The sequence below is a fragment of the Bacillus sp. V3B genome, assembly GCF_024494465.1.
Taxonomy (GTDB): domain Bacteria; phylum Bacillota; class Bacilli; order Bacillales; family Cytobacillaceae; genus Bacillus_BD.
Genome location: NZ_JAETXM010000006.1, coordinates 1 through 57,671 on the forward strand (window position 1 = coordinate 1; position 57,671 = coordinate 57,671).

General features: G+C 37.0%; 50 protein-coding genes (1 of these 50 running past the window's edge). 36 read left to right on the forward strand and 14 right to left on the reverse strand.

Annotated elements, in window-relative coordinates; translation table 11 throughout:
* Positions 1-330 precede the first annotated feature (330 nt).
* Positions 331-564: an excisionase family DNA-binding protein gene (locus tag JMM81_RS09435; protein WP_256241323.1), complete on the forward strand. Its 234-nt coding sequence runs from the start codon at positions 331-333 to the stop codon at positions 562-564.
* Between the two features lie 143 nt (positions 565-707).
* On the opposite strand, the gene JMM81_RS09440 is transcribed toward JMM81_RS09435, so the two are convergent.
* Positions 708-1,211 carry a hypothetical protein gene (locus JMM81_RS09440; RefSeq protein ID WP_256241324.1) on the reverse strand — a complete coding sequence of 168 codons (504 nt, stop codon included), beginning with the start codon at positions 1,209-1,211 and terminating at the stop codon, positions 708-710.
* A 298-nt stretch (positions 1,212-1,509) separates the two neighbouring features.
* Entirely contained in the window at positions 1,510-3,174 is a 1,665-nt protein-coding gene (locus tag JMM81_RS09445; protein WP_256241325.1) for a glutamine--tRNA ligase/YqeY domain fusion protein, read from the reverse strand.
* Between the two features lie 516 nt (positions 3,175-3,690).
* Here JMM81_RS09445 and JMM81_RS09450 point away from each other — a divergent pair.
* The 4 genes from JMM81_RS09450 to JMM81_RS09465 all read left to right on the forward strand — a co-directional run bounded on the left by JMM81_RS09450 (position 3,691) and on the right by JMM81_RS09465 (position 9,970).
* Positions 3,691-6,411 (forward strand): dynamin family protein, encoded by a 2,721-nt coding sequence (locus JMM81_RS09450; protein ID WP_256241326.1) that lies wholly within the window; start codon positions 3,691-3,693, stop codon positions 6,409-6,411.
* Between the two features lie 192 nt (positions 6,412-6,603).
* The gene (dat, locus tag JMM81_RS09455) at positions 6,604-7,440 is read left to right on the forward strand and encodes a D-amino-acid transaminase (protein WP_256241327.1); all 837 of its coding nucleotides are present in this window, start codon (positions 6,604-6,606) and stop codon (positions 7,438-7,440) included.
* Between the two features lie 11 nt (positions 7,441-7,451).
* On the forward strand, positions 7,452-8,396 hold the full coding sequence (locus tag JMM81_RS09460) for a dipeptidase (RefSeq protein WP_256241328.1): 945 nt from the start codon (positions 7,452-7,454) through the stop codon (positions 8,394-8,396).
* Between the two features lie 212 nt (positions 8,397-8,608).
* Positions 8,609-9,970, forward strand: coding sequence for an aspartate kinase (locus JMM81_RS09465; RefSeq protein WP_256241329.1), 1,362 nt, complete (start codon positions 8,609-8,611; stop codon positions 9,968-9,970).
* Between the two features lie 148 nt (positions 9,971-10,118).
* Here the strand turns inward: JMM81_RS09465 and JMM81_RS09470 are convergent, their stop codons facing one another.
* Positions 10,119-11,342, reverse strand: a complete 1,224-nt coding sequence (locus tag JMM81_RS09470; protein ID WP_256241330.1) for an MFS transporter — start codon at positions 11,340-11,342, stop codon at positions 10,119-10,121.
* 387 nt (positions 11,343-11,729) lie between these two features.
* Between JMM81_RS09470 and JMM81_RS09475 the strand changes: the two genes are divergently transcribed.
* The 7 genes from JMM81_RS09475 (at position 11,730) to JMM81_RS09505 (ending at position 20,743) form a co-directional block, all read left to right on the forward strand.
* Positions 11,730-13,472: an ABC transporter ATP-binding protein gene (locus JMM81_RS09475; protein ID WP_256241331.1), complete on the forward strand. Its 1,743-nt coding sequence runs from the start codon at positions 11,730-11,732 to the stop codon at positions 13,470-13,472.
* Positions 13,453-15,279: an ABC transporter ATP-binding protein gene (locus JMM81_RS09480; protein ID WP_256241332.1), complete on the forward strand. Its 1,827-nt coding sequence runs from the start codon at positions 13,453-13,455 to the stop codon at positions 15,277-15,279. Before JMM81_RS09475 ends, JMM81_RS09480 begins: the two co-directional genes overlap by 20 nt.
* A gap of 445 nt (positions 15,280-15,724) precedes the next feature.
* A complete protein-coding gene (locus tag JMM81_RS09485; RefSeq protein ID WP_256241455.1) occupies positions 15,725-17,089 on the forward strand; it encodes an alanine/glycine:cation symporter family protein in 1,365 nt (454 codons plus the stop codon).
* A 286-nt stretch (positions 17,090-17,375) separates the two neighbouring features.
* Positions 17,376-18,311 (forward strand): class II fructose-bisphosphatase, encoded by a 936-nt coding sequence (gene glpX / locus JMM81_RS09490; protein WP_256241456.1) that lies wholly within the window; start codon positions 17,376-17,378, stop codon positions 18,309-18,311.
* Positions 18,312-18,878: 567 nt separating this feature from the next.
* Positions 18,879-19,148, forward strand: a complete 270-nt coding sequence (locus tag JMM81_RS09495; protein WP_256241333.1) for a phosphocarrier protein HPr — start codon at positions 18,879-18,881, stop codon at positions 19,146-19,148.
* Positions 19,149-19,370: 222 nt separating this feature from the next.
* Positions 19,371-20,531 (forward strand): DEAD/DEAH box helicase, encoded by a 1,161-nt coding sequence (locus JMM81_RS09500; RefSeq protein WP_256241334.1) that lies wholly within the window; start codon positions 19,371-19,373, stop codon positions 20,529-20,531.
* Positions 20,532-20,608: 77 nt separating this feature from the next.
* Positions 20,609-20,743, forward strand: coding sequence for a hypothetical protein (locus tag JMM81_RS09505; protein ID WP_256241335.1), 135 nt, complete (start codon positions 20,609-20,611; stop codon positions 20,741-20,743).
* Positions 20,744-20,930: 187 nt separating this feature from the next.
* Here the strand turns inward: JMM81_RS09505 and JMM81_RS09510 are convergent, their stop codons facing one another.
* On the reverse strand, positions 20,931-22,457 hold the full coding sequence (locus JMM81_RS09510) for an FAD-dependent oxidoreductase (protein WP_256241336.1): 1,527 nt from the start codon (positions 22,455-22,457) through the stop codon (positions 20,931-20,933).
* A gap of 202 nt (positions 22,458-22,659) precedes the next feature.
* Here JMM81_RS09510 and JMM81_RS09515 point away from each other — a divergent pair, with 202 nt between their 5' ends.
* Together JMM81_RS09515 and JMM81_RS09520 are read left to right on the forward strand one after the other, a co-directional pair.
* Positions 22,660-22,974, forward strand: a complete 315-nt coding sequence (locus JMM81_RS09515; protein WP_256241337.1) for a Ger(x)C family spore germination C-terminal domain-containing protein — start codon at positions 22,660-22,662, stop codon at positions 22,972-22,974.
* Between the two features lie 266 nt (positions 22,975-23,240).
* Positions 23,241-24,371 (forward strand): trans-sulfuration enzyme family protein, encoded by a 1,131-nt coding sequence (locus JMM81_RS09520; RefSeq protein ID WP_256241338.1) that lies wholly within the window; start codon positions 23,241-23,243, stop codon positions 24,369-24,371.
* A 241-nt stretch (positions 24,372-24,612) separates the two neighbouring features.
* On the opposite strand, the gene JMM81_RS09525 is transcribed toward JMM81_RS09520, so the two are convergent.
* Positions 24,613-25,929: a glycosyltransferase family 2 protein gene (locus tag JMM81_RS09525; protein WP_256241339.1), complete on the reverse strand. Its 1,317-nt coding sequence runs from the start codon at positions 25,927-25,929 to the stop codon at positions 24,613-24,615.
* 291 nt (positions 25,930-26,220) lie between these two features.
* Between JMM81_RS09525 and JMM81_RS09530 the strand changes: the two genes are divergently transcribed.
* The 10 genes from JMM81_RS09530 (at position 26,221) to JMM81_RS09575 (ending at position 35,094) form a co-directional block, all read left to right on the forward strand.
* Positions 26,221-26,568 carry a lmo0954 family membrane protein gene (locus JMM81_RS09530; RefSeq protein ID WP_256241340.1) on the forward strand — a complete coding sequence of 116 codons (348 nt, stop codon included), beginning with the start codon at positions 26,221-26,223 and terminating at the stop codon, positions 26,566-26,568.
* 184 nt (positions 26,569-26,752) lie between these two features.
* Entirely contained in the window at positions 26,753-27,415 is a 663-nt protein-coding gene (locus tag JMM81_RS09535) for a PspA/IM30 family protein (protein WP_256241341.1), read from the forward strand.
* 106 nt (positions 27,416-27,521) lie between these two features.
* Positions 27,522-28,259: a cell wall-active antibiotics response protein LiaF gene (gene liaF, locus JMM81_RS09540; protein ID WP_256241342.1), complete on the forward strand. Its 738-nt coding sequence runs from the start codon at positions 27,522-27,524 to the stop codon at positions 28,257-28,259.
* Positions 28,256-29,299 carry a sensor histidine kinase gene (locus tag JMM81_RS09545; RefSeq protein WP_256241343.1) on the forward strand — a complete coding sequence of 348 codons (1,044 nt, stop codon included), beginning with the start codon at positions 28,256-28,258 and terminating at the stop codon, positions 29,297-29,299. Before liaF ends, JMM81_RS09545 begins: the two co-directional genes overlap by 4 nt.
* A complete protein-coding gene (locus tag JMM81_RS09550) occupies positions 29,292-29,924 on the forward strand; it encodes a response regulator transcription factor (RefSeq protein ID WP_256241344.1) in 633 nt (210 codons plus the stop codon). Before JMM81_RS09545 ends, JMM81_RS09550 begins: the two co-directional genes overlap by 8 nt.
* Positions 29,925-30,041: 117 nt before the next feature.
* A complete protein-coding gene (cobA, locus tag JMM81_RS09555) occupies positions 30,042-31,496 on the forward strand; it encodes a uroporphyrinogen-III C-methyltransferase (protein ID WP_256241345.1) in 1,455 nt (484 codons plus the stop codon).
* A 13-nt stretch (positions 31,497-31,509) separates the two neighbouring features.
* The gene (locus tag JMM81_RS09560; protein ID WP_256241457.1) at positions 31,510-32,139 is read left to right on the forward strand and encodes an NAD(P)-binding protein; all 630 of its coding nucleotides are present in this window, start codon (positions 31,510-31,512) and stop codon (positions 32,137-32,139) included.
* 224 nt (positions 32,140-32,363) lie between these two features.
* Positions 32,364-33,695, forward strand: coding sequence for an oligosaccharide flippase family protein (locus tag JMM81_RS09565; RefSeq protein ID WP_256241346.1), 1,332 nt, complete (start codon positions 32,364-32,366; stop codon positions 33,693-33,695).
* Between the two features lie 207 nt (positions 33,696-33,902).
* Positions 33,903-34,451: an RNA polymerase sigma factor gene (locus JMM81_RS09570; RefSeq protein ID WP_256241347.1), complete on the forward strand. Its 549-nt coding sequence runs from the start codon at positions 33,903-33,905 to the stop codon at positions 34,449-34,451.
* A gap of 130 nt (positions 34,452-34,581) precedes the next feature.
* Positions 34,582-35,094 (forward strand): acyl-CoA thioesterase, encoded by a 513-nt coding sequence (locus JMM81_RS09575; protein ID WP_256241348.1) that lies wholly within the window; start codon positions 34,582-34,584, stop codon positions 35,092-35,094.
* A gap of 201 nt (positions 35,095-35,295) precedes the next feature.
* Here JMM81_RS09575 and JMM81_RS09580 read toward each other — a convergent pair whose 3' ends face one another.
* The 4 genes from JMM81_RS09580 to JMM81_RS09595 form a co-directional block, all read right to left on the reverse strand.
* Complete coding sequence (locus tag JMM81_RS09580; RefSeq protein ID WP_256241349.1) at positions 35,296-35,568, reverse strand: acylphosphatase; 273 nt, start codon at positions 35,566-35,568, stop codon at positions 35,296-35,298.
* Between the two features lie 126 nt (positions 35,569-35,694).
* On the reverse strand, positions 35,695-36,927 hold the full coding sequence (locus tag JMM81_RS09585; RefSeq protein ID WP_256241350.1) for an aminopeptidase: 1,233 nt from the start codon (positions 36,925-36,927) through the stop codon (positions 35,695-35,697).
* 519 nt (positions 36,928-37,446) lie between these two features.
* Positions 37,447-39,540, reverse strand: coding sequence for a DNA topoisomerase III (locus tag JMM81_RS09590; protein WP_256241351.1), 2,094 nt, complete (start codon positions 39,538-39,540; stop codon positions 37,447-37,449).
* A 97-nt stretch (positions 39,541-39,637) separates the two neighbouring features.
* The gene (locus JMM81_RS09595; RefSeq protein WP_256241352.1) at positions 39,638-39,796 is read right to left on the reverse strand and encodes a hypothetical protein; all 159 of its coding nucleotides are present in this window, start codon (positions 39,794-39,796) and stop codon (positions 39,638-39,640) included.
* 623 nt (positions 39,797-40,419) lie between these two features.
* Between JMM81_RS09595 and motA the strand changes: the two genes are divergently transcribed.
* Together motA and motB are read left to right on the forward strand one after the other, a co-directional pair.
* Positions 40,420-41,220, forward strand: a complete 801-nt coding sequence (gene motA, locus JMM81_RS09600; RefSeq protein WP_256241353.1) for a flagellar motor stator protein MotA — start codon at positions 40,420-40,422, stop codon at positions 41,218-41,220.
* Positions 41,207-42,004: a flagellar motor protein MotB gene (gene motB / locus JMM81_RS09605; protein ID WP_256241354.1), complete on the forward strand. Its 798-nt coding sequence runs from the start codon at positions 41,207-41,209 to the stop codon at positions 42,002-42,004. Before motA ends, motB begins: the two co-directional genes overlap by 14 nt.
* A gap of 182 nt (positions 42,005-42,186) precedes the next feature.
* On the opposite strand, the gene JMM81_RS09610 is transcribed toward motB, so the two are convergent.
* Complete coding sequence (locus JMM81_RS09610) at positions 42,187-42,528, reverse strand: helix-turn-helix domain-containing protein (protein ID WP_256241355.1); 342 nt, start codon at positions 42,526-42,528, stop codon at positions 42,187-42,189.
* A gap of 830 nt (positions 42,529-43,358) precedes the next feature.
* Between JMM81_RS09610 and JMM81_RS09615 the strand changes: the two genes are divergently transcribed.
* Positions 43,359-43,505 (forward strand): anti-repressor SinI family protein, encoded by a 147-nt coding sequence (locus tag JMM81_RS09615; RefSeq protein ID WP_256241356.1) that lies wholly within the window; start codon positions 43,359-43,361, stop codon positions 43,503-43,505.
* A 210-nt stretch (positions 43,506-43,715) separates the two neighbouring features.
* Here JMM81_RS09615 and JMM81_RS09620 read toward each other — a convergent pair whose 3' ends face one another.
* The gene (locus JMM81_RS09620) at positions 43,716-44,048 is read right to left on the reverse strand and encodes a helix-turn-helix domain-containing protein (protein WP_256241357.1); all 333 of its coding nucleotides are present in this window, start codon (positions 44,046-44,048) and stop codon (positions 43,716-43,718) included.
* A gap of 318 nt (positions 44,049-44,366) precedes the next feature.
* On the opposite strand from JMM81_RS09620, the gene map reads away from it, so the two are divergent.
* Positions 44,367-45,122 (forward strand): type I methionyl aminopeptidase, encoded by a 756-nt coding sequence (map, locus tag JMM81_RS09625; protein WP_256241358.1) that lies wholly within the window; start codon positions 44,367-44,369, stop codon positions 45,120-45,122.
* Positions 45,123-45,271: 149 nt separating this feature from the next.
* Here map and JMM81_RS09630 read toward each other — a convergent pair whose 3' ends face one another.
* Positions 45,272-45,499 carry a DUF1128 domain-containing protein gene (locus JMM81_RS09630; RefSeq protein WP_256241359.1) on the reverse strand — a complete coding sequence of 76 codons (228 nt, stop codon included), beginning with the start codon at positions 45,497-45,499 and terminating at the stop codon, positions 45,272-45,274.
* Between the two features lie 476 nt (positions 45,500-45,975).
* On the opposite strand from JMM81_RS09630, the gene JMM81_RS09635 reads away from it, so the two are divergent.
* Both JMM81_RS09635 and JMM81_RS09640 read left to right on the forward strand, forming a co-directional pair.
* Complete coding sequence (locus tag JMM81_RS09635; protein WP_256241360.1) at positions 45,976-46,350, forward strand: YtxH domain-containing protein; 375 nt, start codon at positions 45,976-45,978, stop codon at positions 46,348-46,350.
* A 110-nt stretch (positions 46,351-46,460) separates the two neighbouring features.
* Complete coding sequence (locus tag JMM81_RS09640) at positions 46,461-47,267, forward strand: YihY/virulence factor BrkB family protein (protein WP_256241361.1); 807 nt, start codon at positions 46,461-46,463, stop codon at positions 47,265-47,267.
* Between the two features lie 400 nt (positions 47,268-47,667).
* On the opposite strand, the gene JMM81_RS09645 is transcribed toward JMM81_RS09640, so the two are convergent.
* On the reverse strand, positions 47,668-49,590 hold the full coding sequence (locus JMM81_RS09645; protein WP_256241362.1) for a heavy metal translocating P-type ATPase: 1,923 nt from the start codon (positions 49,588-49,590) through the stop codon (positions 47,668-47,670).
* Between the two features lie 377 nt (positions 49,591-49,967).
* Here JMM81_RS09645 and JMM81_RS09650 point away from each other — a divergent pair, with 377 nt between their 5' ends.
* Positions 49,968-50,798, forward strand: coding sequence for a YfkD famly protein (locus JMM81_RS09650; RefSeq protein ID WP_256241363.1), 831 nt, complete (start codon positions 49,968-49,970; stop codon positions 50,796-50,798).
* A gap of 213 nt (positions 50,799-51,011) precedes the next feature.
* Here the strand turns inward: JMM81_RS09650 and yfkAB are convergent, their stop codons facing one another.
* Positions 51,012-52,127 (reverse strand): radical SAM/CxCxxxxC motif protein YfkAB, encoded by a 1,116-nt coding sequence (yfkAB, locus tag JMM81_RS09655; RefSeq protein WP_256241364.1) that lies wholly within the window; start codon positions 52,125-52,127, stop codon positions 51,012-51,014.
* 171 nt (positions 52,128-52,298) lie between these two features.
* Between yfkAB and JMM81_RS09660 the strand changes: the two genes are divergently transcribed.
* The 5 genes from JMM81_RS09660 to rlmD all read left to right on the forward strand — a co-directional run.
* Positions 52,299-52,484, forward strand: coding sequence for an SE1561 family protein (locus tag JMM81_RS09660; protein ID WP_256241365.1), 186 nt, complete (start codon positions 52,299-52,301; stop codon positions 52,482-52,484).
* 226 nt (positions 52,485-52,710) lie between these two features.
* Positions 52,711-54,261, forward strand: coding sequence for a fumarate hydratase (locus tag JMM81_RS09665; protein ID WP_256241366.1), 1,551 nt, complete (start codon positions 52,711-52,713; stop codon positions 54,259-54,261).
* Positions 54,262-54,419: 158 nt separating this feature from the next.
* Complete coding sequence (gene pdaA, locus JMM81_RS09670; RefSeq protein WP_256241367.1) at positions 54,420-55,232, forward strand: delta-lactam-biosynthetic de-N-acetylase; 813 nt, start codon at positions 54,420-54,422, stop codon at positions 55,230-55,232.
* A gap of 396 nt (positions 55,233-55,628) precedes the next feature.
* A complete protein-coding gene (locus JMM81_RS09675; RefSeq protein WP_256241368.1) occupies positions 55,629-56,519 on the forward strand; it encodes a DNA-3-methyladenine glycosylase family protein in 891 nt (296 codons plus the stop codon).
* Positions 56,497-57,671: the 5' portion of a 23S rRNA (uracil(1939)-C(5))-methyltransferase RlmD gene (rlmD, locus tag JMM81_RS09680; RefSeq protein WP_256241369.1), read on the forward strand. It continues 205 nt past the right edge of the window; 1,175 of the gene's 1,380 nt are visible here — the first part of the coding sequence; it begins with the start codon at positions 56,497-56,499; its stop codon lies beyond the right edge, outside the window. The genes JMM81_RS09675 and rlmD overlap by 23 nt, the downstream gene beginning before the upstream one ends.

Genomic DNA, 57,671 nt, shown 5'->3' on the forward strand with positions numbered 1-57,671 from the left:
GAGAATGTGGGGAGAAATCATTCATCATACAACACCAGAGGGAATTCTTCTTCGAAATACGATTATGAAAAATCGTACAGATAAAGACTTTCAATTCGTTGATCGTTTCCATGGTTACAATAAAGTGGCTATCAAATCTTAGATTTATCCGATCTTAGTGGGAGGCAAACCTCCACTGATGGACTTCTTCTTTATAATTTGATTATTCTCTACTGCAAGTACTATATATCGATAATTGTAAGGGAAAAGAGAAAAGAAGAAATAAAGTAACTCTTACTAAAATAAGCTATAATAAGCTCTATAAAGATGGTGGTAGGAGTGATGAAATAAGTGTATTTAACAGTAGAGGAAACGGCTGATTATTTATCGGTATCTGTACCATATGTGGAGAATTTAATTTCACAAGGGAAAATAAGAGTTTTGCATGATGATGAGGGTGTAGCATTGATCTACAAGGAACAATTTAAGACACATTTTGAACAGCTTGAGAAATATAAACTGTTAGTGGAAGAATTGGAGAATGAGCCGATCCCTGAAGATAAAGATATAAAGGATGAGGATTAGAAAGTAGGAAAGAAATAAAGGGGCCGACGCTTAGTAAAGTGTCGGTCCTTTTTCATGCTTTTTTCACAAATGGATATTATCAATCATCATTATAAATATAGTCCATATAGTTAAAGCTTTGCTATCAAACTATTGAAGTTTCTTTATAAAGTAAAGTCATCCACTGGTTCAGTTAATCTTACATCGTGTTCTTCAGCAAGTTGTTCTATATTGTCATTAAAATCACGCATTAACGTACGCGCCTCATTCAACATGGCATTCGCTTCTTCAATTTTTCCTGGATCCAACTCGTCTAAGGCTGTAACGACTGTAACAAAGGCATTATATTGAAGGTTCACACCATCGATATAACCTTCATGAATTTCCCTTAGCTCTTCTGTTTCAACTTTTATATCCTCTAATTTATCGGCAAATTCTTGATAGGCGGGGATCACTTGGAAGGTTAGTGTCTCGTAGAGTTCTTGATCAGATGTATAATTTGGTCCAGTTACACTTTCATAAGCGGTAAGTGCTTCATTTTCTAAATGAGAAATATCTGCAAGTTCTTCATTTAAATAAACGAGAAGATCGTCTTGAACGGGATCGCTAAAACAACCAGAAAGAATGAATGTGAGAAGTAATACAGGAACCAAAAAAAAATTTTTCAAAAGTTCCACCTCCATGCTCTTAATATATGAAGAGTGGAAGTCCAATAATACCAAGGGGGATAGGTGTCGCAGGTTTATCAACAAGGCGCTGTTAAACAATAATGTTAATGCTCAAGAAGCCTTTAGTGTACGCGAGCATTAAGTTATTCATGGAATAGAACGCATGCCTGCATACAGCAAAGGCAATTTGGCAGGCAATAATCATTCACACAGCCATCAGCAAAAAAGGGCTGTCCCAGCAAAAATGTCAGACATCTGATGGGACAGTCCCCTAATAATGTTTTTGATGCAGTCTTCTTTATAGTTTAAACGAACTTTTTAACGATACAATGATATTAAAGACAGGCTTTTCAGGTGTGGTATGCTTTGAATCCACATTAAAATAGCCGTGACGGAAAAATTGGAATTTTTCTTGTGGTTTCACATCTTTCATATTGGGTTCGATGAAACCTTGAACACTTTGTAAAGAGTTTTCATTGACATGATCAAGAAAAGTAGTTTCTTCTCCAGATTCCTCTGCCACTTCCAATTCCTTATCTAAAATGAGCGGTTCGTACAAACGGAATTCAGCTGGAATCGCTTGGGTAGCTTCCACCCAATGAAGCGTGCCCTTTACTTTTCGGCCAGTAAATCCGCTCCCACTCTTTGTTTCCGGATCATACGTACAATGCAATTCAACTACATTTCCATCATTATCTTTTATCACTTCTTCACATTTAATGAAGTAAGCATGTTTCAAACGAACTTCATTTCCTGGGAAGAGACGGAAATATTTTTTCGGTGGATTTTCCATGAAATCCTCTTGTTCAATATAGATTTCACGAGAAAAAGGAATTTGCCTCATACCCATTTCTGGATTTTCTGGATTCACTTCAGCATCAAGCATTTCAACTTGACCTTCAGGATAGTTTATAATCACAACTTTTAAAGGACGCAGGATTCCCATTGTACGCGGTGCTTTTAATTTCAAGTCTTCTCGTACAAAGTGTTCGAGCATTGCTGAATCAACCGTACCAAAACTTTTAGAAACACCTGTTTCTTTAACAAATTCACGAATTGCTTCAGGTGTGTAACCTCTTCTTCGTAAACCAGATATGGTTGGCATACGCGGATCATTCCAGCCATCGACAAATCCTTCGTCTACAAGTTGTTTTAGCTTCCGTTTACTCATGACTGTATTCGTAATATTTAAGCGTCCAAATTCATATTGATGAGGGATATTCTCCATTTCACATTCTGCTACAACCCAGTCGTAGAGAGGACGATGATCCTCAAATTCGGTTGTACAAATGGAATGGGTAACACCTTCAATCGCATCCTCCAGCGGATGGGCAAAGTCATACATAGGATAGATGCACCATTTGTCACCAGTATTATGGTGGGATGCATGGGATACACGGTAAAGGATCGGGTCACGCAAGTTTAAATTTGGTGAAGACATATCAATTTTTGCTCTAAGTACTTTACTACCATTTTCGAATTCACCATTCTTCATCCGTTCAAATAGATCAAGATTCTCTTCAATCGACCGTTCACGATAGGGGCTTTTTTTCCCAGGCTCTGTTAACGTCCCGCGGTATTCACGTATTTGCTCGGCTGTTAAGTCATCGACATAGGCTTTTTCTTTCTTGATTAACAGAATAGCGCGTTGATACATTTCTTCAAAATAGTCAGAAGCATAGTATAAGTTGTCCCAATCAAAACCAAGCCATTTCACATCTTCTTTAATGGAATCGACATATTCCTGATCCTCTTTTGATGGATTTGTATCATCAAAGCGTAAATTCGTTGTGCCATTAAAATCATCTGCTAGTCCGAAGTTAATCACAATTGATTTAGCGTGTCCGATATGAAGATATCCATTGGGCTCAGGAGGAAAACGAGTAATGATTTTATCGTGTTTCCCTGTTTCTATATCTTCCTTTATTATACTCTTAATAAAATTTGACGAGTTATTTTCCAACCTGTATCAGCCTTTCTTTTAACTAAGGTTATATTTAATCCTCATTATAGCAAATAAGAAAGCTTCACTTAAACGAATTTGCGATATTTTCTTATTATATCCATCTTTTTTCGAGAACAATCTTAAAAAGGTTAGACTGCTATCTTGAATAAAGGTGATTAATTGCTTAGAGGACTGCCTTTTAAACCTAGGGTGTGTTAATGATAAATGGTCTTTGGTGTATGAGACTATGTGTTTAATTCAGTATGAGTCACTTCATGGACACGTACAACAAAGTCCATTAGACCATCAACAACAAACACTATGGTTTAACACAGACTCAACCTTAAATAGTCATTTTGTAGGAGGTAGAGTCATTATAAACTTCTTTTAGTTAAAATGTTATAAAAATTTAAGCTAAATGACATTATTTGCACGATGATATTTGATAGTATAATAGGATAGGATGAAACTGAGATAGAAGACGTGCTGTTTACTATAAGTGAAGTGGTGAATTTTACTTCGGGGGCGAAAAAGATGACGATAGAAAAACAATTAATAGAAAAAATGTATTATGAAACATTTTTAAATAATGATCCGGAGAAGGAGCCGATACAAGTACTTGGTGAAGCTTATATGGAGGAGCAAAAAAAAGGTATTCCTGATTTATCCTCTATCCGGTTTGCCCAAGGAGAACTGTATTTTCAGTACAAAGATTATGAAGCTGCTATTTTTAAATGGGAAAACATCGAAAATGAATGGGGACCCTGGGCAAAAAAGAATATGGCAGATGCATATTTTGAACTTAGATTGCTACCCACTGCGGAGGATATTTATAAAAGCATTACGACAGATGATCTAACTTTGCATATAGAAGTTTCACTACAATTATTTTCACTATATATAGAGCGAGGCAAGTTGGAGCTAGCAACCCAAGTGATTAAAGAAACAATTTCACTCAACCCTGATTATCCAAATGTAACGAGATTAGCACAGTCCTTTTTTGAAAAGCATCAAGATTGGTCAAATGCGATTGAGCTTGCGTTGAATGAAGCAATGAGACTGGAATCTACTCAGTGGTACGATGTATTGATCGGGTATGTAGAAGAAGGACGAACAAGAACAAAGGAACCGGTTTATTTTGAGAACGTATTGTCCGTGTTAACGAATATCGATGCTGATCGTTTTGAAAGGTTTGTAGCTTCATTATGGAACAGTTATAAGGATCGAGAAACCCATATTTCATGGATGGTAATGATCGATCGAGTTATGACTAAACTAGACAGGGATAGAGTCCACTCTTGGAGTGAACTTTCTCGTTTATACGAAGAATCATACTTGAAATTAATAAATGGTACCCATTTGATCGAAGAAATTGGAGCAATGATTCCAAGTTTATTAACAAATTGGATGAAAATATGTGATTCAAATTACGCACTAGCGGCTGCAACAGCTGTCATCTCATGGAGTGAAATGTTTCCTAGAACACTTGAATCTTCAACTGTCTATGAGGCGGAGAATTTATTGTTGGAAGTAGAACAACACTCAAGCGGCTTTGAAGAAGCTATTAGATTAGCAGATGAAATTTTAAATTGGGCGGGTAAGCAAGATTTACAAGTAGCAAAAACGATTACATGGATCCTAGATACATTAAAAGACAAAGAGTCTTATAGGCTGTTAATTGTTGGAACGAACGAAAGTGGTAAATCAGCTGTAATCAATTCAGTTGTGGGCAGGCATGTACTTCCTGAAGACAATTCAGCTCTCGTCATGGTCGATTATCATGATCAATCGGAAATTTACGAAATAGCTGAGACAGAAATTCAGCCTGCTGATCGAATTGAAGAAGAATCGTCATTCCGTTACCAACGCTCGTTTCATGCGAAGTTGGACAGTACTTTTTTACAAGAGAATCAAATCTCTTTTATTGATACACCTAGTTTAAACGATAGTGACGAACTTTTTTCCTGTTTACATGCTGCAGATGGAATATTGTTTGTGTTAAATGCGAACACACCATTTACGGAAAAAGAACAGCAAGTACTCCTGCAAATAAAAGAGAAAATACCGAATGTAACGATTCATTTTCTCTTGAATAAAATGGATGGGGTGTACGATGAAAAGGTTAATAATATTAATGAGATAGGGGCAACGATTAAATCATTTGTTCAAGAAGCAGAAGTGTTTGCTTTCTCTTCACATTATGATAGCCATAGTCAGTTAAGCGACCTACGGCAGTTTTTATCGACTCATTATACGAAAGCGGATATTGTAGTAGGAAGAACGACAAACTTGCTTTATTTTATTAGAAGAATGATCACGTATTTATTAAGTAAAAGGGTTGAAAAAGAAAATATGCTTGTGGATTCCATTAAATGGAATGAAGAGATGGTTTCCAAGTTGAGCGGGGCTATCCATCAAATGGGTGATTTAGAGGCAGAAAAAGTACGGATGATGGCCAAATCTTATCATAGCATTAGAGACAAAATGAAACAGGAATTGATGGAAAAGATTCCAAAACTATTACGAGAATGCTCTGAGTATATTAAAGAAAATAGTGATTTTCGTAACCTGCACATTGCTTTAAATGATGAGATGAATAAAAAATTGGAGATCTACTTAGAGGAACAAGCTATGCCTGAGTATTTTCGTTCTATTCAGCAATGGATTGCTGATTGTGCAGATGAATTTAATGAAGTGCAAATATCTCTTGATGAGATGTGTGAGGGCTTTAATGCTTTGTATGATAAAGATAAGTTAAAGCTTAAATGTGACTTTAAAGTGCTTGAGGATTGGCGTCGTGATGCAGATCGTATGACAAGTGGCATCTACTGGGAAAAGATGAATATTTTATTACGCTTTACACCTTCTCAATTTTTATTAAAAAGTGCAGGGAAATTACTTGGTGGTCTCTCTCAGAATAAAACCATGCTGTACAACAAATATAAACAATACGTGGAAACAGAAGATTACCAGGAAGTTGCGCAACTCATTGCTTCACGATTTCTACAGCAATTCGAGCTGTTTGAAAAATCAATTGAGCGTGATATCACGATCTTCTTTAGAAACCCACTTGCGGTTTTGAATCAAACAGTCGAAGAGTCTCGTTTGGAAATTGCAAAGAATAAGGAAGCACTAGATAACATAAGACAAAATCCTGAATGGTATCAAGATCCACTTACTTTCTTTGAACTAAAACTTCGTCAAAATGAGTGGTTGAATCAAAAAGAAAGTCCTGGTATAAAAACCGGTGTCTGACACCAGAAATGGACACTCTTACGGTTAATGTATCTTGAAAGAAAACATCGAACTTTAAGTTGATATAGCAAAAAGGATCTCAAGTTGAGGTTCTTTTTGTTCTGTGAATAAAAAGAAAGTCAATATTTCTCCATATTTTATCGGGTTATTCATTTATACTGAATATAGATAGTAAGTTAGGGGGAATGAATCATGAGCATTGGGTATATAAATGGGAAATATATTCCATTGGATGAACTAGCTATTCCTATTGATGAAAGAGGTCACCAATTTGGAGACGGCATTTATGAAGTTATTCGTGTGTATAATAGAAAAGCATTTATGTTGGATGAACACCTTGAAAGGTTAATCACTAGTGCAAAAGCCATCAAACTTCCGATTGAGCGAGACGCTAGTGACTTTCGACTATTAATCAATGAAGCCGTTGAAAAATCAGGTCTTTCAGAATGCACTATCTATTTACAAATCACTCGAGGTTTTGCCCCAAGAAAACACCTTTTTCCAGGTGTACCCATTTCTATTTCAATGACGGTAAAACCAGCGTCCCTTTTACAACAATCATTAAGGGAAAATGGAGTTTCTGCTATTGTTCATGAGGATGAACGTTGGGCTAATTGTTATATCAAGTCACTTAATTTACTTCCTAATGTTTTAGCCAGGCAAACAGCGTATGAGAAAGGCTGTTATGAAGCAATTCTAGTCCGAGATGGAATGGTGACAGAAGGAACAAGCTCAAATATTTTTATGGTTAAAAAAGGAAAGGTATATACGACTCCTTTATCTAAAAGGATTCTAGCGGGTATTACTCGATTAGCTGTTAGGCAAATATGTGAAGAAATAAACATCGAGTTTGTTGAACAGTCTTTTACAGTAGAAGAACTTTTCCAAGCAGATGAAGTGTTCCTAACAAGTACTACTTCTGAAGTGCTGCCCATTGTTGAAGTGGATGGACAGATGGTAAGGGCAGGAAAACCAGGTGAGGTAACAAGTGAGCTTTATCAAAAACTACAGCAAATGATTGTACGATGAAAGGAGCCTTTATGAATATAATTGATCTTCATTGTGATGCCTTGTTAAAGCTTTGGGAAGGAAAAGGTAATTTATCATTTGAGAATTCAGCAGAGTTAAATACAAACAAAGAAAGGCTTAAAAAAGGGAAAGTAAAAGTACAATGCTTTGCGATCTTCCTTGAACCAGACATCGCAAGTGATCAAAAATTTCAGGTGGCACTCCAACAAGTTGACTATTTTTATCGCGAAGTACTAGGGAAAAATCCAGAAATGAAACAAATAAGAAATTGGTCTGACTTTGATTGTTTAAAGGATAATGAAATTGGAGCTATGCTGACCCTTGAAGGGGTCGAGGCGATCGGAAATGATATCACGAAGCTGAACATTCTTTACCAGCTGGGGGTACGCTCGATTGGCTTGACGTGGAATCCGGCTAATCTTGCTGCTGATGGAGCGAGCGAGCCACGTGGTGGAGGGTTAACCTTATTTGGAAAAGAGATTGTTGGCTGGAATAATGATCATCATGTATTAACAGATGTTTCCCATTTATGTGAGAGGTCTTTCTGGGATGTAATGGAATTAGCGCATTATCCTATTGCTAGTCATTCTAATGCGCGAAAGCTTTGTAACCATCCTAGAAACTTAACAGATGAACAAGCTAGAATGATGTTTAAAAGGGGTGGGATGATTCATGTCGTCTATTACCCTGATTTTATTAAAGAAGGTGGATCCCTTACAACGATTGATGACCTTATCGCCCATATCGACCATTTTTGCTCTTTAGGGGGTAAAAAACAAATTGGATTGGGTTCGGATTTTGATGGGATATCCCATTTTGTACAGGATTTAGAGGATGCTTCGAAAAGCCAACATTTAATCGAAAAGTTATTACATTACTTTAAAGAAGAAGATGTTAGGGGCTTTGCCTACCAGAATTTTCTTGACCATCGACCTAAAGATTTGGGGATGATATAAGAAAAATGCTGTGGAGATGTGATATTTCCAACTCCTTTACGAAACTAGGTATTTTCAATTTGGCTTTTATTCTTCTACGGGGACGTTGCTTATGTCCTTTTTAGAAATACAATTGTCCATGTATAAAAGAAAAAACTGTTGCAATTTTTTTAAAAAGATAGGATAATAAGAAAATAAATTAGACAGAAAATTAACATGTAGGGGATGACGAAATGAAAGTTGTAAAGTTTGGCGGAAGCTCGTTAGCATCAGGAACACAGGTAGAAAAAGTATTTAATATCGTTTTGTCTGATCCTAAACGCAAAATTGTCGTGGTTTCAGCACCGGGAAAACGGTACAGTGATGATATTAAAGTAACGGACCTATTAATCTCTTTAGGAGAAAAATGTTTGGCCGGTACAAACGTGGATGAAGAATTAAATGCTATTCTAAAAAGATATTCTTTAATTGCAGATGAATTAAGTCTACCTGCAACGATTATAGATGTGATTAAGCAAAGTTTAGTATCTATTATGAATCAAGATAAAAAAAATCCGGAACTATTTATAGAAGCGATGAAAGCAAGTGGAGAAGATAATAATGCAAAGTTAGTCGCAGCTTACTTTAGGTCCCGTGATGTTGAAGCACATTATGTGAACCCAAAAGATGCAGGACTTTTTGTAACAAATGAACCGGGGAATGCACAAGTTCTTCCTGAATCCTATGATAACTTGTATCGTTTACGTGAACGGACGGGTATCTTAATTATTCCTGGCTTTTTTGGCTATAGCACAGAGGGCGATGTATTAACCTTCTCACGCAGTGGTTCAGATATCACGGGTTCTATTTTGGCCAATGGTGTGAAAGCTGAACTGTATGAAAACTTTACAGATGTAGATGCTGTTTACACGGTTAATCCATCCATTGTTGAGCAGCCGAAGGAAATTGGTGAGTTAACTTATCGTGAAATGCGAGAACTTTCGTATGCGGGCTTTTCAGTATTCCATGATGAGGCTCTAATTCCGGCTTTTCGTGCAGGTATCCCTGTTCAGGTGAAGAATACCAATAACCCATCTGCACCTGGGACAAGAATTGTGAGTAAGCGCGAGAAAGCAAATGGACCAGTCGTTGGAATTGCAAGTGATGATGGCTTTTGTAGTATCTATATTGGAAAGTATTTAATGAATAGAGAAGTGGGCTTTGGACGTAAGTTGCTGCAAATTCTTGAGGATTTCCATTTAAGTTATGAGCATGTTCCTTCTGGAATTGATGATATCACGGTTATTCTACATGAGGATCAAATGGATGAAGAGACTGAAAAACAAGTACTTGATCGAATTAAAGTTGAGCTTGATGCAGATGAAGTGAAAATTGAGCATCATCTTGCTTTAATTATGATCGTTGGTGAAGGAATGCGCCATAATGTAGGAACAACGGCTAAAGCAGCGAAGGCTCTTGCACATGCGAGTATCAATATTGATATGATTAATCAAGGATCTTCAGAAGTAAGTATGATGTTCGGTGTTAAGGCGCATGATGAAAAAAGAGCGGTTCAAGCACTCTATAATGAATTTTTTGCTAGTGTATTAGTTTAAGTTTCGACTTATAAATAAAAAGAAAGGCTGACTTGCAAATAACCTTTGAAAGTCAGCCTTTCTTTTATTTGTAATCGTTATTTATCCCAATCTTAATGGGCAGTAAGACCCCCACTGATGGAAGTCTTCTTTGTAAAGTTGATAAGAATCAGCTTACTTTAGCCGTCTTTTTGAGTGCTTTTACTTGCTTGTGTACGGCGGCTAAAAGAATCACTCCACTTATGATAAGGATAACGCTTGTTGTTACGAATACCGCTGAAAAACCAAAGTATCCTGATATGATTCCACCGATTGATGGACCGATAATATTACCGAGAAACTGGAGACTTGTGTTATAGCCTAGCACTTCACCTTGCATGGCAATGGGAGCTTCTTGACGGATATAAGCTACTCTAAGTGTGATAAGACCTCCAAGCGTTAAGCCTATTATGAAACGAATCATAACAAGCTGCCAATATTCGGTGATGAAGGCACCTGGCAAATAAACAAGACCGGTTACAAATAGGAGGATGACAAGTAGTTTAATATGGCCAAAACGGTCACCAATACTCCCCCATTTTCGTGTCATTAATAAATTACCCAAACCAGTAGCTGAAAAAGCCATACCAGAGAAAAAGGCTAAATTTGCATAACCATGTAATTCAGTGACAAATAGGGAAAGAATCGGTTGGATACTGAAATTAGCAAGTTGAATGAGAGTAGAAAGAAGCAGGACAGTAATCATCACAGGATTGCGGAAAATATGTATCAACACTTCTTTACTCGTATAGCTTGTCTTGGCCCCAGCTTTTGTTGCCAATTTAAATTCCTTTGTTGTAAAAACGAGTATGACGGAGATAAGGATGGAAAATGAAGCCCACTGGAAGGTTGATGCAAAGCCAACAGAGTCAGCCAGTATACCTCCTAGAAGAGGCCCCATTAAGCTACCTGTTATGTTACCCGTTTGCAATGTTCCTAGAGCACGGCCTGCTATTTCCTTTGGAGTTTGCGTAGAAATGTAGGCTTGTGACATTGGGATAAAGCCGGTGAAAATACCTGTAAAGAAACGTAATAGAAACAATTGCCAAACAGAAGTGACGAATCCCATGAGAAAGAGTGAGGATGCTAAACCAAGACCAGAGAATATAAGGATTTTTTTTCGACCGTAGCGATCCCCAATTCGACCCCAAACAGGTGCAAAAAGAAAAGCTGTGACAAATGTAATGGCAAAGGTCCATCCAGACCAATACTGAACATATGTTTCAGAAAAATTTCCAAACGTTTCGATGTATAAAGAAATAAAGGGGAGTACTAATGTCATACTGGCCCCAACAAAAAAGTTTGCAAACCACATAATCCTAAGATTACGCAGTGCTCGTTTACGTTCAAGCATGTTGGATACACTTCTTTCGATATTATTAATATTTATGAATTCAGCTTTCTACATAATAATAAAGAGAAAAGAAGTATTAAATTGCGAATATAGGCATAAAAAAACACGGATATTCCCTTAAGGTTTTCGAATAAAAAAATATAAAAAAAGGGTACCCTTTTTAAAAACGCGGATATAACACAAAACGATCTGTTTCTCAATAAAATATTTTGTAAAGCTACATCTATTATAATAGACCATATACTTGGAAAAATGAAGTGAATAGGATTTTTCATAAGATGAATATATTTAAAAATATTCAGAAAGCGTGTATGATCTAAATTATCATCTTCATTATGTTATAAAAATAAAAGTGGTGGAAATTATTAAAATCTGGGGGGAGGAACAATGGCAACCGTACTATCTTTTTTAAAGCCCTATCGAATTCCGGTAGTGGTGGCTTTATTGTTAATGTTGACGGAATTAGTGGTCGAACTTCTACAGCCATTGTTAATGGCAAAAATCATTGATGAGGGAATTTTGAAGGAAGATCTTTCAGCTGTACTCTTTTGGGGAGGAATCATGGTAGGTATTTCCCTGCTTGCTTTTTTAGCTGGGATAACAAACTCTTTCTTTTCAGCTCATGTAAGCCAAAGCTATGGCTATGATATTCGAAGAAAACTATATGAAAAGATTCAAAACTTTTCCTTTACGAATTTGAATCAATTCCGGACATCCTCACTCATTACACGTCTAACGAATGATGTCACGCAATTGCAAAATACCATTTTCATGGGTTTACGCATTATGATGAGAGCACCGTTGTTAGTTATGGGTGCCATAATCATGGCATTTGTCGTTAATGCAAAAGTTGCGCTCATTCTCATTGTAACTGTTCCTATTCTGTTTCTCTTTCTTATCTTTATTTTACAAAGTGGGAGAAAGCAATTCACGTCTGTTCAGGTAAAATTGGATTCTGTAAACAATGTGATGCGTGAAAACTTGACAGCGATGAGATTGATAAAAGCATTTTTACGACATACATATGAGTCGAAGCGCTTTCAAAAAGTGAGTTCACAACTTATGGATAAAACATCACATGCATTAAGATTAATGGAAACGACTATGCCTGTTCTTCTTTTTGTCATGAATTTGAGTATTTTAGGCTTATTATGGTTTGGGAGAGCTGAAATTAACCAAGGAGGGATAAAGGTAGGTGAGGTTGTTGCTATTATCAACTACGCACTTCGCATAACGGCATCCCTTTCCGTATTCTCCTTTATCATCATGGTATTTTCACGATTCAGAGCATCGACTGATCGTGTTTCAGAAATATTAACAGAGCGAAATGACCAGAAAGATGGTTATGATCTATTAGAAATAAATGATCCTTTGAAAGGGAAAGTTGAGTTTCAACATGTGGCATTCCGTTATCCGAGTACAGATGTTTCTGTTGTGAAGGATATTTCTTTTTTCATCAATCCTGGGCAAACGGTTGCTGTTCTTGGAGCAACTGGTTCGGGAAAAACCTCACTATTTCAATTGATTCCAAGACTTTATGATGTGGATGAGGGAGAAATATTGATTGACAATAGAAACGTGAAAGAATACCAATTGGAGCAACTTCGACAACAGATTAGTTATGTTTCGCAAGAGTCGTTACTCTTTACGGGAACGATCCGAGAGAATATTGCTTGGGGGAAAAAGGATGCAAGTCTAGAAGAAATCATGACGGCAGCAAAGCATGCTCAAATTCATGAAACAATTAGTAAACTTCCTGGTCAATATGAGACAAAGCTAGGACAAAAAGGAGTGAATTTATCTGGGGGACAAAAACAAAGGCTTTCAATTGCCAGAGCTCTTGTTAGGCAACCGAAAATTCTCTTACTTGATGACAGTACAAGCGCATTAGATCTTCAAACAGAGGCTAAATTGTTACAAGTTTTAAAGAGCTATACTTGTACAACGATGATTATTACACAAAAAATCAGTACAGTGCTTGAAGCAGATCTTGTATTACTGATTGAAGATGGTTCTCTTCTAGCAAAAGGAAATCACGAATCTCTGTTGGCAACCTCGCCTCTTTATCGACGTATCTATCAATCCCAAATGGATGAGGGGAGGGTAGGCAATGTTCAAGGAGTTAAGTAAACCTTTTCAGTATAAAAAAATAGTAAGTCAGACTGACATCAAAAGGCAAAACAAACAGAAAAATTCTATTCATAATTGGCAAGGTACGTTAAAAACGTTATGGAAATATCTTATTGTGAATAAATTTTTGTTAAGCTTCGTGATTGCCATGGTGATTATAAGTTCAGGTCTTGGCTTGCTTGGACCTTATCTTTTAGGGGTGGCAATTGATGAGTATATTGTTTCTAACAGGTTGGAAGGTCTTCTAACGGTATTATTTGGTCTTCTGCTCATCTATGTGTTCCATTCTCTTTCCCTTTGGCTACAAAATTTTTGGATGATTGGCATTGCCCAAAGAACAGTCTGGAAGATGAGGATGGATCTTTTTCGGCATTTTCATAAGCTACCAATTTCTTTTTTTGATAAGAAGAAGCATGGGGAATTAATGAGTAGGATCACAAATGATATTGAAAATGTGAGTTCAACCTTAAATAGTTCTTTTATTCAAATTATCTCTAGTATTTTAACTTTAATTGGTACAATCATTGTCATGCTTATGCTTAGTCCGTTATTAACGGTTATTACGCTTCTGATTGTTCCAAGTATGTTCTATGGTATGCGCTGGATTACAAATCGAACAGGGAAGCTATTTAAAGAACAGCAAATGAACATGGGCGATATAAATGGATACATTGAGGAAACGATTTCTGGACAAAAGGTAGTCAAAGCTTATTCACAGGAAAAGAAAGTCTTAGTCGATTTTAACGAGAAGAATGAGAAATTAAAGAATGCTGGGTTCTGGGCACAAGCCTATTCAGGATTAATTCCGAAACTGATGAACGTTTTAAATAATCTAAGCTTTGCTTTCATTGCTATTATTGGTAGTGTTTTAGCTTTAGGAGGCGGTATCGTCACGATTGGGACGATTGTTATTTTTACCGAGTATGCAAGACAGTTTACAAGGCCGCTTAACGATTTGGCTAATCAGTTTAATACATTATTATCGGCTGTAGCGGGTGCTGAACGTGTATTTGAAATTCTTGAATTGACTGAGGAGGCAAGTGATGAGAAGGGAACGATTTCACTTTCGAATATAAAGGGGGAAGTGGAGTTTCGAAATGTTTCCTTTTCCTATGAAGATGAAAGTCCAACCATTCAGGATGTTAGTTTTAATGCTTCACCAGGAGAGATGATTGCTTTTGTCGGCCCAACTGGAGCGGGGAAATCGACGATGATAAACCTCATTTCCCGCTTTTACGATAGCAAAGACGGAAGTATTTTGATCGATGGTCATGAAATAAAAACAGTGACAAGGGAAAGTTTTCGCAAAAGAATGGCGTTTGTTCTTCAAGAATCATTCCTTTTTGAGGGAACCATTCGGGAAAATATTCGCTTTGGTCGTTTGGATGCGTCAGATGAAGAGGTTGTGGAAGCAGCAAAAATCGCTAATGCTCATGCCTTTATTATGAAAATGCCTAACCAATATGACACGATTCTTCATCAAGAGGGAAGTGGGATTAGTCAAGGTCAAAAACAGCTACTTTCCATTGCAAGAGCTGTTCTGGCGGATCCAGTTATTTTAATTTTGGATGAAGCGACAAGTAGTATCGATACGGTAACAGAATTAAAGATTCAAGAGGCATTAGGACGATTGATGAAGGGGAGAACAAGCTTTGTCGTTGCCCATCGTCTCAATACAATTAGAAGAGCGGATCAAATTCTCGTGCTTGTAGAAGGAAAGCTAATTGAAAAAGGAACGCATGAAGAGTTGCTTGTACAAAAAGGGTATTATTATCAGTTAAACCATCAACATCAAGAAGCATACTGAAGAAGGGAGGTCCGTTTAGGTGCCTCTCTTCTTCCTTTTTTGGAAAATCTGATAGATTTTTTTCTCTGTTAGTATTATGATATTAAATATAACTGGTTATGTTATAAAAAGTGACATAAAACTTTTGGCTTTAAAAGAAAAATCAGAAAAGTTATTATTGACAGACTTTGAAATGCTGTTATATATTGTTTATATAAATAAAATTGTTATATAACACAAGTGATTTCTTTTATTGATAGTGTATTACTTATATAGAACAATCTTGTTATTTTGACACAGTTTAATTATAAACATGAATACACAGAAAAATAAGAATCCAATTAGAAGGGAATTCTACTTGTAAAAACAGGTGAGCAAAAGTCTTTTTCCTTCTATACTAGTCATTAGGGATACATGCATCCAGTACTCTCATATAGATTATAAAAAAATAAGGTTGGTGAAAATGATGACAGACTTTTTGAATAAAATAAGTGACTTTGTTTGGGGTCCCCCGACACTTATTTTAATCGTAGGAACTGGACTTTTATTAACGTTACGTCTTGGTTTCTATCAGTTTAGTAGTTTACCATATGCTCTAAAACTCGCTTTCTCAAAGCATCAAGACCGTGCTTCGGCGGGAGATATCTCACACTTCCAATCGTTAATGACGGCTTTAGCTGCTACGATTGGAACCGGTAATATTGCTGGTGTCGCCACGGCTGTTGTTCTGGGAGGTCCAGGTGCCGTATTTTGGATGTGGATTACAGCGCTTGTTGGAATGGCAACAAAGTACGCTGAAGCTATTTTAGCTGTTAAATATCGAACAGTTGGAAAAAATGGAGAAATGGCTGGCGGGCCTATGTATTATATTGAAAAGGGGTTAGGTTGGAAATGGCTTGCTGTTCTATTTGCTCTTTTTGGTTCTATTGCTGCTTTTGGAATCGGTAGTTCAGTGCAATCCAATTCTGTTGCTGCTGCTGTCGAATCTAGCTTTGGATTAAATCCTTGGATTACAGGTGTTTTATTAACAATTGCAACGGCTCTTGTTATATTAGGTGGAATTAAAAATATTGGTAAAGTTACTGCCTTTTTTGTTCCTATTATGGCTATTCTCTATATATTAGGTGGATTAATCATTATTTTATTGAATGCTGATCAAGTTCCCTCTATAGTAGGTCTTATTTTTAAAGATGCTTTTACGGGACAAGCTGTAGCAGGTGGGGCTATTGGAGCTGTTATCCGCTATGGTGTAGCACGTGGAGTATTCTCTAATGAAGCTGGTATGGGATCAGCCCCGATCGCAGCAGCTGCTGCTAAGACGGATCACCCAGGTCGTCAAGCGTTGATTTCGATGACAGGAACCTTTTTAGATACAATTATTGTTTGTTCAATCACAGGAATCACCTTAGTAATGGGAGGTTTATATATTGGTAATGATTTAACTGGTGCAGCTTTAACGACAGAAACGTTTAATGCGTTGCTTCCAGGTGGTGGTTGGGTTGTAACAATTGGGATTATCTTCTTTGCTTATTCAACGGTACTAGGGTGGGCATATTATGGAGAAAAATGTTTTGAGTACTTATTTGGAACTAAGTCGATTAAGGTTTATCGAGTCGTTTATATTTTGACAGTTTTAATTGGTGCTGGTATGAATCTAGGTTTAGTATGGACCATTGCTGATATCTTTAATGCTCTCATGGCGATCCCTAACTTAATTGGTCTTATCGCTTTATCGGGTGTTGTTGTAGCAGAAATGAGAAGCTTTAAGAAATTAAGAGCGAAGGAAAAGCTAGAGCAAAAACAAGACCCTGATTTTACAAATGTAACCTAATCTTATGAATATCATGTTTGTTGGTGTCTAGTTGAATATCCAAAAAGAAATGTCTGGGCCAAGTCCAGACATTTCTTTTTGTAAATAAATAATGTTTTTTTGCAGTGCCTGGTACCGTTTGAACACACAGTTTTTTGATAAGTTAGAAAAGGCTTGTGCCTTTTGTTGTTTAAGAAAGTGTAAAGTTGTACTATAATTTATTTTGTTTAGGATAATGGATTATGAACAAATAATAAGGAGAGAGGGATTTAACGTGCAATCTAGTTTGATACAAAATAAGGAAGTTATGTCCCTGCTAGTTCCTAATTTTCTAGCTGTGACTCAACAAGCAGCCGTTGCTTCCTATCCATGGATCGGGAAAATGGATAAAATAAAGGCCGATGACGCAGGTACGGAAGCGATGCGCACTCAATTAAATAGCATGAACATGAGAAGTACAATTGTCATTGGTGAAGGTGAATTGGATGAAGCACCAATGCTTTATATTGGTGAGACATTAGGAACTGGAGAAGGACCAGAAATTGATATTGCGGTAGACCCAGTGGAAGGAACTACGTTAATGGCAACAGGACAAGATAATTCAATTGCGGTTATTGCTGCTGCTCCAAAAGGGAGTTTCCTTCATGCACCTGATATGTATATGCAAAAAATTGCCGTTGGGCCAAAAGCGAAAGGATCGATCGATATAGAAGCACCATTTACTGAAAATATGAAATCTGTGGCCAGGGCAATGGGAAAAAGTGTCGAAAATTTAACCGTTATGGTTCAGGACCGCCCCCGCCACCAAGATATCATTCAACAAGTCATTGACTTGGGTGCTAGAGTCGTATTATTTTCTGATGGGGATGTTACAGCTGCTATTGCCACTGCGATTGAAACACAAGCGGTCGATATTTTTGTTGGAATTGGTGGAGCCCCTGAAGGCGTGATTGCTGCTGCTGGTTTAAAGTGTTTAGGTGGAGACTTTCAAGCGAAACTCATGCCGGAAAATGATAAAGAGTATAGACGTTGTATAAGGATGGGGATTGAATACCCCAATAAAGCATGGACAATAGATGAACTTGTCAAATCAGATGACTGTTTATTTGCAGCATCAGGAATTACAGATGGCTACTTTTTAAAAGGGGTTAAAGAAAGTAATAATGGATTATTTACTTCCCACTCTTTTGTAACCAGTGCAAAAAGTAAGTCCTACCAGTTTATCGAAGCGTATCATTGGTAAAAAGTATTCATTTAACTTCATTCAGCAGAAGTCCTCCACTTCTGTAAGTGGGGGATGAATGCAAAAAGCTCTCTGATTCAGTGGGGGTTCAAACCCCGGCTGAATGAAGTTAAGCCTCCGGCGAGCCTTTCGATTTTTTAAAGGTAATTGATCGAGCGAGCTCGACGACGGACAGGACGTCCTAGTCAGGCGAAAGCCACAGGATGTGGCTTTCTGAAGCGTGATAAAAATCCGGGCGCAAATTCGGAGGGGCGAATTTGATTCTGGTAGCTATTTTGTGAAACTGTCTTTTTTACTTTATACTAATTGAGTAACTTTCATCTAAAAGTAAAAACAAATTGCTATTTCAAGGTTTTTTCTTGTTATGGTTTGATTAGTGTTCTTCATTTGGATAGAGAGAATATATCGACCAGTATAGGGAAAAAATAAGTATTGATTAATAGGGTATATTTGTTCTAGTGAATTGAATTACTGAAAGTTACGGTTTTATCCTGAAAAATGGAAAGGTCGTTTAAAGGCTAGCAGAAAAAAATTTACTGTTACGAAAAAGGAAAAGAGGTTATTAATATGGCAGAAAAAGTTTATACAATTATTAACGAAGCAGGACTTCATGCACGGACAGCAACACTTCTAGTGAATATTGTAAATAAATTCGCTTCAGATATAAGTCTTGAATATAATGAAAAAAAGGTTAATCTGAAATCCATTATGGGTGTCCTTTCATTAGGTGTTACACATGGAGCCGAAGTTAAAGTAACGGTTACTGGTGATGATGAAGATCAGGCCTTAGTCGCTCTAACGGAAACAATGAAAGAAAACAAGTTAATTCGTGAGTAGGAAGGACTAGAGGCTGGGACGAGTACCTCTACTTATAAACATAAAAGCAGTGTAGCAGGTTGTTGTTCATACCTGCTATACTGCTTTTATGTCTATCTAGAGTAGACAACTGTTCTTTTTTGGTGCCTGACACGAATATGGGTGCTTTTATATCGATAGTAGTGATAGTATAATGAAGCAAATGATTCATAACAATTACATATTTTGATGAAGGAGATTAAAATGATAGAAAATCATCAACTCATAAATAGTTTAAAGCCTTCTATCCAACAGGTGTGGGAAAAAGCGGGATTTGTCCGTCCAACGTCCATACAGTCATATGCTATTCCACATATTCTTGAAAAAAAGGACGTTATCGCTCAATCACCAACAGGAACGGGTAAAACATTAGCTTACCTCTTACCGATTCTTCAGATGGTTGATGCAGAAAAAAAGGCCATACAGGCTGTTATTTTGGCATCCTCTCAGGAGCTTGTTATGCAAATCATGGGGGAAATTCAAAAATGGTCAGAAGGTAGCGGCATTAGAGGAGCGTCATTCATTGGTGGTGCGAATGCGAAAAGACAACTAGAAAAGTTAAAAAAGCACCCGCATATTGCGGTTGGAACTCCTGGTCGAATGCAGGAATTAATTAAACAAAAAAAGCTGAAAATGCATGAAGTGAAGACTGTTGTCCTTGATGAAGGGGATCAATTACTAGTGGCTGAACATACAGAAACAGTCAAACAGATCATTAAATCAACATTAAGTGATAGACAAGTCGTTTTGTTTTCTGCCACTTTACCAGAACCTATTGTAAAGTTAGCGAAAGAGCTTACGAATAATGCGAAAGTTCTTATGGTCCAAAAGGATGAAACCATTGATGCCGAAAAAGTAGATCATATTTACTTTATGACTGAACAACGAGATAAGATTAAATTAATTGAGAAAATCTCTCGCCTTGATTCATTGAAAGGACTTGTGTTTGTCAAAGATATCGGAAGCTTAACGGTTCTTGCAGAAAAGCTCCAATTTAAAAAAGTTAACGCAAGCGTTCTTCATAGTGATTTAAATAAAATGGAACGTCAAAAAGCGTTAAAGGATTTCCGAGAAGGAAAGACAGCACTTTTGATTGCGACAGATGTGGCAGCAAGAGGACTTGATATTCAAGGGATTAGCCATGTTGTGCATTATGATTTTCCGAAAGATTTAAATCAATATGTACACCGTTCTGGACGAACCGGACGATTTGGTGCAGCTGGGACAGTGATTTCCCTTGTTACAGAGAGAGAAGAGCGTGAGTTGAAAAAATACGCACGAGAAATGGATGTTTCAGTAGAGATTAAGCGGTTCCATGGGGAAAATATCGTGGAAGGACAGTCTCGGTCTACGTCAAAGCGTTAAGAGGGTTTCTCGTTTGAATAAAGAGAAAAAAACGAGAAATACTACCACTGTACGACTTTAAAAGGGGGAGATGTACAGTGGGTAGAACAAAACGAGGCAATGCAAATGCTCAGCGTAACAAAAATAAGAAAGAGGCTAATCGTACAAGTGAAGAGTTAGTCGAATTTACAACAGGCAGTAAAGAAAGAAAATCTACGCCAACCTTAGATTAAAAAATTCATGATATAAAAAGAAAAACAAGGACTCCTCAGTGGAAACCTTGTTTTTCTTTTTATATCATTAAAATTCTTTTTCTTGGGCGATCCATGGTGCTTGAGAAAGGATAAAAAATAGAAAAGTGGTCACCATGAACAATCCGTGGTGACCACAATAGCAACCTTATAATTAAACCCGCCAAAATCATTCAATTTTTTTTAACGGTTTTTTTGTTGGTCCTTCAAACACCTCTCCATCATAGGAGTAGCGAGAGCCGTGGCATGGACAATCCCATGTTCGATCCCCGTGATTCCACTCGCATTCACAGCCCAAATGCATACAAGTTGTGTCAACGACATGTAGCTTGCCATCCTGATCCCTATAAGCACCTGCTCGTTCTCCATTTACCATAACGACAGAGCCTTCATCATTTTTTAAATCATTTGGATCCTTTGAAACAAATTCAAGCTTCCCTTTTAAAAGGTGACCCGCTACATCTGCATTGATACTAATAAACTTTTTAATATCTGGATCCGCTTTTTTCAAACGAGATGGAGAAAATAGGTCTTGATAGGGATTTTCCTTTTCAAGAATTCTATCCGCTAAAAGCATGGCAGCCGTCGTTCCGTTTGTCATCCCCCATTTACGATAACCTGTTGCCACAAGAATTTGCGGTTTCTCAGCTGTAAGGGGACCAACATAAGGCATCTTATCAAGCGTAGTTAAATCTTGTGTACTCCAACGATAAACATAGTCTTCAATTCCAAGCGTTTTTTCTGCGAACGCTTCAAGTGCAAGATAATGCTGCATTGTATCCGGACCTTGACCGGTCTTATGGTTTTCACCACCTATAAGAATAAGGGGTTCCCCGCCTACAGATGTATAACGCAAGGAACGGACGGGATCATCTACACTAACATACATCCCACCTGGATACGGTTTCTTCGCTTTTATTCCAATCACATAAGAGCGTTCAGGGTACATTCTGGAAAAATAAAGCCCCTCTTTATCAAAGAAAGGAAAGTGAGAAGCCTCGATCACATATTGACACGATACACGATGACCATCGCGTGTCATAACCTTTGGATTGTCTCCTTCTTCAATATCTGTTGCAGTCGTTTTTTCAAAAACCAATCCACCTGCATCCTTAAAATCGAGGACAAGCTGTTTTAAATATTTCAATGGATGAAATTGGGCTTGACCTTTCATCATAAGGGAATTATGAATTGGAAAGTTAAACGGGATGGATGTAACTAGACTACCGTCAATGTTTAACTTTTGATAGGCTTCTGCTTCTTTCTCAATCTTACGGCTATACTCTTGGGTCGTCGCATAAATATAGGCATCTTCTTCGCTAAAATCACAATCAATGTTCTTCTCTTGAATCATTTTCTTAACGAATTGCAGGGAATGATCCGCTGATTGATAGTAAAGTTTTGCTTTTTCCACGCCAAAATGTTGAATAAATTCATCGTAGATTAACCCATGCTGGGCGGTCACTTTCGCTGTCGTATGTCCTGTCGTACCGTTTAACAGGTTTCCTGCTTCAAGGATTGCAACCTTTAAGCCTTCTTTCTGTAATAGATAGCCTGCAGTAATTCCTGTAATGCCTCCTCCAACAATCGCGACATCTACGGCTAAGTTCTCTGTTAGTTTTTCAAAAGGTGGAAGGGTAACCTCCTGCCAATAAGGTTCTGGAAATTGTGGCATCATATTTGATGAAGTTGTCATAGGAAAATCCTCCTGTCATTACATATCATAGATAATTTTTCCAAAGCATGAGATTTATATACAGATCTACCTTTTGAATAAATATACCTAAAACAGAAAGTCTATTATGTCAATTAATGAAGAAGAGATGGAGTATACCGAATTTTGATTCAAAAGTAACATGTATATAAGGTGTCTCACTAAAGAAAGACAACATAAGACAATGGAAGGTTTTTTTGGTGGTAGTGGTTGTGAAGATTCGCTGGACGACCCGGATAATTATAAGAAAATTCAAAAACTAAATAATCAATATGTTCAAGAACATATACTTGAAACAATCCAAACGGTTCAAAAGGATTACGGGGTGGATATTTTTGGATTTGGCGAAGTCGTTGCCCGCCAGGATTACAAAAACTTTAAGAAAGTCCAAGATCATTGGGATGAAGCCTTTCAAGACGCCGAAATAGACGTCGAAGTAGACACTAAGATTCGCAGGGCAGGAATCCGAACAAAAGGCATATTTGATAGAATAAACTAAGGTGTCAGGCACCACAAAAAGACAAAAATATAAAAAATGTCCACCAGTGGTGCCTAACACCGTACCAATATTTCTTTCGTTCGTTGACGTGTTAAAAGATATTGCGCTAAAATAAAACAGTAGAGTCTGACTTATTGAAAAGGTCAGACTTCTATTTTATTTTATCATTTCCGCAAGAAGAACAACCATTTTAAACAAAGTGATTGTGTAGTAGTATGAAACTCTTGTGAAATAAATTATTTTAACGAAGGAAGGCAGTCGGAAAAATGAAATTTGAAACTTTGCTTCTTCATCAAAATAAGAAACAAAATCGTACCATTAAAAGCAAAATTACACCGATTTATCAAACATCCGCTTTTACGTTCAATGATTTGGATGAATTAGAGGGCTTTTATCAAGGAAACGGAAATTATTTGTATTCTCGCGTAGGCAATCCAAATACAGACGAGTTAGGTGAGACCGTTGCTAGCTTAGAGGATGCTCCAGCAGGTGTTGCTTCATCTTCTGGTTTATCAGCGGTTTTAGCTGGTGTTTTAGCGGTTGTCAAAAGCGGTGATCATATTGTGGCAGCAGATGATCTTTATGGTGGAAGTTTTCATTTAATTAAAGAGGAATTAAATGATTTTGGTATTACAGTCACAATGGTTCCATTTGCGGATATGACGCAAGTTGAAAAGGCTATTCAGAGCAATACGAAGCTGCTTTATACGGAATCGATTACCAATCCGATGCTAAGGGTAGAAAATATTGAAGCGGTTGTTGCATTAGCGAAGAAATACGAGCTTACTACTTTAGTAGACAATACATTTGCTACACCTTATCATTGCAAGCCGTACATTTTAGGAATTGATTTAGTCGTTCATAGCGCAACGAAATACTTTGGTGGCCATAGTGATGTGACAGCAGGAGTATTAGTTGGGAAGGGAGCCTTAATTGAGAAGGCTGCTGCAAAGATCACGAATCTTGGGACAAACCTTAGTCCGTTTGAAGCTTGGTTAACCTGTAGAGGCTTGAAAACATTGGCACTTCGAATGAAAGAGCAATCCGCTAATGCAAAAAAGCTTGCTGAAGCACTAAGGAACCATGATTTGATTAAAAAAACGTATTATCCCTTTGAATATGGTGAAGATGGGTTCGGTGCGATTGTCACCATTGAACTTCAAGACACAGTGGATATAAACGAATTCTTCCGTCAGCTTTCTTGGGTAAAAATAGCTCCTACGTTAGCTGGTATTGAAACAATCGTCACACATCCACTAACCACTTCACACCGCGCTCTACCACCAGAAGCGCAAATAGAACTAGGCATTACAAAAGGAGTCATTCGTATCTCCGTGGGGATTGAATCCGTTGATGATATTATCAATGTATTTACAACAGCATTAGAAAAATCTTAATGAAAATTGATTGTCAGTTATTATAAAAATATCTACAGGTGGTAGATGTTAATACAAAAAGGCTTGTCCCATAAGGTGTCTGACATCCACAAAATTACCTTCATCTAGAATCATGTTCAACCGATTGATACTAGATCTTGTATTGTGATGTCTGACACCTTTGCTTTTGGGACAGTTCCTTTTGGTTAAAAAAAGGTTATTTGATTATCATTATGTCTCAAATATAGTTTGAATTTAATATTTATAACGAAAAAAGGTCTTCAAAAGTATTAGCCAGCGCATAAAATTGATGAGTCTTTATTTCATTTAGTTGCTCCATAATCTTTGGAATCATTGAAGTGTCACACTCATGAAGGTTTATGACCGGCTTACTATCCCTCAAATTCTCGACTAATTTAAAAAGCATCGTTTCAAATACTTGTTTAAACTGTTTATATTTCCCTGGATACTTGTCACATAATTTATTATAATCGGAAACCACAAAATGAATTTGAGTGAAATTAAGAGCTGGTTGATGTTCTAATGCTAAAGCAAGGACATCAAAATTTGGATGTTTTTTCATGAATTTATATAAATTACCGACGGCTTCTGGAAAGTTATTGGGGGATGTTGGATGCTCTTGGTGATAGCAGAAAGTTAAGGGATCCAATATAAAACGTGCTCCACTTTTATATAAACGATAGCCTAGTTCCCAATCCTCTGCTCCATATCCTAGAAAAGACTCATCAAAATATCCTACTTTATCTAACAGCTTTCTACTTACAGAAACGTCCCCAGTTAAAAAGGCGATATAAGGTAGAGTGAAATGATTTAATTCTATGCCAAAATCTTTTATTCCGCTGTTTAATTCTTTGGTAAAATACCAATTGGGGAAAGACAAACTGTCATAGAGTTTGTTATCTATGTCATCGTGAGTAATGAGTGGAAATAGAATTTCAGTATCTTGGTAGTTTCGTTTAAATTCTTTATAGTGAAATGAATAATAGGGGTTGCTAGTAACAAAACTATCGATATGTTGCCATTGCTGAGTATTGAATTTTGAAGTGAGAAAGGTATAAATACCTCTATAGTGGAAAGCACCACATACGACCATACCCTCTTTACCAATATGGTGTGAATAATGATTTTCTATAAAGTCAGGTTCTGTAAGCATTTCTCCATCCAAGAAAATGACTATTTCTCCTTCTGCATGGATGATTCCTATGTTACGTGCACGTGATCTACCTTGGTTTTTAAATAAACGTATATATTTAAATTTAAAGGGTGGATCAAATTCCATTGGTATAAGCCGCGTTTTATCATTAGAACAATCATCAATTAAAATAACCTCAAATTTTGAATAATTAAAATTTTGTTTTAATAAGCAATAAAGTGATAATGATACATATTCATACTTATTATAAGATGGCATAATAATGCTTATCACTATGTCTCGATTTTTCCTGTTTTTTACTGTTAATTCATAGTCATCAAATGTAGTCACTTGATTATTTTTGCTTGATTTTGTTCTTTGAGACTTGTCCAAAGATTCAGAGAGACAAGAAAACCCACTATTCAACTATTTTCCTCCTAAAAAATGATGGTTACTAAATAAGGTATGGTATATGGTTCCGATTTGACATGGACAAACTTACTATTTTCCTCATTCATTTCTCAATTTAGGCTATTCATTTCCTATTGCAATAGTAAGGTGATCCTTCAAAAGTAAGCCTACTTAATGCTAAGGTATTACCTGTTAAATACGCGTATCCTTTCTCAGTCTCAAGTCCTACTCCAAAATACGCTTCGAGTTCGTTATAGAAAACCTACAGAAAAGGTAAGATGAAATCAAGAAAGGAGGCAACAAAACATGAAAAAATTGGGGTTGCTTTTAATAGGAGGCATCGCAGCAATTGTGTTACTGCATAATCTAGCGCCAATGGTAGGGTTGGTGATTAGTCTTGCGATTCTCTACTTTGTCGTCAAACGTTTCTTAAAGACGGATTCCCTATTAATGAAAATCGGGTGGGGTTTCATCGGATTTGTCGCCTTAATGGCATCTGCCTCAAATATACCCGCTGTTCTAGGAATTGCTGCTGCTTACGTTTTATATGTTATTTATAAAAATTGGAATAAGCCAAAGACAGTTATAACAGAAAAAGAAAATGATCCATTTGTGAATTTCGAAAAGCAGTGGTCACAATTAAAAAACTATTAATCGAAAACGAATAAAAGATATCTATCATAAAGGTTTTATTAAACAATAGTGTTGCTGCTTTATAAGCCTTTGGTATACGACGGCATTAAGTTATTTACGGAATAAAACAAATGCCCACCTACACCAAAGGCCATTTATCAACAATCATCGTTAACAGATCATAATAAAAAGGAGAGAAAAATAAATGGCAAACTTATTTTCTAGAATAAAAGACACAGTATTAGCAGATTTACATGGGGTACTTGATCAAAAAGAACAAAAGAACCCGATTGCTCTTCTCAATCAATATTTACGTGAATGTGAACAGGAAACCGAAAAGGTGCGTAAGCTTGTAGAAAGACAATATCATTTGAAAGATGAGTTTATACGTGAATATCAACAAGCGGTAGAATTAGCCGCCAAACGGAAACATCAAGCAGAGGTTGCTTCTCAAGCGGGAGAAATGGAACTTCACCAATTTGCACTTAATGAACAGCAACAGTATGAAGAAAGAGTCTCTCGTTTAAAAGAGCTCATGACACAATCAAATGAACAGCTGACAGATTTAGAACAAAAATATGAAGAAATGAAGCATAAGCTAAAGGATATGAATATTCGCCGCCTAGAATTAATGGGTCGTGAAAATGTTACTCGTGCCCAGCATAAGATGAATCAAGTTCTTGATAATCCAACATACTCCAATCAATCCACCTCTCGTTTTCAAGAAATTGAATCGTATCTTGATCGTCTTGAACAGCAAGTAAACAGTTCATATTACCGTAATACAATCGATTCTAGAATCGCCCAATTAGAAAAACAAGATCAATCAGTAAACATAAAAAAAGAAGAAACAAGTTCAATTTCATAAGGGAAACTGTTATTCTAAAAAAGGCGTAAACACTTACGCCTTTTTAGTTAAATAAGAATGATGTTATTGGGGGATTCCTATTACGATAAGAAGGGAGGAATACGGTTTGTTTCAAAAATTAAAAAGTGACTATCTTAGCTGGATTGTTTTAATTGGTGCATTCTTTTTATTATTAGACGTGTTCTTTTTTAACCGTGGACTCATTTTCTCTCTTATTGTGGCAATAGGAATGGTTTACTTAGGAAGAAAACGAATGCCAAAAACAACAGGAAAACTCCTCTTTTGGGCAGGACTTTTTTTCTTATTTGTGAATGTGATGAACATGCTGGTAGTCAAATTTTTTCTGATTGCTCTCCTTTGCGTTCTTATTTTTCAATATGCAAACAAGAAGCAGGAAGCGAATACAATAACTCCGATCATAAAAGAACAAATCGATTTTGAAAAAAGAAGTGAAACGATCATAAAAGAACAATTCTTTGTTCAAAATCGTTTGTTTGGAACGCAACAAACACCGGATCATGTGTATGAATGGAATGACGTAAACATTCAGACTGGGGTAGGAGATACGGTAATCGATTTAAGCTATACGGTTCTGCCAAAAGATGAAACGATCATCTTTATTCGAAATGTGATGGGCAAAATAACGATCCTGATTCCTTACGATGTGGAAGTAAGTGTCCATCATTCCGTCTTCTTTGGCTCAGCTAAAATTTTAGACTTTTATGAATCTGCTTTAATCAATCGCTTAATTAAAGTAGAAACAGCCGATTATGAACAGACAAATCAAAAGGTAAAAATTTTCACTTCGATGATGATTGGTGATCTTGAGGTGAAACGGATATGAGCATCCTAATCCGACAAATTCTCATAGGCGCCTGTATGTCTTTTATAGTGTTTATCACGGTTGTCAGTGGAACTTTTGCCGTCTTTCCACCTGTAAACTGGAGTGAGCTTTGGAGAAGGGATGTATTAGATATCCCGTTTATTTTATTTTTTCCGAGCGTCAGTATCGTCATTGGGATTCTGTTTGGTTTTATTTCAGGCCATTACTGGCGAAAACAACTTCAATCGGTTGATCGTTGGCTCCATGAGATAGAGGAAGGTCGCTCATTAGAAATGGATCCTGCTTCTCTTAATGAACTCCAGACGATTTCAAATAGAGTTAGTAAAATTCAAAAACAAATCACCGAGCAGGCAAAACTATCACAACGGCTAGCGACAGAAGCAGCGGAAGATCAAGAAAACCGAATGCAGGAGATTATTTCTCAAGAACGTAATCGTCTTGCACGTGAGCTCCACGATTCAGTTAGTCAACAACTATTTGGTGCTTCTATGCTCATGTCAGCGATTAATGAAGCAAAGCCACTTTCAGAAGATGATAGAGAAACGAAACAATTGAAAATGGTTGAAGAAATGATTCACCAATCACAGCTTGAAATGCGTGCTCTACTTCTTCATTTACGTCCTGTTGCTTTAAGGGGAAAATCGTTGCAGGAAGGAACAGAAGAATTACTAGTCGAACTTTCACAGAAGGTTACACTGAACATTAAATGGAAAGTAGAAGCATTTTCAGTTGAAAAAGGGATTGAAGATCACTTGTTCCGTATTTTACAAGAATCTGTTTCGAATACGCTTCGCCATGCAAAAGCAAGTCTTCTAGAAGTCCTGTTGATTAGAAGAGATGGTTTTATTATTTTAAGAGTGACAGATGATGGAACGGGGTTTGATGTTGAGGAAAATAAAGCCGGTTCATATGGCTTACATAATATGTATGAACGAGCCGTTGAAATTGGCGGCAATGTAAAAATAGTTTCTCTGAAAAATAAGGGTACCCGACTTGAAGTGAAAATTCCCGTAATGAGTGAAGGTGAGAAAGATGATTAAAATATTATTTGTTGATGATCATGAAATGGTAAGAATTGGAGTTTCTGCTTATTTGACAGCACAGCCTGATATGGAAGTGGTCGGTGAAGCAGACAATGGAAAAATGGCGATTGATTTGGCACTTTCTCTTCGGCCAGATATTATTTTAATGGATTTAGTCATGAAGGAAATGGACGGTATTGAAGCAACGCGACAAATTATTGCAAGTTGGCCTGAAGCAAAGGTCATTATTGTGACAAGCTTTTTAGATGATGAGAAAGTATATCCAGCTCTTGAAGCCGGTGCGACAAGTTATATGCTAAAAACATCTAAAGCCAGTGAAATTGCAGATGCTGTACGATCGACTTTTCATGGTCAATCGATTTTGGAACCAGAAGTGACTGGTAAAATGATGTTGAAAATGCGGCAAAAAACGAAGGTTGAGTTGCACGAAGATTTGACAACGAGAGAAATGGAGATTCTTCTCCTTATGACAGAGGGAAAAAGCAATCAAGAAATTGCTGACGAGCTTTTTATTGCTTTAAAAACGGTTAAAACACATGTTAGTAATATACTTAGCAAGCTACAAGTACAGGATCGTACGCAAGCCGTCATTTATGCATTTAAACATTCACTTGTAGAATAGGAATCGATCCAACTGTATAATGTAAAAAAAGAGTAGTGCCTGACACCACAAAAAGACATTTGTCTTTTTGTGGTGTCAGGCACCGTTTGATTATTAGATTTGGAAGGATGACTATATATGAGTAAAGGAAAAGTGTATTTAGTTGGAGCAGGACCTGGAGATATTGGACTAATTACGGTAAAAGGATTGGAAGCTATTAAGCAGGCTGAGATCCTTTTATATGATCGACTAGCTAACCCGAAATTACTCGATTTTGCCTCAGCAGATTGTGAATTCATCTATTGTGGAAAGCTACCTGACAAACACACATTAAGGCAGGAAGGAATTAATGATCTTTTAGTAGAAAAAGCATTAGAAGGGAAAACGGTCGTTCGACTAAAGGGCGGCGATCCTGGAGTTTTCGGTCGGGTTGGCGAGGAAGCGGAAGCATTAGCAAAAGAGCAAATCTCGTATGAAATGATCCCGGGCATTTCATCGGGAATGGCTGCCCCGCTTTATGCTGGAATTCCTGTTACACATAGAAAATACGGTGAGACATTTGCGGTTGTCACAGCCCATAGCCATTCAAAGGAAGGCAAGCCTATCCTTGATTGGAAATCCCTTGCAACTGGAATTGACACCATTGCTTTTTATATGGGTGTAGCCAATCTTCCTTATATTTGTGATAACTTAATTGCAAATGGAAAATCACCAGAGACCCCCGTTATTTTGATCCAATGGGGAACGTTTAGCAGACAGAAAACATTAGAAGGTACACTTGCAACCATTGCGGACTTGGTCATAGCCAGGCAGTTCAGCAATCCTGCTATTACACTTGTTGGTGATATCGTTTCATTAAGGGAGAAGATTAGTTGGTTTGAAAAAAAACCACTATATGGTCGTGAGATTTTACTAGCTCGAACAGGTTATCACCTTAGTGGTTTATCCCAAGCTTTAACAGAGCAAGGGGCGGATGTGATTGAGTTTCCAAAATGGAAAAGTGAAAAAGTCCCTGTGAATTATGACATGTTAAATCAGCTTTATACGTATGAAGAAATATTGTTTACTTCGGTAGAAAGTGTATCAGACTTTTTCCAACTATTACTAAAGGAAAATATCGATATTCGAAATCTTAATGCAGATTTATACGGATTATCAAAAAAGACGATCGCTGCTTTAAATGAAAAGGGACTAATGGCAGAGGTAAACGATCAACTTGAACAGAATGATAAGCTACTTGTTGTTGGAGATCACCGTGTCAACAAATATCAATACGCAAATTGTGATGTTTTTATTACAAGCATGAATACAATCGATGAAAAGTACTTACCGATTATCAAAAGGATGATCTCTGACTCAAATCCAGATACAATCGTATTTCCGAGTGCTCAGTCGGTCAAGATGTTTTTTGAAGAAGAGTCTGTAGCAACATTATTCCCACCTGAATTCCTTCAAGAGATAAACGTCGTTTGTATGGGAAGTCAAACCGAGACGGCGGCACAATTTTATGGGATTCAACCTGATGAAGTAGCAGAAACAGCCACAAAGAAAGCGTTAATCGAGTGTATTCTAAATAGTCCTAAAAAGGGATGATAGAAAGGTGATTATGATGGACTATTATCCAATTAATCTCCGTTTGGATGGTAAGAAGGCAGTTGTCATCGGTGGAGGAAAAATAGCTCAGCGAAAAGTGGTAGGATTGATGGAGGCAAGGGCGGATATTACGGTTATAAGTCCTGAACTCACTGACCAATTAAAGGGATATGCTCAAGCAGGAGTGATTACTTGGAAGAAAAAGGCCTTTTCTGCTCGCGATATTCAAGATGCTTTTCTTATTATTGCCGCCACCAATCAGCCGGAAATCAATCTTTCTGTTCAAAAGGCAGCCGAACCAAATCAACTAATCAGTCTCGTCGATCATCCGGAAGAGTCCAACTTCATTCTTCCATCTGTTGTGAAACGAGGAAGGCTAAGTATCGCCGTCTCTACATCGGGTGCGAGTCCAACGCTTGCCAAAAAGATTAAGCAAGAAATTGCAGATCGGTATGGTTCAGAATACACTGAGTATGTTGATTTTTTATTTACTAGTCGAAAGTACATTCTTCAAGAAATAGAAGATCCAGAATTAAAACAAACCTTATTATCCACAATCACAGAACCTTCTTTTTTACATAGTGAAAGTCGACAAGAAGATTTCATGGAACGAATGAATAGACTAATGAATAGAGAGAATTAAAATCGGTGCCTGACACCACAAAAAGACAAATGTCTTTTTGTGGTGTCAGGCACTTTTTTGCGTGTTCGGATAAATATTTGGAGAACTTGTCTCATATGATGTAACATACTTGTTTTTTCGATTGATAAGAAATGATAGCTAGAACATGGATGCTTTACACTTTTCAAACCATCTAAAGCAATCTGAAAATCTTCTAGTTTAGAAGATGAAAAAAGGAGAAGTATATGAATTCATTTTTTAAAGGAACCTTTTTACTTATTGTAGCGGCCTTTGTCGGTGAATGTGTAGAGTTTGTCACCAATATGGTTCTGGCAAGGGAGCTTGGGGAAAAAGGACTTGGCATGTATATGGCCGTCTTACCTACTGTATTTCTGATTGTTCTCCTTGCAAGCTTTGAAATGCCTATTTCTATCTCGAAATTTATTGCTGAAAAGGATAAAAGAATTCATCGAAGCATGCTAAAACATGTCCTCAAATGGACGATTATTTTAACTTGTATATTGATGGTAGTAGTATCAATTATTCTTCCATTTGTCCCCGTATTTGATCAATACCACCCGATTTTTAGATGGCTTGTGTTGATTTTAATTCCCATTGTTTCATTTACTTCGATTGCTAGAGGTTACTTTATGGGAAGATCACAGATGGGGAAAATTGCCTTTTCTAACTTTCTACGAAAAATAGTGCAACTTCTGCTACTTGTTTACTTATTTCAACTATTTGATTTCGAAATAAAAATGGCTGTACTCATTGCTTTTTGTACTCTTATTGGTAGTGACCTTATTGTGTTTTTATACTTGTTCCATGTGTTTATGATTCAGTATCAATATATGAAAAATCAGCCATCCAAAAGGCTTCATGGAAAAGTAGTCATGAAAAATTTAATGGAAGTATCACTTCCAACGACAGCGTTACGTGTATTTCATGCTGTTACCTCTGCAGTAGAGCCTTTTCTTATTACGGGAGCATTATATTACGCTGGTGTTAGTAAGGAACTAGCCACAGAACAATTTGGGATGGTTGCAGGTATTGCGATGGTGATTGGTTCCTTTCCTACCTTTATTGCACACTCGTTTATGATTATGCTGATTCCAACGATATCAAAGGCAAATGCAGATCGAAATAAAGATAAATTGCAAAAATTATTGAAGCGGGTCATGCTGTTGACCTTTGCTTATGGAATTCCTGCAGTCGCCATTTGCTATTTTTTGGCCGAGCCATTAACAAGTACCTTTTTTCATTCACCAGGTGCTGCTCGTTATTTACAGCTTCTATGGCCATGCTTTCTCTTTCGTTTTTTTATAATGCCCCTTCAGGCCTACTTAATTGGGCTTGGAATGATGAAGGAAGCTTTTATCCACGGGGTATGGGCAACAATCACTGCGTTTGCCATTATTTATTTCCTTGGTTCCAAGAGTAGCTTTCAAATGGATGGAGTCATCATTGGGATCAATGCAGAGGCGGTATTATTAATGCTGATGCATTATGTGACGGTCTGCAAAAAAATTGGTGTTTCTATTTTTATGACTCCACTTAATCAAGTGAAACACTCTTGAGAATTATTTGAGCTGTAGGAAGGAATGGAAGAATATTCGTCTAATTAGATGAGAATGGTATTTTTGCAAAAAGGTCATATAAGAGTATCCAGTAAGAAATTTAACATTTAGGATAGAAGTCTTCTTCCTCAAAGATTTGTTGGGATTTTAGGTGGGAGGCACTTATGTAATCAATCTTGTTTTCATAAGAGAGGAGAAGATTAGGAATTGAATTCGCTGATTCGGCAATCCAATTTTGAGAAAACTGAAAGAATTGATTTTGAAGAGATCGTTCAAAAATACGGAGTCATGCTATATAAATACCTTTTTTCGTTAGTGCGTCATAAAGAATTAGCAGAGGATTTATATCAAGAAGTGTTGATCTCAGCTTATTTAGGTCTTTCTTCTATAAAGGAAGGGGCAAAGTTGAGAAGTTGGTTATTCAAAATCGCTACAAATAAGTGCCGTGATTATTGGAGAAAAGAAAAATTAACGAAAATATTCTGGGAAGAAAAGGTTCAACTCTACTATACAGATGAAACGAATCCTCCTCCATTACCAGAGGAAATGCTCTTGCATAAATGTACAAGAGATGAAATAACTGAAATGATTAGTGAATTGCCGGAAATCTATCAGGAACCACTTCTCTTGTTTTATTATGGTGAGCGTTCTTTAATCGAAATTAGTCATGATACGAAGCTTCCGTTGTCAACGATTAAAACAAGGATGAAACGAGGAAAAGATCAATTGCGACCTAAAGTAAAAAGGATTATGTAAAGACTGTGTCTATTTTTGATGGATGCAGTTTTTTCAATAGATTGGATCATTCATATATTTTGCATACCGGAAAAATTTGTTATGATGAAGATAAATATAGTGAGGAGTATTGCTGAAAAGGGAGATAAATATGGAAAACACAAAATATTGTCGTGAGTCGCTAGCCATTAAAACGAGTCTAGTTTCCCCACCTGATACAAATGTTCATGGAACCATGTTTGGAGGAAAGCTGATGGCCTACATTGATGATGTCGCCGCCATTTCAGCTATGCGACATGCTCGAAAGCCTTGTGTGACGGCATCAAGTGATTCAGTGGATTTTCTTTATCCTATTCTTGAAGGAAATTCGGTATGTTTAGAGGCCTTTGTTACCTACACAGGTAGAACATCGATGGAAGTGTTTGTAAGGGTCATTTCTGAAAATATGATTTCTAGTGAGCGCCATGTGTGTGCTGTTTCTTTCTTAACCTTTGTTGCTCTGGATGAAAATGGCCATCCGAGTGAAATACCGACAGTCATTCCTGAAACAGAAGAAGAGAAGCAATTAAATGAAAGTGCAAAAGAAAGATTGCAAATCCGTAAAAAAAGAAGAAAAGACAGTGCAGAGCGGGCAAAGAGGTTTGGTACGGGATATCCTTGGTAATAGAAAAAAGGATAGATAACAGTCTTTAATTCAGATATCATCAATTTCTACTCCTTAGTGCTTATTAGCAAATTAGTAAAAGCCTGTGTGTGAGTATTCAGCTAATCTTTATACTGAAACAAACCACACAGGCAATTTTTAATTATAAACTTAGAAATGTCAATACGCCATTATGTCTATAAAAACTTCTTTAATTGATGATCAGTATTTTATCGTAAACGAATGATGGTTCTCGGTTATTTCACTTTCTGTTATTTCAATATTATTGATTTTTGAAAAAGGGTTCCCTATTCGAAGGTCTTCAATAAAAGGGTCAAGTTGGTCCTTGCTCCCTAAAGCCACTATCTCAACGGAACCATCGGTTAAATTTTTTGCCCAACCTGTTACCCCATATTGGACTGCCTTCATTTGTGAAAAGTATCGAAAGCCTACGCTTTGTACTTTTCCAGATACAATAATATGCAACTGGATCATTCCCTAACCCCTCCGGTTAAACTTATGAGCCCCAAAGCTCTATATAACCTAATCCTCCCATAAATCATTAAGTGATGCAATATACAAACTATTTTTTCAATATTGTGATAGAAGGAGGGGGATAGATTAAAAGGCCCAGTCACCGTTTATAAATACAGGTTCTGTTTTTCCATCAGGGGTAACCCCATCAATATCCATTTGATCTGAACCAATCATAAAGTCGACATGTGTGATGCTTTCATTTAAGCCGTGTGCTTGTAGTTCTTCTGCAGACATGTTTTTCCCGCCTTCCAGACAAAAAGCATAGGCACTGCCAATAGCCAGATGATTAGAAGCATTTTCGTCAAATAAGGTATTAAAAAATAAAATGTTTGCTTGTGAAATAGGAGAGTTATAGGGAACAAGTGCTACTTCTCCTAAATAATGAGACCCTTCATCCGTATCAACGAGCTTTTTTAAAATGGCTTCGCCTTCTTTTGCCTTTACGTCAACAATTCGACCATTTTCAAATGTGAGCGTAAATTCATCAATGATATTTCCACCATAGCTTAGTGGTTTCGTGCTTGAAACGGTACCATTTACGCCTGTTTTGTTTGGAACGGTAAAGACTTCTTCTGTAGGCATATTGGCCATGAATGCAAAACCTTTTTCGTTTATGCTTCCGGCACCACACCATAAATGTTTTTCAGGAAGCTCGATGGTTAGATCCGTTCCTGGAGCTTTATAGTGAAGTCTTTGATACTTTTTCTCGTTTAAGTGATTAGCTTTTTCACGAAGTGTTTCATCATGCTTTTGCCATGCTTCTACTGGGTCTTCTGAATCAATTCGTGTTGTTGTGAAAATGGCATCCCAAAGTTTTGCTACGCGTGTTTCTTTTGGTTCATTTGGGAAGACCATGTCTGCCCAGCCTTGGGATGGAGCAGCAATGACCGTCCAGCTAACTTTATCGGATTGAATGTATTTACGGTATTGCTTAAGAGCTGTTCCGGCCACTTTTTGGTAATTCGCAATCCTTTCTGAATCGACTCCTTTTAATAGAGCGGGACTTGATGAGATGATCGACATAAAGGCTGCGCCGTTTTCAGCATAAGCAATCGTTTCTTTTGCACGCCATTCAGGGTATTCTTGAAAAGCTTCAGCGGGTGCTAGATCATATTTCAATCTTGAGGCCACATCATCGTTCCAATTCACAACGACATTATTGGCTCCAGACTCATAGGCTTTCTTTACAACTAAACGAACAAACTCTACAGCATCTAAATTGGCATTCACGACAAGTGTTTGTCCATCCTGTACGTTGACACCCACCTTTACAGCTAGTTCTGCATACTTTTCTAATTTTTGTTGGAATTCACTCACTTTATCCAGCTCCTTCGTTAAAAAATATCTTTATCACGTCTTAACGGGCAGTAAGTCCCTTACTCCAAGACTTCGAGAAGATTGAGGTAGGCTTGTTGGGGATCAACTGCCCATAAAGATCGGATAAGTGTGACTAACCATCCGTGCGGGATGGGAAAAAAACCAACTGATGGAAGTTTTCTTTATATTCATTGTAGCTTTTTTAGATTATAAAAGAAAATATGAGTGTTTCAATTAACTTCATTATTATTAAATAGATATGATCATTTAAACGGAAATAGGTTAAATAATCGGTGATTCGCGAGTAACTTATTAAATGAAATGAGTTAGAATCAAGGAGCATCAAGAAAGGTCCATGGTGCCTGAAAATGGGGGAAACTAGGGAATTGGTCATCAAGGAGGGTTTGGTGTTCGAAAATGAGAAGAAATTGAGAGAACGGTCACGATGAAAGACTTAGTCATGTACAAAAATAGAAAAGGCGGCCTCTATATCTGGGCCACCTTTTGTCGTATGATTGGTTATTCTTTATTATCTTTCAATGCATCCTTGAGTAGATCACCTAGGCTTGTACCGAATGAGTCATTTTGTGAATATTTTTGTACGAGTTTTCGTTCTTCTCGTTTTGTCACAGTCTTTTTGCGTTCTTCGGCTTTCTCCACTATATTACAGCGGCGGCATTGGAAATAGGCACCTGCTTTTCCATTATGAATCTCCATCTTTTTATGACACTGAGGACAGCGACGGTTTGAAAGCTTTGGATCTTTTCTTCTTCGGTAATGACATTCTACATTTGAACAAACAAGGAACTTTCCATCTTTTGTGTTTCTTTCTTTCAAGAATGATTCACATTCAGGACATTTGGATCCAGTTAAATTGTGGGCACGATAGGATTGGTTACTTTGCTTGACTTCAGACACTAGTCGTCTCGTTTGCTCACGAATATTAGCTAAAAACTGTTTTGGATCCGCTTGTCCTCGGGCGATTTTCTCTAACTCTTTTTCCCACTTGGCAGTTAAATCAGGTGACTTTAGATCATTATTAACTAAATCCATGAGTTGCTTGCCTTTTTTTGTTGGGTAGAGGCGAGCATTTTGCCGTTCAACTACTTCGGTTCCAAGAAGTCGTTCAATGATCTCAGCTCTTGTTGCTGGTGTACCTAATCCGTATTTCTCCATTTGAGTTAGAACATCAGCTTCCGAGTAACGGAGAGGTGGTTCTGTTAGCTTTTCATTTATATCAACTGACTTCACTGTGAATGTTTGCCCTTTAACAAGTTGGGAAAGAGATTGTTTCCCTGCAATTTCTTGTTCTTTTCCACTTACTTTTTTAAAACCGGCATCCACGACAATCGTTTCTTTCGCCATGAAAGTTTCACCGTTCACATCAAACTCTGCATGAACGACCTCATATTTATATGGAGGGTAAAAAAGTGTGAGAAAGCGACGTGCAATGAGGTCATATAGTTTCCTTTCATCAGGTGATAAATCACTGATATGTACTCTTTCTTCTGTCGGAATAATCGCATGATGATCTGATACTTTATCATTATTAAATACCCGCTTTGCCGCAACCTTTCCTTTTGCAGCCAGAAGGGGGCGCACTTCATCCCGATAAACAGAAGAAATGGCATGCAGTCGATCAAGCATGGTTGCTTCCATATCATTCGTTAAATAACGTGAGTCTGTACGAGGATACGTTACAAGCTTGTATTGCTCATATAGTCGCTGTAATACGGTTAATGTCTTTTTTGCCGAGAATCCAAATCGTTTATTGGCATCACGTTGTAGTTCCGTTAAATCATATGGGAGCGGCTGTTGTTCACTTTTATCTTTACGAGAGAGTGTTCTCACTTTTGCCTGTTTGTCGTGAATAAGATTAAAGATCGCGTCTGCTTTTTCCTTCGTAAATAGCCGTTTTTCTCCATTTTTTTCCCAATCAGCCTTCAGGGGACCAATTTCAGCTCGAATGGTCCAATATGGTTGTGGGACAAATTTATTAATTTGATTTTCTCGCTCCATGATTAACGATAAGGTTGGTGTTTGCACACGTCCAGCAGAGAGCGGATCTTTATATTTGGTTGTTAAGGCCCGTGTTACATTCAATCCAATTAACCAATCTGCTTCTGCACGACAGACAGCTGATTGATAAAGAGGCTCAAAATCCTTCCCTGGTTTTAGTTTTTTAAATCCATCCTTGATTGCACGATCGGTTTGTGAAGAGATCCAAAGTCGTTTTAGTGGTCTATTCCAACGAATTTTTTCTAGGATCCAACGAGCAACAAGCTCTCCTTCGCGGCCCGCATCTGTTGCAATAATACACTCTTTTATATCTTTTCTTTTGGCAAGCTGTTCAATGGCTCGGAATTGATGGGTTGTTTGCTTCATGACCTTTAAGCCCATTTTTTCAGGGATAATCGGCAAATCTTCGAGATTCCATGTTGCATAGCGCTTATCGTAATGTTCAGGCATTTTCAATTCAATTAAATGACCAAGTGCCCATGTAACAATATAATCATTTCCTTCTAGATAACTTTTATGTGATTGCTTACAACCGAGTACACGAGCAATTTCGCGTGCTACACTTGGCTTTTCAGCAAGTACGAGTGACTTCATAAAAACTCCCTTTCTTGTTTCAAACTTCTATGTCATTATATCAAACAAGAAACCGTCCCGCACTGCTTGAAAGCGGTGCGGGACGGTTTCTTCTGTTTTATTCATCTTCTTCGATTCGGTTTTTAAAGGCTTCCTGGGTAACAAGAAGTTCTTCATCTTCTTGAGCTTCTGTTGTGTGTCGTTCAACTAATGTGTTGTCTGGAAAATTTCCAGGATGGTTTTTCTTTTTGTGTTCAAAATGCTTGCCACGAGCCATGCTTGCACACTCCTTTCTATCATCAATGTATAGTTTTTGTTGAATGGCCGTCATTTATTCCATGTAAAGAGTCATCCTTATTTTAAAAAAGGACTTCGTTAAGCAACAATGTTAATGATTTAAAAGTTTTTGGTATATGGGACCACTAAGTTATGAACATGCATGGCACATACATTATATTTTTTCATATATCTTCTGTTGAAGGGTCGAATATTTGTGAAATATTTCACAAATTGTTCATGGATATCTCAACGAAAACATCTTATAATAATATTGTTCAAACATTTACAAAAAGAATGTTTTATCCCTCCCCTCATTAAATTGATGAATAGAACGATGGACCCAAAAATAATGCTCTTTCCCCTGAGAGCATTATTTTTCTTTTTTCTTCAAATTTCATATTTTTATCTCTACATTTTTTCTTCATCTTAAAAAAGTCCTAAATAAAGTTCGAATTATGACGAAATATATTATAGTATGAAACTATGAAAGTGATTATGGGATTATTGTATCAGTTTAATCCAATGAACGGCTGTTCGTTTTGTACTAGTTGTTGAAAAACTCCATAGTTTGTAGTTTCTTGTGTTATAAAAATCAAGATTTAAATAAGATAGGTGATATGGATGGATTTAGCTACATTAATTGGTGTTATTTTAGGAATTGTTGCAGTAGGGGTTGGAATGGTGATGAAGGGAGTACCTCTAGATGCACTTGCAAATGAGGCAGCCTTTTTGATTATTATCGCGGGAACAATTGCGTCTATCACGATTGCGTTTCCAATGTCAGAACTAAAAAGAATACCTAAGTTGTTTGGTGTCCTTTTTAAAGAGAAAAAAATGACGAAAACAACTGAATTAATTACATTATTTTCTGACTTAGCACAGCTAGCGAGAAAAGAGGGTTTACTTGCACTTGAGTCGAAAATCACCGAGGTAGATGATCCATTCTTAAGGAATGGCTTGTCTCTTGCGGTAGATGGACAAAACGCTGATTATATTCGTGATGTGTTATCAGAAGAAATAGAAGCGATGGAGGAAAGGCATCAGGCAGGAGCATTAATATTTACCCAGGCAGGTACGTATGCACCAACTCTCGGGGTTTTGGGAGCGGTTATTGGTTTAATTGCTGCTCTAGGAGATATGAGGGATACCAACGCTTTGGGGCATGCCATTAGTGCCGCATTCATTGCTACTTTGCTCGGGATTTTTACTGGGTACGTGCTTTGGCATCCATTTGCTAACAAATTAAAAAGAAAATCAAAAATTGAGTCACAGCATAAATACATGATGATTGAGGGAATTTTATCTATTTTGGAAGGGGAAGCACCAAGGGTTATTGAACAAAAATTGGCTTCTTATCTTCCAGCTGGCGAAAGAAGGAAATTTCTTGAAGAAGGCAGCGTGACGAATAATGAGCAGGCGTAGAAAGAAGAAGCATCATGAAGAGCATATAGATGAATCTTGGTTACTTCCTTACTCGGATTTATTGACTTTATTAGTTGCGCTCTTTATTGTTTTGTTTGCTAGTAGTGCAATTGACTCTCAAAAGTTCGAATCTTTATCGAATGCCTTTAATGCAGAATTAAATGGAGGAACAGGGGTTTTTAACTTTCCTAGTCCTATACCAGAGGTAGATGTTGGAGAAACAGACGAGCAAGAAGAAGAAACAGATAAGCAGGAAGAAGAAACAGAGGACAAGGAAGATTCTGAGTCTATTCCTGAGTACACGGCTGAACAGTTGGCTGAGTTCGAGAGAGTAAAAGAAATTCAAGAACGGATTAATGTATATATTGAAGAAAATGGATTAGGAAATCAGTTAGAGACTTCTTTAACATTTGAAGGATTATCTATTACAATTCGAGATAATGTCCTTTTTGCACCAGGAAGTGCTGATGTTCGACAAGAAGACATCATTATTGCGAATGAGATTTCTAAACTTCTTGAAATGGATATTCCAAGAAGTATTATTGTAAGTGGACACACAGACAATGTTCCGATGAATAATGCAGAGTTTGGGTCAAACTGGGAATTAAGCGTGATGAGAGCAGTTAATTTCATGAAAATTTTGCTTAAAAATGAAAATTTACATCCTGAATTGTTTAGTTCACGAGGGAATGGAGAGTTTCAACCGATTGCATCAAATGATACTGCAGAAGGTAGGTCTCAAAATAGGCGGGTAGAAATTTTAATTCTCCCTAGAATGGATTAAAAATAGATGAATAAAAAAGGATCTCATGAGGTTTTTGTGAACCTCTTGAGGTCTTTTTTATTCCTGGGTGTGTTAATGACTATTGTTGATAAATGACCGCATAAACCAAAGGTCATTAGAGCATCAATACGATTGTTTAACACAGCCTTATTCTTAAAGGACAATGCATTGAAAGTGGTCATTCATTGATCTTTATTACTTCTTTTGAATTTAATGAAATCTATATAAAGAGAGAAGTCTTCTTTTGTTATTCCGTGTTCAATAGCCTCTGAAAAAATTTGCATCCATTCCTCATCAATCCACTTTTCATCTAATTCTGTCTGTTGTTTATGATCATCAAGTAAGTCCTCTAATGTTGTATCTAAAGAGTTTGCGAGCCTTGATAATATATGAAGAGAAGGATTTTTTTGAATGCCCCGTTCAATATAGCTTAAGTATGATTTTGAAATTCCAGTTTTCTCCGAGAGTTTACTGATAGAATAACCTCTTTGTAACCTCAAATATTTCATACGATATTTCACCATATCTCTCTCCTGTTAATTAATTATCATTATTTCTTTATGAAAAGCAGTTATCTAAGAATGGTTTGCCTTTTAAGGTAGAAGTGAAAGGTTAAGTGTAAAGTAATGATTGGGTTAATAATTGCATATTTTAAGAATTTTATCTAAAGGAAAAGAAACGATCTGTTGTAATAATCTTTGTAAATCTATTATAAAGAACGAATTGTTCATTAAAAAATAAGTAATAATGAGAATAAAAGAGGAAAATGGAGGAAGTAAGCAATAAGTGTTCTTTTTAACGAATAAATGGGAAGTTTTAGTATTTTTAAAAATCATTCATTCGAACTATACTTAAGTCATAAGTTCTATAAAAAGAACAAATTGAATAAATGTAAAAAAATAGTAGAAATCAGGTGATGACCATTTACAGGAAAAATTGTGATAGATGTAATAGACCTTCGTATAGCAGTAGCGAAATAGGTAAGTGGATTTGTCCAGTTTGTGGTTCTGATTTAACGGAGTTTCCGTTTTTTAATGCTATTACTTTTGAACGGATTAAAACTGACTCTATCCCCATTTATATGAAACTTAAGAAATACAAATAAGTTTAAAAGGTAAGATGAAATTCTCAGGGCTAATGGAGTGTTTCAAGGAATTAGGAACTATTAATTCTTGTTAAATTTCAAAAAAAAATAATAGTGCGACAAAAATTTACATTATTTTCTACTTACATAGGTTACAATACAAACTATAATTTAAAAAACAGAAAAGATAAACTCAATATCAGCTGAAGAAGCTGACTAGTCAAGCATATTAGAATAATCATACTATGATGATATTTAGGAGGATTATTTGTGGTAGAAAAAAAGGAGAAAAATAAAGGATTTGATATCGAGTGGATTCAACTTATTTTGGAAGCGAAGAATTTAGGAATTAAAAAGGAAGAGATTCAAACATTTTTACAAAGGGAGACGGTAATAGATAGAGTCATTATTGACTAAACAAACAGGAATTGGTTAAGTATTTCTCAATTGGGGAGTACTTTTTGTTTTTTAAACACAAGTAAGTAAACTCCTGCACGTTCTTTTTACTAGAGAGTCCCGAGACAAGAATGATGCTGGAGTTTATTGTTTACTTGAAAAAGTTTTGATTAAAGCTGTTTACTATTTAAACGACCTAATTCATCCTTAGGAAGGATCTTAAAAAGGCTTCTATTCTGATTTATTTTGTTGATTACCTTTCCATTTATTAAATTCAAGGAATTCACGAAATTGCTCTTTAGATACTCCTGATGTCATAGCTTCTTGTACCAATTTCATCCATTCTGAATCGAGATCCTCTTTGTTAGGATGTTCGAGGATAAGATTATCCACAGGTACCCCAAGTACTGTTGAAATTTTCTCCAAAAACTGTACAGAAGGATTTGTTTGCAAATTTCTTTCGAGGGAACTTAAGTATGACTTTGCTACTCCAGCTTTGAGAGCGAGTTCTGATAATGACATTTTCTTTTCTTGTCGAAGTTTTTTAACGCGATCACCAATCATTTAATTCACTCACTTCTTTTAGTATATATTAGTATAATAACAAAAATAGAGAAAAAGTTCCATATTAAGAACATATGGTTCTATCCATTTGATTATGCGTTTCACTAGATATTTATATTGTATCTTACTTTAACAGTCTTTAATATCTCCTAATGAGGGGAGTTTTTACTTCCACCAATAAATTATAATATAAGTTTATATTTTTCCAATAACTAATTGTCTATTTTCTCAACTTTTTCATTTTGCAAGCTTGCATGAAAAAACATACAATGAATATAGATGAGTTTACTTTTACTGAATGGAAGAGGGGCTATACGAATGATTGTTTTAAAATCAAAAAGAGAAATTGAAAAAATGAAGGAAGCTGGTGAAATTCTAGCTTCCGTTCATAGGCGTTTAGCTAAAATGATTAAACCAGGTGTGACGACATGGGAAATTGAAGAGTTCGTTGACAAGTATTTAAAAAAACAAGGAGCAACTCCTGAACAAAAGGGTTATAAAGGGTATGAGTTTGCAACATGTGCGAGTATTAATGATGAAATTTGCCATGGGTTTCCAAGGAAAGAGAAGTTAAATAATGGGGATATCGTAACAATCGATATGGTGGTTAATTATAATGGTTCTCTAGCGGATTCTGCTTGGTCATATGCAGTAGGAGAGGTATCTGAGACGAATCAGAAATTGTTGGATGTGACAAAAAAAGCACTCTATATAGGGATTGAGCAAGCGAAAGTAGGCAATAGAATCGGAGATATCGGACATGCGATTCAAACCTATGTAGAAGGGGAAGGTTTTTCGGTTGTTCGTGAGTTTATTGGTCATGGAATTGGAAATGTGATCCATGAAAAGCCTGATGTACCTCACTATGGGATTCCTGGGAAAGGTCCACGGATAAAAGAAGGTATGGTATTTACAATTGAGCCTATGGTTAATGTTGGAACATTTAGAATGAAGATGGATAATAACGGATGGACATCAAGAACGGAAGATGGACAGTATTCTGCTCAATATGAGCATACGATTGCCATCACAAAAGACGGCCCGTTCATCTTAACAGATCAAGAAGAATCTTAAGCTTGAATTAGTCACAGTTTAACGGACAGTAAGACTGTGACTAATGGAAGATTCATTTTGTTGGAGTGCTAGGTTGGAAAGTTATAGAATTGTTCAAAAAAAAGCGACTCTATTTTATGGAGAAATAGGGTCGCATAATATTGAAAATTCTATGATTGTTTTCTTAGGTTTCCTAGTTCTTCGGCAATTGCTTGCATTTCATTCGGGCTAAAGGAGTTTTTCTTCATGACTAGTTCGTAGATTTCTTTTAATTCTTCATACATGTTCTCATCAAAGTGAGATGGTTTGATTGCACCAAGATTTAACACCTTTAGTTTTTCCTTTATTTTTTCTATCATAAACTCTACATTTTCTACTGATTTTTCAGTTAAGTTCATTATGTTTCCCATCCTCTCAATTTATCTACATCTGTACTTTTGGTTTTCTAGTTTTGACAGCTAGCTAGGAACTCGAGGTCATAAACTGTTTCTACGTTCTTTTCATCTTTCCATGTTCCTTTAAGAATGTCAATCATATTTAACTTCATTCAGCAGAAGTCCTCCACTTCTGTAAGTGGGGGATGAATGCAAAAAGCTCTCTGATTCAGTGGGGGTTCAAACCCCGGCTGAATGAAGTTAAGCCTCCGGCGGATGCCTCGGATTTTTTAAAGGTCATTTATCGAGCGAGCTCGACGACGGACAGGACGTCCTAGTCAGGCGAAAGCCACAGGATGTGGCTTTCTGAAGCGTGATAAAAATCCGGGCGCAAATTCGGCGGGGCGAATTTGATATAGTGTAAAGCTTAAAATATAGCTATGAGTTACAGTAGGCTGTAGAATAAAAGAAAATAAAGAGAAGGAGGCTAAAGAAAGAAGATGAGTAATACGAAGTTCTGGAAGGGCGTTGTATTAGGTGCGATTGCTGGTGGAGCACTCAGTTTATTGGATCGTACAACGAGATACACGGTCATAGGAAATTGCCAAAAAACAACGGGTAAAATGAAGTATTATGCCAAACATCCCCAAGAAGCAGTTAATTGTGTGAAAGAATCAACTAGAAAAATATGTTCAACAATGGAAGAAGTTGGGGAAGAGATTGCTTTCATTTCTGAGAAAATTGAAGAACTTAAAGAAATAAAGCCTCAAGTAGCGGATCTGGTAAAAGATACAAAAGAAGTTTTTGTAGAAAGTCCTGATAATGAAAACGAGGATGAATCTGATGTAAAAGCCACGATGATACCGAACTCATAATAGAATGATCTATGGGAAATGAATAGAAGCTAATATTTTTCTGTCAGATAAGCAGAATAATGAAGGTGTTTCGTTTCAACCGAGATTGGATGGTGGGCATGAGGAAATTAATGGAGTTTGTTCAACATTTATGGAAAAGGTTTCAGAAAGATGACTATTTTGGAATTGCAGCCCAATTAGCTTATTTTTTCTTGCTGTCATTGTTCCCACTTCTTATTTTTATCGTAACCTTATTTCCATATTTACCAATTACACAAGAAGATCTGCTCAGCTTAGTTCGTGATTTTGCTCCCAGTGGTACGATGGAATTGATTGAAACAAATCTTGCACAAATGTCACAAAAAAATGGTGCCCTTTTATCCCTTGGGATTATTGGTACCATTTGGTCTGCATCTAATGGCATAAATGCAATCGTCAAAGCTTTAAATAGAGCGTATGAGGTAAAAGAAGGTCGCTCTTTTCTCAAGACACGGATGATGGCTATTCTTTTAACATTAGCCATGATTCTTGTCATTGTCGTGGCACTTATTCTACCTGTGTTTGGTAAGCAAATTGGTGTTTTTCTTTTTTCAATATTTAAATTATCTGACGAATTTATTAAGGGATGGAATGCTTTCCGGTGGCTCATTAGTTCAGTTATTATTTTTGTTATTTTTATTGGACTTTATTGGTTGGCACCGAACAAGAAGTTCGCTTGTCGGAGTGCAATACCGGGAGCTGTCTTTGCCACGGTGGGTTGGATTTTAACTTCATATGCTTTTTCATTTTATGTAAGTAATTTCGGAAATTATTCAGCCACTTACGGAAGTATTGGGGCTATTATCGTGTTAATGATCTGGTTTTATATTTCAGGGATTATCATTATTATTGGTGGGGAAGTAAACGCTTTTTATATTAAAGTAAAAACGGACTGCTGAAATTCCCTTGAGTTTCCATCTTTAATTCCATTCTTTCTGTCAAAAATATAGTTGGGGGAAGAAGAGATCCCACTATGATTGCAGGAGGGAATACAATGGCGAAACAGACAAAAAAAGATGGTGGAACAAAACAAAAGGGTAAAAATAAGCCAAATCAAAAAACATCTAGTTCAGCAAATGGTCAAAACGGTTACCATTAGAACAAGAAAGGTCTGGGACCTCGAGGGTCCTAGACCTTTTCTTGTTCTAATGGTTTTGTTAAACAATATTGTTGATGCTTTAAATGCCTTTGGTATACGCGTCCATTACGTTATTCCATGGAATAAAACACATGGCCGCATACACCAAAGGAAAATTTTCAACATAAATCATTAACATAGCCTTTCTAAAAAACATGGAATCAGGATTTTAATAATCTTAGACCATTTAGGATCACTAAAATCGTACTTCCTTCGTGACCAAGTACACCTAATGGTAAATCTACCGCTTGTAAGAAGTTAGATGAAATAAGCAATATGATTACACTGATTGAAAACATAACATTTTGTTTGACAATTTTATTCATTCTTTTTGATAGCCGAATTGCTTCGGAAATTCGTGGTAAATCATTTTTCATTAGGACAATATCAGCTGTTTCAAGTGCCACATCGGTCCCACCGCCCATAGCGATTCCAACGTTAGCCGTTGCAAGAGCAGGGGCATCATTTATTCCATCGCCCACCATCGCAACAGTGCCGTATTTTTCCTTTAATCGTCTTAAGTGATCCACCTTATTTTCTGGCAAGCATTCAGCAATGTATTCATCTACATGACTTTCAGCAGAAATAGCTTGTGCCGTTTTTGTACTATCGCCGGTTAGCATGATTGTATAAATTCCTTGTGCCTTTAATTGATCAATTGCATTCTTTGTTTCTTCGCGTACGATATCTTTTAGAGCTATGAGCGCAACAATGCTATCACCTTTTTGAACAAAGACAACGGTTTTTCCTTCACTTGCAAGCCTTTGTTCGGCTCCGTCTACAAACGTTTCAGCATCTTCCTTGTTAACAAATCCAGCTTTCCCAATTTTCCACTCCTCATGATCAATTACTGCTTTGACTCCCCATCCCGCCACGTCTTCAATGCTTTCAGGATGTATAAGGTTAGTCGTTAGTTTTTCTTTTGCATATTTTACAATCGAATTGGCAAGTGGATGATTGGAATGACTTTCAATGGAGGCTGCAATAAGCAATACATCATCCGCATTGAGTCCATTTTCAACAACTACATCAGTCACTTCTGGCTTTCCTTTTGTTAATGTTCCTGTTTTGTCAAACGCAATTGCTTGAACATGACTTAAATTTTCTAAGTGCATGCCACCTTTAAAAAGAATCCCACGTTTAGCGCCATTTGAAATAGCTGATAGAGTAGCTGGCATAATCGATGCAACTAGGGCACAAGGAGATGCAACAACAAGTAAAACCATCGCCCGATAAAAGGTTTCAGTCCAGCTCCATCCAAGTAGATAATGTGGAAGAAACATCATGACGACTACAATTCCTAAAATGATTTTAACGTAGTTTCCTTCAAAGCGTTCGATAAACAATTGCGAAGGGGATTTTTCACTTTGTGCTGACTGAACCAACTCAATAATCTTTTGGAATAATGTTTCACTTGTCGGTTTTGTAATTTCAATCGTAATTGAACCATTTAAATTGACTGTTCCAGCAAATACATCATCTTGATTTCCTTTTGAAACAGGAATAGATTCTCCTGTAATAGCAGCCTCATCAATGGTCGTCAATCCTTTTACAATTTTTCCATCTGCAGGGACTCTTTCCCCAGGTTTAATTAAAATCATGTCACCCATTGATACATCTGATACGTTAACGCGCTCTTCCCTTCCATTTATGACACGCAAGGCTTCTTCAGGTTGAAGTTCCATTAGAGACGAGATTTCCTTATGGCTCTTGTTCATTGTGTAAGTTTCTAAAGCGCCACTTAAGGCAAAAATAAAAATGAGGATGGCTCCTTCTGTCCAATAGCCAATAATGGCAGAACCAATCGCAGCCAAGATCATTAGCATCTCAACATTAAGTTCTTTGTTCTCAATTGTATCTATAATTCCTTCTTTTGCTTTTGCAAAGCCTCCAATCACAAATGCAAGGATATAGATCATAACGGAGAGTGTTGTAGCACCATTTTGATCGAATAACCATCCAATAAAAATAAATATTCCACATATAATTGCAGCAATTAATTCCCAATTGATTTTTGCTTTATCCCATATACTTTCCTGTGGAACGTTTTTTTGGTTCTTTAGGACCTGAGTTTCTGTATTCATTTTTGTTCCTCCTTTTTCACTGTTTTGATAGTGAATACTTTCTTATTGAGAAGAATAATCAACATCAATACCCTTAAAAAACACGAAAGCTGCCACCAGTATGGTGACAGCAGAAATTCTCTCATTAAATATTCATTTATATGGATCAACTTTATCACACAATCGTGTTTTGGCAAAGAAAAATGCTTGCAGACATTTAGGGGGATTTTTACCTTTGGCTGTGTTAATAATCATTACCTGAACAAAGCTTTAGTTTTAATAACAGGAGTATAAACCAGAGGGAAATTCTTCATTTTAGATGGATAATCTGAATGAACTCAGAAAACAATATACTAGGAGAAATTTTTACAAGATGTGAGTTGAAAGGAGTTCATCTGATGAAGAAAAATTTGATTTATTTATTTTTGGGGCTTATGTTTATGCTTACTTCTCTTTCTTCTCTTCCTTTTGCCAAGGCAGAAAAGCAGCAAGAAAAGGTAAAGCATTCTCCAAAACAGACGATTACGATTCCTAATTCGGTTATGAATATTGCGAAAGAAAATACATATCCAAATCCAGCAGTCGAAATGCCGAAATTAGAACCAAGTGAATTGACAAAAGAACTTATTGATACAACTAAGGTGAAAATTGAAAACCCTGATCTTATTCGTATGCTTAATGAAACAACAGTCAATAGTACTCCGTTTGCAATCGGATATCGGGCTATCATTTATCTTGGTCAATGGCCACTTAATTATAAATCGGCTGAGACAGCACCAAATTGGGAGTATCAAAAAATTAATACCAATTATTATGATAATCGTGGTGGAACTGCTCCATATCAGATTCATTATGTACAAGAGGCACAAAAAATTGTCCGTGGAGGGCTAACGGCAAAGGTCTCCAATACGGATCAAGTGAAAAATATGATGTTAATGAAAGCGATGCAAAATTCTGGTTTGCCACTAGCGTTTGAAACAGTCATTGGTGGTGGATCGAAAAAAGATCAAGTATATAATGTTCCTCCTAAAATGCTTGGTTATTTACATGGGTTTGCCCCAGCGGTTAACGAAAAGGGAAATATAACGTATGGTGAAGTGTACTTAATGCTAAAAGGTAGTAAAAAGTCCATTGTCATTAAGAATGTCACTTCACAAGGAATTAGTGCTTGGATTCCAATCCAAGATCATGTTTCCTTCCAATTTGTCGCTAGCGAACAACCTCGTTAACTAATAAGTATCAGGCACCACTAAAAGGCAGTTGTCCTTTAGTGGTGCCTGATACCGTTTATCCCACTCTTAACGGGCAGTAAGACCCCCACCTCAAGATTCAGAGTATAACAAATGAAGATAGATGGGGGATCAACTGCCCGTAAAGGTCCGATAAGCGCTACTAACCATCAGTGGGGGATGAAGAAAAAACCCCACTGATGGAAGTCTTCTTTATAATAATGATTTTTGTTTTTGAAAGTCAATATTTTGATAATAGCTATTTTTCACTAATACATTTGGACCAAGGCAACGGACACTTGGACAATGGCAGTTTAATGAAGTAGCTAGTTTTGTCTGTAACCAATTATTAAACACAGTAGTCAGTTGATCTTCTTGGATGTTTCCAAGGGGAGGTGTATCACCAAAATCAGTAACAATGACGTCTCCAGTGAAAATATTGACGTTTAAGCGGGAGCGACCATCAGGATCATTTCGAACAGTAACCATTTTTTCATGAGCTAGTCTTTTTAATAGATGTAAATCTTCTTCATTTTTCATACAAGAATAAAAAGGTAGCGTACCAAACAGCATCCACTTGTTCGGATCACGAATATCTAGAAGATGATGAATAGCAGTGCGAATTTCTTCTAGGCTCAATGTCTCTAATGAGGAGGCGAAATCTGATGGATACATAGGATGAATTTCATGACGTCCACACTTCATTTCATGTACGATTTGCTTATGAATCGTCTCTAAATAGGGCACGGTTCGCTTGTTCAACATGGTTTCTGCTGATACCATGACACCACTTTCAGCTAATGCCCGGCTGTTATCAATCATTTGACTAAAAAGTTTTTTCCGTTGCTCTCTAGTTGGCTTACGTTCCATCCGAGCAAATCCACCATCGATAAAGTCTTCTTCTGTACCCCAATTATGCGAAATATGCAGAACATCCAAATAAGGGATGATTGCGTCATAACGTTCGAGATCAAGAGTAAGATTTGAATTGATCTGCGTTCTGACACCACGCTCAGAAGCATATTTCAGCAGGGGAATAACGTATTCGTTAACGGATTTCTTAGAAAGAATGGGCTCTCCCCCTGTAATACTTAATGTTCGTAAATGGGGAATTTCATCGAGCCGATTGAGCAGAAGAGTAAGTGGAAGACCATCAGAGTCTTTAGGAAGCAAGGTGTATCCAACAGCACAATGCTCACAGCGCATATTGCATAAATTAGTTGTTGTAAATTCTACATTTGTTAAAGTAAGTTTTCCGTGCTCGGTCACATCCATATAAGCTTCCCAAGGGTCGAAGTTAGGATCTATTTTCTTTTTTTCGGAAATCATTATATTCTCCCTTCTTATGTACTACTAGTATTCTTATGTCTGTATCTCCAAAGACATTATTGAATTAATTAGAGTGGTTGTCAATTAGAAATGGAAGAGGAGGACAAATAGTATTGCCTTATTTCTTGTTTTTCGATAGGATAAATTACGAAAGTGAAAGGAGCGATTTTTTTGGGTAGTCCGACACATGATAAAAATAGACAAGTATCTTTTTTGAAGCAGCGTTTAAATATGTTTCTTGATGTACTAGATGCAATTGATCCAGAGGATACTGATCTTGATGATATTGATCGTTTAATTGAAATGGTCGACGAACTTGAATCAAAATGCCATGAGTTCAATCACAGGGACCTTTAAAGAGTCGATTTTTGACTCTTTTTTTATATTATTTAAAAATAGCAGTAACCAAGCAGGGTTCATGGTGCCCGAAAACGAAAAAAATAGTAAACGTGATCGCCATGAACGTCTAGGTAATCTTAATTGGACTGTTTTTATCTTTTAAAATAGAAATCTTACGAGTATAATGGAAGTGTCTAAATTATCTAAAAATAGGGTTGCTATTTACGGGGAGGGGAACTATTTCATGAATGTAGAGAAATTTCAAGAAAGTATGTACAAGTTGATAGTTGAAACATCAACACAGCTACCAAAAGATGTCCGTCGAGCAATTAAGGCTGCAAAAGAGAAAGAAAATGCGGGGACAAGATCTGCAATGGCTCTTGGAACCATTACAAATAATATTAAGATGGCTGACGATAATGTATCTCCAATCTGTCAAGATACGGGTCTTCCGACTTTTAAAATTAAAACTCCGGTTGGAGCCAATCAAATTGAAATGAAAAAGGCGATATACAATGCGATTGCTCAAGCAACCAAAAATGGGAAGCTCCGTCCAAATTCAGTTGACTCATTAACAGGTGCAAATAGTGGTGACAATCTTGGTGGTGGAACACCCGTTATTAAATTTGAACAATGGGAAAAAGATTATATTGACGTTCGTTTGATTTTAAAAGGTGGCGGTTGTGAAAATAAAAATATTCAATACAGTCTTCCTTGTGAATTAGATGGACTAGGACGTGCAGGGCGTGATCTTGATGGAATCCGAAAATGTATCCTCCATTCTGTTTATCAAGCACAAGGACAAGGATGTAGTTCAGGATTTATTGGGGTTGGAATTGGTGGCGATCGTTCAAGCGGCTATGATTTAGCAAAAGAACAGCTTTTCCGTTCAAATGATGACGTAAATCCAAATGAAGACTTACGCAAGCTCGAAGAATATATCATGGATAACGCAAATGAACTAGGAATTGGAACGATGGGATTTGGTGGTGAAGTAACACTACTTGGCTGTAAAGTAGGTGTCATGAACCGTATTCCAGCAAGCTTTTTTGTATCTGTTGCTTACAACTGTTGGGCATTCCGTCGCTTAGGTGTTGAAATTCACTCTGAAACAGGTGAAATTAATGAATGGAATTACCAAGAAGGTGAAAAGATTGACTTCACTCCCTCTGAATCGGAAAAAGAAACAGCTTCTACAACAGAAACAAGTGTAAATATCGTTGAATTACAAGCTCCTATTACAGAAGAACAAATTCGCCAACTGAAAGTCGGTGACGTCGTTCATATTAATGGCAGAATATATACTGGTCGTGATGCGATTCATAAATATTTATCAGACAATGATTCCCCAGTTGATTTAAACGGGCAAGTTATTTACCATTGTGGCCCAGTTATGTTGAAGGATGAGGATGGAAAATGGCATGTGAAAGCAGCTGGTCCGACAACAAGTATTCGTGAAGAACCATACCAAGGTGATATTATGAAACGATTCGGTATTCGTGCTGTCATCGGCAAAGGGGGAATGGGTCCGAAGACATTGGCTGCTCTTGAAGAGCACGGTGGAGTTTACTTGAATGCCATCGGTGGTGCGGCACAATATTATGCGGACTGTATTAAATCAGTGGATGGGGTAGACTTAACTCAATTCGGTATCCCTGAAGCGATGTGGCATTTACAAGTCGAAGGATTTACAGCGGTTGTGACTATGGACTCTCATGGAAACAGTCTTCATAAAGATGTGGATCAATCTTCACTTGAAAAATTAGCCCAATTTAAAGAACCTGTTTTTAAATAAGCAAAATGTCTTTTCTATATAAAATAAAGTGAAGTAAAAAGGATGGACCACCTGGTTCATTCTTTTTGCTTTTTTTTGGAAATGTGAAACACGCATGATTCTGCCATGCTCAGAAACAATAGAAATAACAAGAAATCACCTAAAAGGGAAGTGTGTATATGAAGTTACTTTTCAAACCGTTTCTTATTTTATTTATCCTACTTTTTGTTTCTCTATCAAGTGTATCTGCAGAAGGTTATTCAAACAAGCCGATTCATTGGGGATTCAAAAAGGCATCTGACGGGATTCCAGCTGAAGCAGGAAAACAACTGGATGATTTGCTTGAAAAACATGGGTCTTTTTATAAAGGGGATCCAACGAAGAAAGAGATCTATTTGACCTTTGATAATGGGTATGAAAATGGCTATACAAGTAAAGTCTTAGATGTCCTAAAGAAAGAAAAAGTACCTGCTATCTTTTTTGTGACAGGCCATTATTTAAATTCGGAACCTGATCTCGTGAAAAGAATGGCGAAGGAAGGTCATATTGTAGGTAATCATTCATGGCACCATCCTGACTTAACACAAGTAAGTGATAAGCGGGTTTACGAAGAACTCGAAAAGGTAAGGAAGAAAACGGAAGAACTAACAGGAAACAAATCGATGAATTATTTACGGCCACCGCGAGGGGTTTTCAGCGAACGGACACTGGATTTGGCAAATAAACAAGGCTATACACATGTCTTTTGGTCATTAGCTTATATGGATTGGAAAATCGATCAACAAAAAGGAGCGCAATATGCCTACGATAACATTATGAAGCAAATCCATCCAGGAGCTATCCTCTTGCTTCATACCGTATCAAAAGATAATGCAGATGCCTTAGAAAATGTTATTAAAGATCTAAAGAAACAAGGGTACATCTTCAAAAGTCTAGACGACTTCACGATGAAAAAGACAATTAAAGACCCCGTGAATGACCAGTCTAATTGAACAACAGTAAAAAACATTAAACGAAAAAAATAAGCTGAACTCCAAATAATGGACACGATTAAAGAAGGTCCATTACTCGGAGTTTTTTCTTTATTCTCATATTGGCGTGCTTTACTCCACTCCCACTGAAAGTCTTCGTCAGCCAGTCTAGTTTGGCGAAAATATATTTTAAAGTAGGCTATGTTCATAATTGATTGTTGATAAATGGCCTTGGTGTATGTGACCATGTGTGTTATCCAGAATGAATAACTTAATGGATGATCATTTTAACAGTTAGAGGAAGATAGGCTATCGTCACAAATATCACCTTAAAGAGTTTCATCTAGTATGGAAACTATCAAACGTGTTAGGGACTATGCTATAATACGGGGAAAAGTGAGAAACGGATGAAGTTGATTGACAACAATACAAATAAATGGACCTTATAATTTTGATCTTGTACTAGATAGGTTGTCTCTTGATCCCCTACATGTGGTTGATCAAAAAGATAGAACGGTCAAAGTCCCCCTTATCATCGATCATTTCCCTCATGTTGCAGAAGTAAAAGCAACTGGAACGACAGAAATCCCATCGTTTGTGATCACGGGTACAAATGAAGAGGGAATTTCAAAGATAAGTGAGATATTTCAATGGCATATTGATTTACAACAAATCCACCTTCATTTTGAAAAAACAACATTGAAATCGCTATTCAAAGAGCATTATGGTACCGCACTTGTTCTTGATTTTGATCTATACAATTGCCTCCTAAAATGTATCATTCACCAGCAACTTAATCTCGCTTTTGCCCATACATTAACAGAACGATTTGTGAAAACATATGGTTATGAACAAGAAAGTGTCTGGTTTTATCCGGCTCCAGAACAAGTTGCACAGCTAACAGTTGCAGATCTTCGTGAACTACAATTCAGTGGACGAAAAGCGGAATATGTTATTGGCATCGCAAAAAAAGTAGTCAATGGAGAGTTGCATTTTGATCAAATAAGAATGCTATCTGAACAGGAAATAAGTGATAAACTGATAAAATTGCGGGGCGTTGGACCATGGACCATCCAAAACTTCCTCATGTTTGGACTCGGTCGGCCCAATTTATTTCCATTCGCCGACATTGGCATTCAAAATGCCTTAAAAAAACAATTTGAGCTAGCAGAAAAACCAACAAAAGCCGAAATGGAACAATTCGTACAAGGCTGGGAACCATACTTAAGCTATGCTTCGCTCTATCTATGGCGAAGCATCGAAAAAAATGGAGTGAAACCTAATCATGCAAAAAGAACAAATAGTTAAATTAACACAAAATCAAACTTTTCCATTAACGATCAAAAGACTCGGTATCAACGGGGAAGGGGTAGGTTATTTTAAAAAACAAGTCGTCTTTGTCCCAGGTGCTCTTCCAGGTGAAGAGGTTGTGGTCGAAGCAACAAAGGTTCATCCGAAATTTGCTGAAGCAAGGATCAAAAAGGTTCGTAAAAAGTCCGAGTTTCGTGTTCAACCTTTGTGTCCTGTATATGAAGAATGTGGTGGCTGTCAACTTCAACATTTAGAATATAGTCAGCAACTGAAAGAAAAACGCGATATTATCATTCAGTCACTCGAACGGCACACAAAATTAGCTGTCGATAAATTGAACATAAAAGAAACGATTGGAATGGAAGACCCGTGGAATTACCGAAACAAAAGTCAGTTTCAGGTTGGACAAAAAGATGGACAAGTTCTTGCAGGCTTGTACGGTATCAATTCTCATCATCTTATTGATATTGAGCAGTGTGCTGTCCAGCATCCGCAAACAAACAAGGCGATCGAAACAGTGAAAGCCATTTTGCAAAAACTACAAATCCCTATTTATAATGAAAAATCAAGAAAAGGGATTGTTAGAACGATTGTTGCTAGAGTAGGGATTCAAACAGGTGAACTGCAAATCGTGTTAATCACAGCGAAAAAGGAATTGCCTAAAAAAGAGCAAATAATTGAAGAGATTAAGAAAAGACTTCCAGATGTGAAATCCGTGATGCAAAATATTAATGGTCAGAAAACCTCCCTTATTTTTGGAGAAGAGACCGTTAATCTTGAGGGAAATGAATTTATTCAAGAAACGTTAGGCGACTTAAGTTTTGAACTATCCGCTAGAACATTTTTTCAATTAAATCCGGAACAAACCGTCAAGCTTTATAATGAAGTAAAAGAAGCGGCACAGCTCACGGGTAGTGAAAAAGTAGTTGATGCTTATTGTGGTGTTGGAACGATTGGTCTTTGGGTTGCCGATAAAGCGGCTGAAATTCGTGGAATGGACGTGATTTCTGAATCGATTGAGGACGCAAAGAAAAACGCAGCCCGTCATGGAATCAAGCATGCTAAGTTTGAAACGGGTAAAGCAGAAACAGTTTTACCTAAATGGGCAAAAGAAGGCTGGAAACCAGACGTTGTTATCGTTGATCCACC

Bases quoted from the DNA above. Each gene is read 5' to 3' on its own strand.
- JMM81_RS09510 (WP_256241336.1), bottom strand. From the start codon at position 22,457: ATGACAACTTCATCAAATATGATGCCACAATTTCCAGAACCTTATTGG.
- map (WP_256241358.1), top strand. From the start codon at position 44,367: ATGATTGTTTTAAAATCAAAAAGAGAAATTGAAAAAATGAAGGAAGCT.
- JMM81_RS09665 (WP_256241366.1), top strand. From the start codon at position 52,711: ATGAATGTAGAGAAATTTCAAGAAAGTATGTACAAGTTGATAGTTGAA.
- JMM81_RS09450 (WP_256241326.1), top strand. From the start codon at position 3,691: ATGACGATAGAAAAACAATTAATAGAAAAAATGTATTATGAAACATTT.
- JMM81_RS09595 (WP_256241352.1), bottom strand. From the start codon at position 39,796: ATGGCTCGTGGCAAGCATTTTGAACACAAAAAGAAAAACCATCCTGGA.
- JMM81_RS09495 (WP_256241333.1), top strand. From the start codon at position 18,879: ATGGCAGAAAAAGTTTATACAATTATTAACGAAGCAGGACTTCATGCA.
- JMM81_RS09485 (WP_256241455.1), top strand. From the start codon at position 15,725: ATGACAGACTTTTTGAATAAAATAAGTGACTTTGTTTGGGGTCCCCCG.
- JMM81_RS09475 (WP_256241331.1), top strand. From the start codon at position 11,730: ATGGCAACCGTACTATCTTTTTTAAAGCCCTATCGAATTCCGGTAGTG.
- JMM81_RS09520 (WP_256241338.1), top strand. From the start codon at position 23,241: ATGAAATTTGAAACTTTGCTTCTTCATCAAAATAAGAAACAAAATCGT.
- cobA (WP_256241345.1), top strand. From the start codon at position 30,042: ATGAGTAAAGGAAAAGTGTATTTAGTTGGAGCAGGACCTGGAGATATT.
- JMM81_RS09635 (WP_256241360.1), top strand. From the start codon at position 45,976: ATGAGTAATACGAAGTTCTGGAAGGGCGTTGTATTAGGTGCGATTGCT.
- pdaA (WP_256241367.1), top strand. From the start codon at position 54,420: ATGAAGTTACTTTTCAAACCGTTTCTTATTTTATTTATCCTACTTTTT.
- yfkAB (WP_256241364.1), bottom strand. From the start codon at position 52,127: ATGATTTCCGAAAAAAAGAAAATAGATCCTAACTTCGACCCTTGGGAA.
- JMM81_RS09470 (WP_256241330.1), bottom strand. From the start codon at position 11,342: ATGCTTGAACGTAAACGAGCACTGCGTAATCTTAGGATTATGTGGTTT.
- JMM81_RS09575 (WP_256241348.1), top strand. From the start codon at position 34,582: ATGGAAAACACAAAATATTGTCGTGAGTCGCTAGCCATTAAAACGAGT.
- JMM81_RS09630 (WP_256241359.1), bottom strand. From the start codon at position 45,499: ATGAACTTAACTGAAAAATCAGTAGAAAATGTAGAGTTTATGATAGAA.
- JMM81_RS09530 (WP_256241340.1), top strand. From the start codon at position 26,221: ATGAAAAAATTGGGGTTGCTTTTAATAGGAGGCATCGCAGCAATTGTG.
- JMM81_RS09590 (WP_256241351.1), bottom strand. From the start codon at position 39,540: ATGAAGTCACTCGTACTTGCTGAAAAGCCAAGTGTAGCACGCGAAATT.
- JMM81_RS09580 (WP_256241349.1), bottom strand. From the start codon at position 35,568: ATGATCCAGTTGCATATTATTGTATCTGGAAAAGTACAAAGCGTAGGC.
- JMM81_RS09640 (WP_256241361.1), top strand. From the start codon at position 46,461: ATGGAGTTTGTTCAACATTTATGGAAAAGGTTTCAGAAAGATGACTAT.
- JMM81_RS09565 (WP_256241346.1), top strand. From the start codon at position 32,364: ATGAATTCATTTTTTAAAGGAACCTTTTTACTTATTGTAGCGGCCTTT.
- JMM81_RS09650 (WP_256241363.1), top strand. From the start codon at position 49,968: ATGAAGAAAAATTTGATTTATTTATTTTTGGGGCTTATGTTTATGCTT.
- JMM81_RS09620 (WP_256241357.1), bottom strand. From the start codon at position 44,048: ATGATTGGTGATCGCGTTAAAAAACTTCGACAAGAAAAGAAAATGTCA.
- motA (WP_256241353.1), top strand. From the start codon at position 40,420: ATGGATTTAGCTACATTAATTGGTGTTATTTTAGGAATTGTTGCAGTA.
- JMM81_RS09465 (WP_256241329.1), top strand. From the start codon at position 8,609: ATGAAAGTTGTAAAGTTTGGCGGAAGCTCGTTAGCATCAGGAACACAG.
- JMM81_RS09515 (WP_256241337.1), top strand. From the start codon at position 22,660: ATGGAAGGTTTTTTTGGTGGTAGTGGTTGTGAAGATTCGCTGGACGAC.
- motB (WP_256241354.1), top strand. From the start codon at position 41,207: ATGAGCAGGCGTAGAAAGAAGAAGCATCATGAAGAGCATATAGATGAA.
- JMM81_RS09610 (WP_256241355.1), bottom strand. From the start codon at position 42,528: ATGGTGAAATATCGTATGAAATATTTGAGGTTACAAAGAGGTTATTCT.
- JMM81_RS09560 (WP_256241457.1), top strand. From the start codon at position 31,510: ATGATGGACTATTATCCAATTAATCTCCGTTTGGATGGTAAGAAGGCA.
- JMM81_RS09645 (WP_256241362.1), bottom strand. From the start codon at position 49,590: ATGAATACAGAAACTCAGGTCCTAAAGAACCAAAAAAACGTTCCACAG.
- JMM81_RS09550 (WP_256241344.1), top strand. From the start codon at position 29,292: ATGATTAAAATATTATTTGTTGATGATCATGAAATGGTAAGAATTGGA.
- JMM81_RS09500 (WP_256241334.1), top strand. From the start codon at position 19,371: ATGATAGAAAATCATCAACTCATAAATAGTTTAAAGCCTTCTATCCAA.
- JMM81_RS09480 (WP_256241332.1), top strand. From the start codon at position 13,453: ATGTTCAAGGAGTTAAGTAAACCTTTTCAGTATAAAAAAATAGTAAGT.
- JMM81_RS09535 (WP_256241341.1), top strand. From the start codon at position 26,753: ATGGCAAACTTATTTTCTAGAATAAAAGACACAGTATTAGCAGATTTA.
- JMM81_RS09545 (WP_256241343.1), top strand. From the start codon at position 28,256: ATGAGCATCCTAATCCGACAAATTCTCATAGGCGCCTGTATGTCTTTT.
- glpX (WP_256241456.1), top strand. From the start codon at position 17,376: ATGTCCCTGCTAGTTCCTAATTTTCTAGCTGTGACTCAACAAGCAGCC.
- dat (WP_256241327.1), top strand. From the start codon at position 6,604: ATGAGCATTGGGTATATAAATGGGAAATATATTCCATTGGATGAACTA.
- JMM81_RS09460 (WP_256241328.1), top strand. From the start codon at position 7,452: ATGAATATAATTGATCTTCATTGTGATGCCTTGTTAAAGCTTTGGGAA.